Origin of the sequence: Pseudoalteromonas sp. BSi20429 (genome assembly GCF_000238895.1) — a bacterium.
In the GTDB taxonomy this organism is placed as follows: Bacteria; Pseudomonadota; Gammaproteobacteria; order Enterobacterales; family Alteromonadaceae; genus Pseudoalteromonas; species Pseudoalteromonas arctica.
The window spans coordinates 1-45,066 of record NZ_BADV01000102.1 but is presented as its reverse complement, the minus strand read 5'-3'; the positions used below and the strand labels follow the sequence as shown (position 1 = coordinate 45,066).

39 protein-coding genes, 3 tRNA genes and 1 pseudogene are annotated in these 45,066 nt (G+C 39.8%); 19 read left to right on the top strand and 24 right to left on the bottom strand.

The genetic code is table 11. The annotated features are described in order from the left end of the window. Positions 1-7: 7 nt before the first annotated feature. The 6 genes and pseudogenes from P20429_RS00860 to P20429_RS00880 form a co-directional block, all read right to left on the bottom strand. Positions 8-81 (bottom strand) — tRNA-Cys (locus P20429_RS00860). Between the two features lie 32 nt (positions 82-113). Beyond that, positions 114-189 (bottom strand) — tRNA-Gly (locus tag P20429_RS00865). A 212-nt stretch (positions 190-401) separates the two neighbouring features. Then, positions 402-948, bottom strand: a pseudogene (gene pgsA / locus P20429_RS19975) (CDP-diacylglycerol--glycerol-3-phosphate 3-phosphatidyltransferase). Between the two features lie 42 nt (positions 949-990). Beyond that, positions 991-2,814, bottom strand: a complete 1,824-nt coding sequence (gene uvrC / locus P20429_RS00870; protein ID WP_021032122.1) for an excinuclease ABC subunit UvrC — start codon at positions 2,812-2,814, stop codon at positions 991-993. 9 nt (positions 2,815-2,823) lie between these two features. After that, a complete protein-coding gene (gene uvrY, locus P20429_RS00875; RefSeq protein WP_002963136.1) occupies positions 2,824-3,474 on the bottom strand; it encodes a UvrY/SirA/GacA family response regulator transcription factor in 651 nt (216 codons plus the stop codon). 108 nt (positions 3,475-3,582) lie between these two features. Beyond that, entirely contained in the window at positions 3,583-4,734 is a 1,152-nt protein-coding gene (locus P20429_RS00880; protein WP_007587010.1) for a dicarboxylate/amino acid:cation symporter, read from the bottom strand. A 362-nt stretch (positions 4,735-5,096) separates the two neighbouring features. Here P20429_RS00880 and cysK point away from each other — a divergent pair, with 362 nt between their 5' ends. Beyond that, positions 5,097-6,065 carry a cysteine synthase A gene (gene cysK, locus P20429_RS00885; RefSeq protein ID WP_002963138.1) on the top strand — a complete coding sequence of 323 codons (969 nt, stop codon included), beginning with the start codon at positions 5,097-5,099 and terminating at the stop codon, positions 6,063-6,065. 142 nt (positions 6,066-6,207) lie between these two features. Then, positions 6,208-6,642: a hypothetical protein gene (locus P20429_RS00890; RefSeq protein ID WP_007587009.1), complete on the top strand. Its 435-nt coding sequence runs from the start codon at positions 6,208-6,210 to the stop codon at positions 6,640-6,642. A gap of 342 nt (positions 6,643-6,984) precedes the next feature. On the opposite strand, the gene P20429_RS00895 is transcribed toward P20429_RS00890, so the two are convergent. Continuing rightward, complete coding sequence (locus tag P20429_RS00895; protein ID WP_007587008.1) at positions 6,985-9,261, bottom strand: acyl-CoA dehydrogenase; 2,277 nt, start codon at positions 9,259-9,261, stop codon at positions 6,985-6,987. Positions 9,262-9,428: 167 nt separating this feature from the next. On the opposite strand from P20429_RS00895, the gene P20429_RS00900 reads away from it, so the two are divergent. After that, the gene (locus tag P20429_RS00900; protein WP_007587007.1) at positions 9,429-11,276 is read left to right on the top strand and encodes a M2 family metallopeptidase; all 1,848 of its coding nucleotides are present in this window, start codon (positions 9,429-9,431) and stop codon (positions 11,274-11,276) included. Between the two features lie 67 nt (positions 11,277-11,343). On the opposite strand, the gene P20429_RS00905 is transcribed toward P20429_RS00900, so the two are convergent. The 8 genes from P20429_RS00905 to P20429_RS00940 all read right to left on the bottom strand — a co-directional run bounded on the left by P20429_RS00905 (position 11,344) and on the right by P20429_RS00940 (position 18,847). Then, on the bottom strand, positions 11,344-12,147 hold the full coding sequence (locus P20429_RS00905; RefSeq protein ID WP_007587006.1) for a putative porin: 804 nt from the start codon (positions 12,145-12,147) through the stop codon (positions 11,344-11,346). 664 nt (positions 12,148-12,811) lie between these two features. Then, positions 12,812-13,606 (bottom strand): putative porin, encoded by a 795-nt coding sequence (locus tag P20429_RS00910; RefSeq protein ID WP_002962833.1) that lies wholly within the window; start codon positions 13,604-13,606, stop codon positions 12,812-12,814. A gap of 201 nt (positions 13,607-13,807) precedes the next feature. Beyond that, on the bottom strand, positions 13,808-14,182 hold the full coding sequence (locus P20429_RS00915) for a PH domain-containing protein (RefSeq protein WP_007377979.1): 375 nt from the start codon (positions 14,180-14,182) through the stop codon (positions 13,808-13,810). Beyond that, on the bottom strand, positions 14,182-15,090 hold the full coding sequence (locus tag P20429_RS00920) for an ABC transporter ATP-binding protein (protein WP_007377980.1): 909 nt from the start codon (positions 15,088-15,090) through the stop codon (positions 14,182-14,184). The genes P20429_RS00915 and P20429_RS00920 overlap by 1 nt, the downstream gene beginning before the upstream one ends. After that, positions 15,087-15,914, bottom strand: a complete 828-nt coding sequence (locus P20429_RS00925; protein ID WP_007587000.1) for an ABC transporter permease — start codon at positions 15,912-15,914, stop codon at positions 15,087-15,089. The genes P20429_RS00920 and P20429_RS00925 overlap by 4 nt, the downstream gene beginning before the upstream one ends. A 143-nt stretch (positions 15,915-16,057) precedes the next feature. Then, the gene (locus P20429_RS00930; RefSeq protein ID WP_007586998.1) at positions 16,058-17,239 is read right to left on the bottom strand and encodes a cystathionine beta-lyase; all 1,182 of its coding nucleotides are present in this window, start codon (positions 17,237-17,239) and stop codon (positions 16,058-16,060) included. Between the two features lie 9 nt (positions 17,240-17,248). After that, positions 17,249-18,169: an NAD(+) diphosphatase gene (nudC, locus tag P20429_RS00935; RefSeq protein WP_007586996.1), complete on the bottom strand. Its 921-nt coding sequence runs from the start codon at positions 18,167-18,169 to the stop codon at positions 17,249-17,251. Between the two features lie 174 nt (positions 18,170-18,343). Further along, entirely contained in the window at positions 18,344-18,847 is a 504-nt protein-coding gene (locus P20429_RS00940; protein WP_007586991.1) for an NYN domain-containing protein, read from the bottom strand. Between the two features lie 150 nt (positions 18,848-18,997). On the opposite strand from P20429_RS00940, the gene P20429_RS00945 reads away from it, so the two are divergent. Together P20429_RS00945 and P20429_RS00950 are read left to right on the top strand one after the other, a co-directional pair. Next, positions 18,998-19,621: a hypothetical protein gene (locus P20429_RS00945; protein ID WP_007586990.1), complete on the top strand. Its 624-nt coding sequence runs from the start codon at positions 18,998-19,000 to the stop codon at positions 19,619-19,621. Then, positions 19,621-20,364: a DUF3307 domain-containing protein gene (locus P20429_RS00950; RefSeq protein ID WP_007586989.1), complete on the top strand. Its 744-nt coding sequence runs from the start codon at positions 19,621-19,623 to the stop codon at positions 20,362-20,364. The genes P20429_RS00945 and P20429_RS00950 overlap by 1 nt, the downstream gene beginning before the upstream one ends. A 127-nt stretch (positions 20,365-20,491) precedes the next feature. On the opposite strand, the gene P20429_RS00955 is transcribed toward P20429_RS00950, so the two are convergent. After that, positions 20,492-21,886: a DEAD/DEAH box helicase gene (locus P20429_RS00955; RefSeq protein WP_007586988.1), complete on the bottom strand. Its 1,395-nt coding sequence runs from the start codon at positions 21,884-21,886 to the stop codon at positions 20,492-20,494. Between the two features lie 200 nt (positions 21,887-22,086). Continuing rightward, the gene (locus P20429_RS00960) at positions 22,087-22,926 is read right to left on the bottom strand and encodes an isopenicillin N synthase family oxygenase (RefSeq protein ID WP_007586986.1); all 840 of its coding nucleotides are present in this window, start codon (positions 22,924-22,926) and stop codon (positions 22,087-22,089) included. A gap of 267 nt (positions 22,927-23,193) precedes the next feature. Here P20429_RS00960 and P20429_RS00965 point away from each other — a divergent pair, with 267 nt between their 5' ends. Next, positions 23,194-24,396: a bifunctional alpha/beta hydrolase/OsmC family protein gene (locus tag P20429_RS00965; protein WP_007586983.1), complete on the top strand. Its 1,203-nt coding sequence runs from the start codon at positions 23,194-23,196 to the stop codon at positions 24,394-24,396. A gap of 58 nt (positions 24,397-24,454) precedes the next feature. On the opposite strand, the gene P20429_RS00970 is transcribed toward P20429_RS00965, so the two are convergent. Next, a complete protein-coding gene (locus P20429_RS00970; RefSeq protein WP_007586982.1) occupies positions 24,455-25,222 on the bottom strand; it encodes an alpha/beta hydrolase in 768 nt (255 codons plus the stop codon). Positions 25,223-25,351: 129 nt separating this feature from the next. On the opposite strand from P20429_RS00970, the gene P20429_RS00975 reads away from it, so the two are divergent. Continuing rightward, positions 25,352-25,675 (top strand): hypothetical protein, encoded by a 324-nt coding sequence (locus P20429_RS00975; protein ID WP_007586981.1) that lies wholly within the window; start codon positions 25,352-25,354, stop codon positions 25,673-25,675. A gap of 72 nt (positions 25,676-25,747) precedes the next feature. Here P20429_RS00975 and P20429_RS00980 read toward each other — a convergent pair whose 3' ends face one another. The 3 genes from P20429_RS00980 to aspS all read right to left on the bottom strand — a co-directional run bounded on the left by P20429_RS00980 (position 25,748) and on the right by aspS (position 28,488). Beyond that, entirely contained in the window at positions 25,748-26,344 is a 597-nt protein-coding gene (locus P20429_RS00980; protein WP_007586980.1) for a pentapeptide repeat-containing protein, read from the bottom strand. Between the two features lie 16 nt (positions 26,345-26,360). Further along, on the bottom strand, positions 26,361-26,591 hold the full coding sequence (locus P20429_RS00985; protein WP_007586979.1) for a hypothetical protein: 231 nt from the start codon (positions 26,589-26,591) through the stop codon (positions 26,361-26,363). Between the two features lie 118 nt (positions 26,592-26,709). Further along, positions 26,710-28,488, bottom strand: a complete 1,779-nt coding sequence (gene aspS, locus P20429_RS00990; RefSeq protein ID WP_007586978.1) for an aspartate--tRNA ligase — start codon at positions 28,486-28,488, stop codon at positions 26,710-26,712. A gap of 247 nt (positions 28,489-28,735) precedes the next feature. On the opposite strand from aspS, the gene P20429_RS00995 reads away from it, so the two are divergent. The 6 genes from P20429_RS00995 to P20429_RS01020 all read left to right on the top strand — a co-directional run bounded on the left by P20429_RS00995 (position 28,736) and on the right by P20429_RS01020 (position 35,333). After that, a complete protein-coding gene (locus P20429_RS00995) occupies positions 28,736-29,584 on the top strand; it encodes a DUF72 domain-containing protein (RefSeq protein ID WP_007586976.1) in 849 nt (282 codons plus the stop codon). Between the two features lie 24 nt (positions 29,585-29,608). After that, positions 29,609-30,109: a M48 family metallopeptidase gene (locus P20429_RS01000; RefSeq protein WP_007586965.1), complete on the top strand. Its 501-nt coding sequence runs from the start codon at positions 29,609-29,611 to the stop codon at positions 30,107-30,109. A 234-nt stretch (positions 30,110-30,343) separates the two neighbouring features. Then, entirely contained in the window at positions 30,344-32,527 is a 2,184-nt protein-coding gene (locus P20429_RS01005) for a YHYH protein (protein WP_193371827.1), read from the top strand. A gap of 37 nt (positions 32,528-32,564) precedes the next feature. Beyond that, complete coding sequence (locus P20429_RS01010; RefSeq protein WP_007586961.1) at positions 32,565-33,071, top strand: hypothetical protein; 507 nt, start codon at positions 32,565-32,567, stop codon at positions 33,069-33,071. A gap of 221 nt (positions 33,072-33,292) precedes the next feature. Next, positions 33,293-34,651 (top strand): ATP-binding protein, encoded by a 1,359-nt coding sequence (locus P20429_RS01015; RefSeq protein WP_237715168.1) that lies wholly within the window; start codon positions 33,293-33,295, stop codon positions 34,649-34,651. A gap of 4 nt (positions 34,652-34,655) precedes the next feature. After that, on the top strand, positions 34,656-35,333 hold the full coding sequence (locus P20429_RS01020; protein ID WP_007586958.1) for a response regulator: 678 nt from the start codon (positions 34,656-34,658) through the stop codon (positions 35,331-35,333). Between the two features lie 152 nt (positions 35,334-35,485). Here the strand turns inward: P20429_RS01020 and P20429_RS01025 are convergent, their stop codons facing one another. Beyond that, positions 35,486-36,172 (bottom strand): DUF3334 family protein, encoded by a 687-nt coding sequence (locus P20429_RS01025; protein WP_007586957.1) that lies wholly within the window; start codon positions 36,170-36,172, stop codon positions 35,486-35,488. A 116-nt stretch (positions 36,173-36,288) separates the two neighbouring features. Here P20429_RS01025 and cmoA point away from each other — a divergent pair, with 116 nt between their 5' ends. From cmoA to P20429_RS01050, 5 genes are all read left to right on the top strand, one after another. Next, on the top strand, positions 36,289-37,014 hold the full coding sequence (gene cmoA / locus P20429_RS01030; RefSeq protein ID WP_007378000.1) for a carboxy-S-adenosyl-L-methionine synthase CmoA: 726 nt from the start codon (positions 36,289-36,291) through the stop codon (positions 37,012-37,014). A 12-nt stretch (positions 37,015-37,026) separates the two neighbouring features. Further along, a complete protein-coding gene (gene cmoB, locus P20429_RS01035) occupies positions 37,027-37,995 on the top strand; it encodes a tRNA 5-methoxyuridine(34)/uridine 5-oxyacetic acid(34) synthase CmoB (protein WP_007586955.1) in 969 nt (322 codons plus the stop codon). Positions 37,996-38,185: 190 nt separating this feature from the next. Next, positions 38,186-39,238 carry a phosphoribosylformylglycinamidine cyclo-ligase gene (gene purM, locus P20429_RS01040; RefSeq protein WP_007586950.1) on the top strand — a complete coding sequence of 351 codons (1,053 nt, stop codon included), beginning with the start codon at positions 38,186-38,188 and terminating at the stop codon, positions 39,236-39,238. Further along, on the top strand, positions 39,238-39,885 hold the full coding sequence (purN, locus tag P20429_RS01045; RefSeq protein ID WP_007586949.1) for a phosphoribosylglycinamide formyltransferase: 648 nt from the start codon (positions 39,238-39,240) through the stop codon (positions 39,883-39,885). Before purM ends, purN begins: the two co-directional genes overlap by 1 nt. Positions 39,886-39,901: 16 nt before the next feature. Then, the gene (locus P20429_RS01050) at positions 39,902-40,636 is read left to right on the top strand and encodes a DUF3108 domain-containing protein (RefSeq protein ID WP_007586948.1); all 735 of its coding nucleotides are present in this window, start codon (positions 39,902-39,904) and stop codon (positions 40,634-40,636) included. Positions 40,637-40,674: 38 nt separating this feature from the next. On the opposite strand, the gene P20429_RS01055 is transcribed toward P20429_RS01050, so the two are convergent. Further along, complete coding sequence (locus P20429_RS01055; protein ID WP_007586947.1) at positions 40,675-41,439, bottom strand: class II glutamine amidotransferase; 765 nt, start codon at positions 41,437-41,439, stop codon at positions 40,675-40,677. 324 nt (positions 41,440-41,763) lie between these two features. Here P20429_RS01055 and fadE point away from each other — a divergent pair, with 324 nt between their 5' ends. Then, on the top strand, positions 41,764-44,220 hold the full coding sequence (gene fadE, locus P20429_RS01060; RefSeq protein WP_007586946.1) for an acyl-CoA dehydrogenase FadE: 2,457 nt from the start codon (positions 41,764-41,766) through the stop codon (positions 44,218-44,220). A gap of 714 nt (positions 44,221-44,934) precedes the next feature. On the opposite strand, the gene P20429_RS01065 is transcribed toward fadE, so the two are convergent. Beyond that, positions 44,935-45,011: transfer RNA gene (locus P20429_RS01065), tRNA-Asp, on the bottom strand. Positions 45,012-45,066: the final 55 nt, after the last annotated feature.

Sequence of the window (45,066 nt, the reverse complement as noted above, 5' to 3'; positions counted from 1 at the left end):
GTTGAAATGGAGGCGGAACCCGGAGTCGAACCGAGGTAAACGGATTTGCAATCCGGTGCATGGCCACTCTGCCATTCCGCCCCAATACTGGAGTAATAACCTTGAGATAAACTTGGAGCGGTACACGAGGCTCGAACTCGTGACCTCGACCTTGGCAAGGTCGCGCTCTACCAACTGAGCTAGTACCGCATTTTATTTATCAGTTATTTGAATTAACACATGATGATTTATGTGAACATTCAGGTAACTGATTAATTACCGTTTTGTTTATCTCGGGGGCTATGCCCTCTCAACACGGACGCATTCTACAGAGATTATTAAACGCGTCAATACAAAAAATGCTAGTTTTGAACTGTTTGCTTGTTTTTTATCTAAAACGGTGCGTTATTATACATTTAGAGTTAATTTTTAGTCAATTCACCCCATGCTGCACGTAAATATTGCATCATAGAACTCAAGGTTAAAAAGGTCGCAATGTACAGTAGTCCAAAACTTAAATAGTTCATCCACGTATCATATTGCCAAATCAAACCGATAATGGCTAACATTTGTGCAGCCGTCTTTATTTTACCCATATTTGATACAGCTACATTACCACGCTTACCCTGCTCTGCCATCCATTCACGAAGTGCAGATATGATAATTTCACGGCTTATTATAATAAGAGCAGGTATTGTCATGTACATTGACTGGTACTGATCAGATAACGCTACAAGTGCAGCACATACCATTACTTTGTCAGCAACAGGATCTAAAAAAAGCACCAAAAGGAGTTGATTGCTCAAGCTTTCTTGCCAAATAACCGTCTAATATATCGGTGATCGATGCAAGCCAAAAAATAAAGGCGGCAGCAAAAAAAGCCCAGCTATAAGGCAAATAAAATATCACCAAAAAAACGGGGATAAGAAAAAGTCTAAATGTTGTGAGTGTGTTTGGAATATTCCACATAACTACTTGGATATGTCTTTTTTGCTATATTCGCATGTAGGGCTAGCCCTTGTCATGCAAATGGTTAAATATCTTCTCAGCCATGTCAGGGCTGATCCCAGGAACTTTCTTTAACTGTTCTATATTAGCAGCTTTTACACCCTGCATGCCCCCTAAATATTTTAATAATGTTTGGCGACGCTTAGAACCTACTCCATTTATTTCTTCTAGTAGTGATTGTGTACGTTGTTTTTGTCGTTTATTACGATGCCCTGCAATAGCAAAACGGTGAGACTCATCACGTATATGCTGAATCAAATGAAGCGCAGGCGCATCTGAATCCATCGGAATGGTTTTGCGTCCACCGTCAATCAATAGTGTTTCAAGACCGGGTTTACGACTCGTTCCTTTTGCAACACCGACTAATAAAGGCATTTTAGTGTGCGGCCAATTAGAAAAGTACTGCTCAGCGCGTCCTAACTGCCCCTTACCGCCATCAATAAAGATAACGTCTGGAATTTTGTCTTCGTCTACTAACTTGTTATAGCGCTTGTTAAGTGCAAATTCCATTGCAGCATAATCATCGCCACCTGTAATACCTGTTACGTTGTAGCGCCTATACTCTTTTGTATTTGGGCCTTGTGAGTCAAATACAACACAACTTGCAACGGTGTTCTCCCCCATGGTGTGGCTTATATCAAAACACTCCATTCGGGTAATATCGTCAAGTCGCAGTGTTGCTTTTAATTGTGCATAACGTTTATTAATAGAGTCTTGGGTACTTTGTTTAACCGCAATACTGTTTAATGCATTTTTATTGGCCAGTTGTAAGTATTGCGCACGCTCACCACGAGTGACCACTTTAAGGATTACTTTGCGCTCACTTATTTGTGTAAGCGCTTCGCCGAGTGCCCCGCTCTCTTCTATTTCAAACGGTAATATGATTTCTTTTGCAATACGCCCTGTTGCTCCTGGCGCTAAATAGTACTGTCCTAAAAATGAAGTCAATATTTCTTGCTCACTCGAATCTTTAGGTACTTTTGGAAAATAGGTTTTACTACCAAGTACTTTATGATCGCGGATCATTAATAAATGAATGCCGTTTAACCCGTTTAAATGCGCAAAACCGACAACATCCATTTCTGCAAAGTTGCCAGAAATAGACTGTTGCTCCTGCATTTTACGAAGTAGCATTATTTGGTCGCGAACTTTTGCCGCCAATTCAAAGTTTAATTGCAGGCTGGCTGCTTCCATTTTTTTTATTAAATCAGCAATAACTTCGTGAGATTTACCCGTTAAAAATTTACGAACATAGTCAACTTGCTCACTGTAATCATCATCAGTTACTTTATTTACACATGGAGCTGAGCAACGTTTAAGTTGATATTGCAGACACGGGCGACTTCTTGCGCGGTAATAAGCATCTTCACATTGACGAACAGGAAATATTTTTTGCATTAAGCGCAAGCTTTCAGATACCGCTCCTGCGCTTGGGAAAGGCCCAAAGTACTCACCTTTAATTTTACGACTGCCACGATGAAATGCTAAACGAGGGTGTTTATGGCTAGTGAGTAAAATATAGGGGTACGACTTATCGTCGCGTAATAATATGTTGTACCGAGGCTGATATTTTTTTATTAGATTATTTTCTAGCAGCAGCGCTTCGGTTTCAGTATTGGTGAGGGTGACTTCAATGTTACAAATATTACTCACTAAAACGCGTGTTTTGCTATCGGTAATGTTACTTCTAAAGTAACTGCTCACACGCTTTTTTAGATGCTTTGCTTTACCAACATAAATAACTTGGTTGTCACTATCAAGCATGCGGTATACGCCCGGCTCACTTGATAGCGTTTTGAGAAAATGTACGTGATCGAATTCAGACATAAATTATAGTTAGTACGAAACGTCTATATCAATCATTTTATGACGAATAGCTAAATGGGTAAGCTCAACATCACCACCTACATTTAACTTTTCAAACATACGGTAACGATAGCTATTTACTGTTTTAGAGCTTAGATTTAAGCGTTCAGCTATATTTTGTGCTTTTTCACCTTTGGTGATCATAAGCATAATTTGCAGTTCGCGCTCAGATAAACTCTGAAAAGGGTTTTCATCTGTGCGGCCTGTCACTTGTGCAAGCGCTATCTGCTGTGCAATTTCAGGTGCAATGTAACGCTGACCAGCATGAACACAACGAATGGCACGAACCATTTCATCAGAACCTGCACCTTTAGTTAAAAAGCCATGTGCACCAATTTGCATTACCTTGCTCGGAAACGGGTCTTCACAATTAACAGTAAGCACAATAATTTTTACATCTGGGCAGTAACGACAAATCTTTTTAGTCGCTTCTAATCCGCCCATGCCTGGCATATTCATATCCATTAATACTATGTTTGGCGCATGCTGACGACAAAACTGTACAGCCTCTTCGCCAGTTTTAGCTTCGCCAATTACTTTAAACCCTCGTACGTCATCAAGAATACGCTTGATTCCTGTTCGTACAAGTTCATGGTCATCAACTAAAAGTACATTAATCAATGGAACATCCTCACTTACCTAACAACATGCAATTTAATTAAATTAATTTGCCACAGTAACATACATAAAGCGAAACAATAATTAATATTATTGCCTCGCTCTAATAGTTTAAGATGACGATTTTTCGCTAAATCTGTCAACCCATAATGCAATGATACCATCACCCGTTACATTACACGCAGTACCAAAGCTATCTTGTGCTAAATAAAGTGCAATCATTAATGCAACAGCACCTTCATTAAACCCAAGCATGCTTGTTAATAAACCAAGCGCCGACATGACTGCACCACCTGGAGCACCCGGTGCTGCAATCATTACTACACCTAACATCATAATAAATGGCAGCATACCCATCAATGAAGGAACTTCCATGCTTGGCGATAAAAACATAACAGCCATTGCACAGGTTACTATAGTGATAGTTGAGCCAGATAAATGAATAGTCGCGCAAAGTGGCACTGTAAAGTTAGCTACATCTTCTTTAACGTTATTTGCTTTACTTGATTGAAGCGATACTGGAATCGTTGCTGCACTTGACATAGTACCTAACGCTGTAAAGTAAGCTGGTAGCATATTTTTAACTAATTCGATTGGATTACGTTTTAACAATATACCTGTCGCTATATATAAAACGCTTAGCCATAACCAATGCATAACAAGCGCTGCAATTAGTACTACACCAAATGTTTGCAACGTATCTACCACAGTGCCTGCCACCGTCATTTCGGCAAATACGCCAGCAATGTAAAATGGTAAAGCTGGAATAATTACTTTCGATAATAACCCGTCCACTACATCACGACCCTGATCAGATACCTTTTTAAGCGTATCAAGTTCTAGTTGGCTCATGCCTATACCAAATACAAAAGCAGTCACTAATGCGGTCATTACACCCATCAGAGGTGGAATTTCTAAATCAATAAAACTACCTATTTCAGTAGCAACTTCTGCTTCAAATGTAATGCCACCACTTAAAAAAGGTATAACAGCACTTACTAATAAAAATGCAAGCGTACCTGCAATAATGGTAGAGCTGTAAGCAAACCCGACTGTTTTACCAAGTAAGTGACCAGACCCTTTTGGTAGGCCAGCAATACCCGATGCAATAAAAAATAAAATGATAAGAGGGATGGTAAAGGAGATAATTTGACCAATCAGCTCTTTTACTGTAAATAAAAGTTCAACACCAGTTATAGGTACATACAGTCCGACTAAGATACCGGCCACAATACCGGCAATTAATTTTAAGATTAACTTCATTGTGATTGCTTAATTGAATTTAGATACGTGTTTTTATCATGTTTTAGACGCATTGTGTGATAAAACTATTCAAGTTACATTCATATGCACAAATAACGAACAAATACAGCTTGATCCAATGCTCTTTCGAACATTTTTTGACTAAACGAGTTTTTACTCTTTAAATTTCAAATTAAGCCCGCACCTATAATAACTAAAGCACCGTTAATAATTGATTTTTATTTCGGCTGGTTATAAGCCCAATAGATATATGTTATAGCCAAACTTTACTTTAGTTTTTTTAAACTCACAGTAAAGTGTGTTTATATAGTTAGTAGCAAAGGCTATTAACACGTTGATCAGATTGCATCCAAAGGAACATTATGTCTACTATTTTTGAAGATAACTCACTAAGCATCGGTAATACACCGCTGGTAAAACTTAACCGTGTTACAGGTGGGAATGTATACGCTAAAGTTGAATCTCGTAATCCAAGCTTTAGTATCAAATGCCGCATTGGTGCATCGATGATTTGGGAAGCTGAAAAATCAGGTCAGCTTGTTGAAGGTAAAGAACTTATAGAACCAACATCGGGGAACACCGGTATTGCACTTGCATTTGTTGCAGCAGCACGTGGTTACAAGTTAACACTTACTATGCCAAACACCATGAGCCTAGAACGTCGCAAGCTATTAAAAGCATTAGGTGCAAATCTAGTGCTTACCGACGGTGCTAAAGGTATGAATGGCGCAATTGAAAAAGCAAAAGAAATTCAAGCAACAGCACCTGATAAGTATATTTTATTACAACAATTCGAAAACCCTGCAAACCCAAAAATTCACTTTGAAACAACAGGCCCTGAAATTTACGATGCGCTTGACGGCAAAGTAGACTTTTTTGTAGCAGGTGTAGGTACTGGTGGTACTATTACAGGTGTTAGCCGCTACCTTAAAACAGAAAAAGGTTTAAACGTTAAGTCTATTGCTGTTGAGCCAACTAACTCTCCTGTTATTAGCCAAACGCTTGCCGGTGAAGAAATTAAACCTGGCCCTCATAAAATCCAAGGTATTGGTGCTGGCTTTATCCCTGGCAACTTAGATATGGACTTAATTGATGGTGCCGAGCTTGTATCTAACGAAGACGCAATTGCAATGGCGCATCAGTTAATGAAAAAAGAAGGTATTTTAGTCGGTATTTCGTCAGGTGCTGCGGTTGTTGCAGCTAAGCGAATTGCTGAAAAACCTGAAAACGCAGATAAAAATATTGTTGTTATTCTACCTAGTGCAACTGAGCGTTACTTATCAAGCCCAATGTTTGATGAAGAATTTAGTGAGCAAGAGTTAGTACAATAAGTAATTTTAAGATTTTTAAAAGGATGCTTTAGGCATCCTTTTTTATTATTTATTATCCAATTTTCTATTTATTGCCCCCCATACCTTTACATCTTCCTAGATAAACCACACACTTTAAAAAAACTAATTAATAATAACTAATATGAAAAAAATCACGAGTTTATTAAGTTTGGTTATCTGTTTATTTTTATCAGCCTGTGGAGACGATACCAAAACACTTGGCGACACTCCTGGCGATACAGCAACCGCTTATTTTGATGCGCTTTATAACCAGCAAGACCTTCAAAAAGCCAGCACCATGGCAACACCCAATCTTACGCGCATCATGAAATCCTACGGCACTGCAAAACAGTTTTCCCGTAACTTAGTAAATATGCAATATGATGAAGTAACCATTGAAGTTGATATGACCAATATGAGCATCCGTGAACAATACGGTGATAACGCCAAAATAAACCTTATTTTTACCGGCTATTTAAATGGTGATAAAATTGACGAAATGCGCAGTGTAAAAATGCTTCGTAAAAAGGGCAAATGGTACATAGATAAAATAGTTGCCGACCCTTACGCTCGTTAAAATAAATGAATTAAACATAAAAAGGCCTTACATTTGTAAGGCCTTTTTCGCTTTAGCTAGGGCGTGTTGATCTTTGTGGATTGAAGTTTGTTCAATCTAGGGGCGATTTAATCGCGGCGCGAGGTTTGTAACCTAGTGGGCTAAGTAAAAACCGAGCAACAAAGAGTTAATCGTCCCTAGAAAGAACCCAAAGGGCAGCGCATGTTTGGCATTTATGCTGCGTTATCGCCTATTTATGGGGAATAACCACACTACATAGGCTCTGCCTTGCCTAAAAACCAAACAGCCTGCTGCAAATTCAACCACGAAGGGTCATCACGCCCTAGTATTTAAAGTACTGCGCTACAGCTCACCTGGTTGAAAATTATCAACTGCAATGGCTTTCTTTCGTAACTTATTAGCGTGATGCATTGCATCAGCATCCGTTTGCTCTAATAACTTATTTTCAAGCGCATAATTTATAGCGCCTTCAATATCAAGCGTTGCAGGCACACTGCCCTTACGCTGCCATTGTTTTAGGTCTTTAAACTGCGCCTGCATATCATGCATAGCTAAAAATGCGCTTTCCATGACCCCTGTACCTGCATTTTCATCTACATAACATAAATGCGTTAAGCGGTTTCTAAATACACCCGGTTGAGTCATACGCTCACAAATACTTTGTGCAATTTCATCACTTGGTCTGTGGTAATGATTTCCAAGCGGGAAGACGATACGTTTAAGGGTAAAATTAACAACCGGGTTTGAAAAGTTTTTAAAGAAGCCATTAAACGCTTGGCCAATTTCAAATAATGAGTTCTCAATAGCATATTTTACAAATGGTAAATCAGCTTGTTGGCGCCCTTCGTCTTCATAACGTTTTAAAACAGTTGATGCTAAGTACAAATGACTTAATACATCACCCAAACGTGCCGATATCATTTCTTTTCGTTTAAGCTCACCGCCAAGCATTAACATAGCCACGTCTGTGCAAATAGCTAAGCCTCGGCTCATTCTGCTCAGTTGCTTATAATAAACAGCCGTTTCACCACCTACAGGCGCTTTAGCAAAATAACTACGTGTTAAGCCATGCACAAATGCCATACCTGCATTACTTGCTGCAAATATTATATGGTTCATTAATAAACCATCAAATTGTTCAAGTGCTGCGTCGTCATCTTCCATTGCAGCGGCTTCCATTTCTTTTAAAACAAATGGATGACAGCGTGTTGCACCTTGGCCAAATATCATTAAGTTACGCGTTAAAATATTCGCGCCTTCAACCGTAATTGATACTGGAATACCCATATAGCCATGCGCCAAATAGTTATTAGGCCCTACTTGAATTCCTTTACCTGAATGAATATCCATTGCATCGTTCATTACCGTACGACCCATTTCAGTCATATGGTATTTAGCAATCGCGGTTACAACCGACGGGCTTAATTTTAAATCAATCGCACCTGCGGTCATTAATCGGCACGACTCAAGTGTGTAAGTTAAACCACCAATACGTGCAAGTGCCTCTTGCACACCTTCAAACTGCCCTATAGATACACCAAACTGCTGGCGTACCATGGCATATGCCGATGTCATTTTTGAAGCTAAATGTCCAGTTGCTGCACTCAATGCTGGTAGTGATATACCACGCCCTGCACTTAAACACTCAACAAGCATTCTCCAGCCACGCCCTGCACACTCTTGTCCACCAATGATCCAGTCCAGTGGTATAAATACATCTTTACCGTAAGTGGTACCATTCATAAAGGCCATATTAAGCGGATAATGACGCTCACCCGTTTCAACACCCGGATGATCGGTTGGTATTAGAGCACATGTAATGCCTAGCTCTTTCTTATCACCTAATAAAGCATCAGGGTCATACATTTTAAATGCTAAGCCGAGTACAGTAGCCACGGGTGCAAGTGTAATGTAACGCTTTGACCAATTTAAACGCAGGCCCATTACTTTCTCGCCATTATGCTCACCCATACACACCACGCCTGAATCAGGAATACTGCCAGCATCAGAGCCCGCCTCAGGTCCCGTTAATGCAAAACAAGGAACATCTGTACCATTAGCTAAACTTGGCAGCCAACGATCTTGCTGCTCTTTAGTACCATAGTGAAGAAGTAACTCGCCCGGACCTAAGCTATTAGGCACCATAACAGTGACTGCGGCTGTTAAGCTTTTAGTCGAAATTTTTGATACTATCGTTGAATTAGCAATTGCCGAGAACTCACGACCGCCAAATTTTTCAGGAATGATCAGCGCAAAAAAACCTTCTATTTTTAGGTAATCCCACACTTCTTTTGGTAAGTCTTTGTCTTTTTGTACAATTTGATAATCATCAAGCATCGCCAATAAGGTTTCGACTTGGTTAGCCATAAATGCGTTTTCTTTATCGCTAAGCTCTGGTTTAGGAAAGCGGTGCAGTTTTTGCCAGTCTGGGTTACCACTAAATAACTCACCATCCCACCAAACATCACCTGCTTCCATCGCCTCTCGCTCTGTTTGCGATAATGGCGGAAGCACCTTTTTGAACATTTTAAACGTAGGACGACTAATCAAGTTTAGGCGAATATCTTTAACCGCAAAAATAACCACCACCACGACCAGCAATATTATAAATATTAACATGCGCACATTCCTTACACATTGAATGAAAATAGTAACTTAATTATGACCCATCTTAATTTAAATACAATCATTGCACGACGAGTCGTGAGCCTTAACGCATTCATTTTATTGTTTTAAACATCACTGCTATTATCAACGTTTTAATAACAATAAATTAAAGGAATAGCATGACCCCCTTTCGATTTAAACTAAGTATGAGCGCCTTAATGGTAGCAAGTACTCTTGCTTTAACAGCCTGCGATGCGCAAGTAACGATAGACACTACCAATTCAGCACACACTAAAAAAGCTGTAACAGCTAAAGATGCAAATACATTTATAACAAACACAGAAAAAGAACTAAGTGCACTTTATTTAGAATCGAGCCGTGCAGAATGGATTTACGCAAACTTTATTACTCATGATACGTCGGCTCTATCGGCTGAAGTTAACCGTAAAATGACCGAAACAGTCGTGCGTTTAGCAAATGAAGCTGCAAAATACGACGAACTAGAGCTTGATTACGATGCTCGCCGTAAGCTTGATAAACTAAAACTAGCACTTACACTTCCTGCCCCACAAGACGCTGATAAAACAGCGCAACTTTCACAAATTGTCGCAGAGCTTGGCGGGCTATACGGTAAAGGTAAATACTGTAAAGAAGACGGCACCTGTTTAAGCCTTGGCGACATGACTTCAAAAATGGCCACCAGCCGAGATTACAACGAACTACTTGATTTATGGCAAGGCTGGCGTCAAATATCAAAACCAATGCGCTCACTTTACGAGCAACAAGTAGTGCTGACCAACGAAGGTGCAAAGGAGCTTGGTTATGCCGATACGGGCGCTATGTGGCGCAGTAAATACGATATGCCTGCTGATGACTTCACCACCGAGCTTGACCGTATTTGGGGCCAAGTTAAACCACTGTATAACTCGCTACACTGTCATGTTCGCGCAAAGTTAGGTGAAAAGTACGGCACCGACAAAGTACCTCAAGATCAGCCAATACCAGCGCACTTACTTGGTAATATGTGGGCGCAAGCATGGGGTAATATTTACGATGTAGTTGCACCAGAAAACGCCGATCCGGGTTACGACGTAACCGAGTTATTAGCTCAAAATAATTACGACGAACTTAAAATGGTAAAAGGGGCTGAAAACTTTTTTACCTCAATGGGTTTTGACGCACTACCAGAGACATTTTACGAGCGTTCACTGTTTGTAAAACCAAAAGACAGAGATGTGCAGTGTCATGCATCAGCATGGAATATCGATAGCAAAGACGATTTACGCATTAAAATGTGTATTCAGCGCACAGGCGAAGAGTTTTCAGTTATTCACCATGAATTAGGTCATAACTTTTATCAACGCGCATATAATAAGCAGCCTTTATTTTATCAAGAAAGTGCAAACGATGGTTTTCATGAAGCCATTGGTGACACCATTGCCTTATCGGTTACACCGGGTTACTTAAAAGAAATCGGCTTACTTGAACAAGTACCTGATGAATCTAAAGATATTGGTTTATTAATGAAAATGGCACTTGATAAAGTCGCCTTTGTGCCGTTTAGCTTAATGGTTGATCAGTGGCGCTGGCAGGTATTTTCAGGGGAAGTAGCACCGGAAAATTACAATAAAGCATGGTGGGAACTACGTGAAAAATACCAAGGAGTGCAAGCTCCTATCGCACGTAGCGAAAATGATTTTGATCCGGGTGCTAAGTACCACGTCCCGGGTAACACGCCTTATACACGTTACTTTTTAGCGCATATTTTGCAATTTGAGTTTCATCGCAGCTTATGTGAAATTGCCGGTAACGATAAAGCCATTCATCGCTGCTCTATTTATAACTCAAAAGAAGCAGGGGATAAGCTAAACGCTATGCTTGAAATGGGTTCGTCTCGCCCTTGGCAAGAGGCGCTTGAAACTGTAACAGGTAAGCCGCAAATGGATGCAACAGCAATGCTCGATTACTTTGCACCATTACAAACATATTTAGATAAACAAAACGAAGGCCGCAACTGCGGCTGGTAAATAGCGCTGAACAAAAAGCCCGCTCAAATGAGCGGGCTTTTTATTCATATTCTAATTTTCTGTTAAATTAGAACTGTAAGCTTACATTTGCAAAGTAAGCATCATAATCAGAAGCATCCCAGTTATTGCCGTAACCTGCTTTTAAACCAACATTGTTGTTGAAAAAGTGTTGGCCACCAAGAGTGTAGTCATCATTTTTATTAACTGTAACAAACACCGATGTTGCTTTGCTGAAATAGTAGTTAGATGCTAATTCCCAGTTACTTGAACCGCCATCAACATCTTCAAACTTACCTTCAACAGTCAAGTAGTTACCTTGCTGTAAATCAACAAAGTACTTAGCTGCTACTGCACGGTAATCAAACTCATCATCTGATGTTACTGTAAAGCCGATATAATCAGTGCTGTTTAACTGATGGTTATATGCTAAGTCAAACACAAACTGATTGTCAGCATCTTCTACATCAACAAACGTAGCTTTTAATACAAGGTTTGGATTAAAGAAGTAACCAGCTGAAAGTTCAATTACATCCGTGCTTGAGCCAAAATCACTATCGAGATTATTGTACTGTGCACCTAATACAAAATCTTCTACAAAATACTCACCGCCAATGCTAGTAACATCTCCAAGATCATTATCACTGTATGCACCATAAACATTTGTTTGCTTATTGATGTATTCAAATTGATCGTAAGGACCTAAAGTCGCTTTTGGAGAAAAATAATATGTTGAGTCAACACTTACTGTGTCATCACCATCTACGTCCACATATCCTACATGGCTGATTGATTGGTAAGTATCTGCGGCTATTGCAGTGGTTGCAGCACTTGATAATAAAATGCTCGAAATGATAACGGCTAATTTTTTCATTTTAAATTCCCTATAAATATTACTTTTTGATGCTTCAGCTGTCTAGCCAAAGTCGGGGCGCATCCTAACGCCAAAAAAATGAACAAAAACTGAATAAAAGGTCAGATTAAACCCGGCGGAGTTGTAATAATTTATATGCAAATGTAAATACAAAGTATCCATTAAATCTACAAGACAATATCATGTCATCATTTAAATTTAAAAAGTAACAAATACGGTACAAACTGTCGCTAAATTGAACACAACTTAATTATTCGATAAACCTCATCAATATAATTTCCTCTCACTAAATTTTTTTAATTTCTCAAAAAATTACTCTATTTAATTCATTATTTCTGTATTTATAATGAAAAATAGGTTTGTATCCGTGCATATTTTTATCTGTTTTTTTCCAATAACCATTGTTTACTAGCAAAAACAACTCCAATACTTACTATTTTATAGCTATTATCATCGACTGCACTTAATGACTTTAATAACAATTTAGCCATTCATGGCACTCTATTTATAACTTAAAGGAGTTATTTAGATGAGCATAATAAAGGCCGTAATTATGACTGGTAAAAGTTTATAGTTAAAAGCTCAAACATTTAAAACGACAAAGCCCGCTAAATTTAGCGGGCTTTTTAATATTACTTTTGTATTAACTAAGTACGGGACTTAATTAAAACTGAAAACGCATGTTAGCAAAGTACGCATCGTTATCAGAATCATCAGCGTTGTTTTCGTAACCCACCTTTACACCAATATTTTTATTGATGAAGTGTTGAGCACCAAAGCTGTAAGTGTCTTGCTTGTTGTAGTTAGCAAATACAGATGTTGCCTTTGAAAAGTAGTAGTTAGTTTCTGCTACCCATTGGTTTTCTGCATCATCAATGCTTTCGTATTTACCTTCAAAAGTAAGGTAGTTACCTTGCTGTAAATCAATAAAGTATTTAGCAGCTACTGCACGGTAATCAAAATCGTCGTCTGATGTAAGTGTAACACCTACGTAATCTGTGCTGTTTAGCATGTAGTTGTAAGCTAAATCAAATAATGCGTAATCATCGCCGTCTTTGTTTTCAACTAGTGTTACTTTTGCAAGTAAATCAGGGTTGAAAAAGTAACCACCCGTCAGTTTATAAAGCTCACTGTTAGAACCTGAATCTGGATCTAGGTTTTCGTAAGATGCGCCAACAACAAATTCATTAATGAAGTATTCACCACCAACTGATGTTAAATCGCCAAAGTCGTCATCTGCGTAGCCACCATATACGTTAGTTTGTTTATTGATGTATTCAAACTGATCGTACGGACCTAAAGTTTTTTTAGGAGATAAGTAGTAAATAGAATCTACAGCAACGGTGTCGTTGTTATCGCTATTTTTATAGCTTAGGTTACTAATTGAATTGTAGCTGTCTGCAGCAGCCGCAGTGCTAGATAATAAAATGCTCGAAATAATAACTGCTAATTTTTTCATTGTAAGACTTCCCTATGTACATTGCTTTTTATGCTCTAGCTGTATTGCTAAAGTCGAGGCACATGCTAACGTTAGGAAACTGAATGAAAACTTAACTAACCAGTTGTATTTATTAAGTTAATTGTAAGGAAGTGTTGTAAACTGTAAAATTAAAGTAGTTGCAACATCTAGTCAACAACTACTTAAAACATGTACCGCAGCTTAAAGCGCGTGTTGGCTAATAATACGATAAACATCGTTAATATTATCGCCAGACTTAAACTCTTTACTAATTGGTGTTGGATCTGAGCCAACCCATATTTTTAGCTCGGCATCTAAGTCAAAATGGCCTGCACTTTCTTTACTAAACTTGGTAATTTTAGAGTAAGCAATACTCACCATTTCCATTTTAGAGCCGGTCATACCTTGCTTATCAATTAAGATTAAGCGCTTATTAGTAAAAATAAACATATCACGTACTACTTTATATGCTTTTTCTACTTGCTCGCCGTCAATTAATGTATTGGCGAGGATTTTCTCTAAATCAGAATCGTCAACTTCGCTTGCATTACCCATAAGTCCGCTAAGTAAACCCATTATACTTTCTCCTGTTTAAATATTTGATTCTCTAATGTGTGACCATTAACTAACTGCCTGTACTGCCAGTGTTGCTGATGACAAAAATTCAGTAGTGCAATATCAAGTGGATCGCTCGTTGGCTGATACTCAACAACATATTCTTTATGTTGGCTCATATACACCCGGCTCACCCCTGCAATTGCTTGAAGCTGTTGCTCAACATTTTGATAAGCTTCGCTTAGCATTAATGTATAAAAGTGTTTATCGGTATTGTTTGTTTTTGTTTGATGCTCGCTTAGTACGCCTTTATCTAAATGAAGCACCTGTGAGCATAGTCGTTCAAGCTCAGTTAAATCGTGAGAGCTTAAAATAAACGTAGCCTGTTCACTTAATTCAGATACTAGCTCGCGTACTTCTCTGGCATGAATCGGATCAAGCCCTGCGGTTGCTTCATCAAGCATTACAATTTGTGGCGCGCCAATAAGTGCTTGCGCTATCGTAACGCGCTTGCGCATACCGTGCGATAAATCCCCTGCACGCTGCTTTGCAATTTCTTTTAAGCCAACCAAGTCAAGTACACGTAGCGCCTCAGTTTGACTTTGCTTAGCACCCATACCTTGCAGTTTTGCATAAAAAGCGAGTTGCTTATCTATATTAAAACGAGGGTCAAGTTGCGCGTCTTGCGGTAATGCACTTACTTTATTAAATAAAGCAGCGCTCCCTGGCTTATGCCCTAATATTTCAAGGCTGCCTTTACTTGGCGCTATATAGCCGCACAACAAACTAAATAAGGTGGTTTTACCCGCACCATTTGGCCCAACAAGCGCCACTGGCGCACCTTTATTAATCTCAAAGTCCACATTATTAAGCGCAAGTTTTGCACCATACGATTTACTTAAACCGCTGGCTGTAATTAATGGTCTCATAGTGAGCTCCTTGCAAAAATACGTTGAGCAATGCTTAGTAACACCGCAGTTTGCACAAGGGGAATAGCCACAGCGCTTAATAATGGTAAATTTTGCCCCGCTAATAACTCTATTTGCACACCCGGAAATAAATAATCAAGCAAGCCTAATGCGGGTATTTGCCATTGCAATATACCAACTACAATACCGCCTGCTGCAAAATATAAAATTGCCAATACAATAGATAAACGCGATGAGCGAGCAAAGGTATTTATTAACGTCATAAGTGCTACAAATGGACACAGAGTAACAACCAATATTAAAAATATAGAAAGCGCACGGGCAAAACCACCAGCCAGTAAACTTGGATCTCTAAACCCTAGTACAGCAAGCGTAGCCACAAGAGTAATGCCCACTAAGCAGGCTAATACCGCTAATTGTCCTAAAAAACGACCAAACAGTATTTCAAAGCGAGTGGAGCGCAGTGATAAAAACCTTAGTGTGCCGCGCTCTCTATCGCCCACCGTTTGGTCGCTACAAATAAATAAACCAAAAACAGGAAAGCTATATAAGGCTATTAACCAGTACATAGCAAATTCGGCCTCAGGCCAATCAAGCAGCTTACTTAAACCAATGGAGCCTGATATATCACGGGCTATTTGCTCAAAATCGGGTGCACTTACAATGCCTACTGCCTGCCCTATTGGGTAGCGCAGTATTATTAGCCACACCAATGCAAAGGCTGCTAATGCAATAAGTCCACGTTTTGTTAAAAACATACGTACAAGCTCAAATCCCGCTATTTGCGTTAATCGCCCTACGTTTATCGGTAATGGTGTTGCCATTGACTATCCTTAATGACTTTTTATTTTCTGTGTATTTATCCACACTAAGTGTAAACACCTTGAATTACCAGCAAAAAAAAGCCCACCTATGGTGAGCTTTGTAACAATACATTTAAATGTAACAGCATAAATTGCGATATAAATTATAAATGCTGCTTATAAACCTCAAGTGCTTGGCTTAAATCGCTAATTAAATCTTCAACATCTTCAAGACCAATATGCAAGCGAATAACCGGGCCTAAATCCCAACCTGTATTTGAACGCAGCCCTTTCATAGTTAAATTAGCGGTTACTAAACTTTCAAAACCGCCCCACGAAAAGCCCATTTTAATATGCTCAAGGCTATCTAAAAATGCATCAATCGCTTTTTGATTACCGGTTTTCATCACAAATGAAAACAACCCATTACTGCCATCAAAATCACGTTTAAAAAACTCATGCCCTGGGCAGGTTTCAAATGCAGGGTGGCGAATATGATCAACAAGCTCATGTTGTTCAAGCCATTTAGCTACTTCTATTGCTGCTTTTTCATGTTGATTTAAACGCACACCCATTGTACGCAGGCCTCTAAGCGCTAAATACGCATCATCGGCACTGGTACATTGCCCTAGTAAGTACGAGTTTTCGCGCAAGGTTGGCCAGTACTTTTTATTAGCAACAGCCACCCCCATCATCACGTCCGAATGGCCGACAATATACTTCGTTGCAGCCTGAATACTAATATCAACACCGTGCTCTAGCGGACGATAATGCAAACCGTTGCCGTAGGTATTATCAAGTATGGTCATTACGTTATGCTCATTGGCTACTTTTACCATAGCAGGCACATCTTGCACTTCCATCGTAATAGAACCTGGAGATTCTAAAAACAATACTTTCGTATTTGGCTGAATGTAGTCTTTAATACCTGCGCCAATGGTTGGCGGGTAGTAGGTTGTTGTAATGCCCAGCCCCACTAAAATTTTATCGCAAAAATCGCGAGTTGGTTCGTACACGTTATCAACCATTAAAATATGATCACCGGTTTTTAAAAACGATAAAAATACTTGGCTAATCGCCGCCGCGCCACAAGGGTATAGTGCACAGCCTTCGCCGCCTTCAAGTTCTGTAATCGCTTCTTGTAGCGCAAAGTGTGTTGTTGTGCCCCGGCGCCCATAAAATAACGTTTTATCGCCACGGGTTTTAGCAGCTTCTTTTAAATCTGCTACGGTATCAAATACAATGGTAGATGCACGCTGTACAACGGGATTTACTACGCCATGTGTATAGGCTTTTTTGCGCCCTGATGATACCAGCTGAGTGTTTTTATTACTTTTACTCGACATTGTTAATCCTTAAGGGTTTGTGCGCCAATGCTCAATTAAATAACGAGAGATAGAGTCGGTTCTAGGCAGTTTTAAATGCTCCCCTTCTTCGTGCCAATTACCAAATTGCTCTAAGTCTTCACGACTAAACCATTTTGCATCGTCTAGCTCTTCTTTATCTACGTTAATTTCCTCAGATGTCGCCTCTGCAAAAAAACCAAGCATAATGGACGATGGGAACGGCCATGGCTGAGATGCAACATAACGTACGTTATCAACCTCTATACCTGCCTCTTCTTTAACTTCACGCGCAACAGCTTGTTCCAGTGTCTCCCCTGGGTCTACAAATCCAGCAAGCGACGAATACATACCAGTGGGCCACGCAGCTTGGCGACCTAACAGGCATCGCTCTACTCCGTCAGCAAAGACTTTAGTAACGACCATAATTACCGCAGGATCGGTACGAGGGAATGTAGGATGCTTACAGTTTTCGTTTTCACATACACGAGAATGCCCGGCTTCCACTGAACGGTTTTTACTACCGCAGCGCCCACAAAAACGGTGCGTGGCATGCCAATAACATAACCCTCTCGCAAGGGCGGCTATTGAGGCATATTTAATGGTTACTTGAGGCCCATATTGGCGAATATCAAAAAACTGAGCGCCCTCTATTAAAGGCGTAAGTACGCTTTCATCCAGATCAGATACATCCAATGCAAACACACCATGTTTAGCATTATTTAAACCAACAAAAATAGCACTCGTTAAATCTAAATGCGCCACTTGTTGATACGTTAAATAGCTTACTTTAGGGGTATCTTTAATAAATAGGGTTTGATTATTTTTAACTAAAACCCATTTACTTTGCGCCGACATTTGCGCTTTAAGCCACGATGGGTCTTTACGAAAATTTGAGCCTCTGTCTAGTGGCATGTTGCTATAATGAAGCATGTAAGTCCTTGGTAACTCGTTATGCTTTAAAATTACCATAATCATTTAGCAAACCCAATTGATTACAGTAATAAAAAAAGCCTATATAAGGCTTAATTCATCTATTACGGCTTTGTATTAAAATCTCTCATGTTGCAGGCACTTAGCTTGCACTTTTTTAACTATTTTTTACTGTTAAAGTAGCAAAGTATTATCAATTAAATGAAATTGCTCTGCGCTTTGTTTTAATACCTCAGCGGTTAACCGGTCAGCACCGTATACATCGCACGGTACATTATATTGATTTTTTAAATGCCCAAGTAACAAAGCAAAGTCACCATCGCCAGAGAGCAAAATAACCTTATCAAGGCTTTTACCCTGCTCTAACATGTCTATTGTTATACCTACATCCCAATCGCCTTTAGCACTTCCATCACGGCGTTGAATAAATGGCTTTAGCTTTACGTCAAAACCAATCGCACGCAAAATATTTTGAAACTGATTTTGCTTTTCATCACCTCGATAAATAGCGTACGCAAAAGCACACTCAATATTGTATTGCGCCTGCATTACCCGCCAAAACGCATTGTAGTCAAAGTTTTTTCCGTAACTCTCGCGGCACGTGTAATAAATATTTTGCACATCAACAAAAATACCTACGCGTGGTTTCGTGCTTTGCTGCTCGTTTTGTAAAGTCATTTAGTGTCCTAGTGAGGATTAATAGCAATAAAAGTAACGTTATAAAATAAGTGTACCTTGCAATTTATATTTAAGTAACCTAAATTAGTTACATACCCTTATGTAACCAATATTGGTTACATATTAAAAAGTAACCATTTTGAGATTTTTATGATTGGTGTGATCAGCGGCGATATTATTAAATCGCAAACAATCCCTAAGCAGCAATACGATGCCATGCTTTATCAACTAGAGCAAAGTTTGCGAAACATTTCGGGGGAGCAAACACTTTGGAATATATACCGAGGCGATGCCTTTCAGTTACAAGTTAATAATCCTGAGCTCCTTTTTAAAAATGCCATACTTGTATATTTACACCTTAAATCGTCAGGTTATGAGCTACGGCAAAGCTTGGCACTTGGGCAAATAGATAACCCACGCAGCGATATAAAAACAGCAACCGGCTCTGCTTTTACCCTTTCGGGGCAAGGCCTTGATAAAATAGGTAATCAACGCTTTGTTTTTAATATTAATGAGCAGCAGCTTGATGAAAGCTTAAATCTTAATTTAGCCTTTGCCGACGTATTACTCACTAAAATCACGCAAAAACAAGCAAATGCCCTGTATGTCTATTTAACATCACCAGACAACAGCCACGCGGCACTGGCTAAAGAGCTTAAAACAAGTCGCGAAAATGTAACAAAACTACTAAATTTAGCGCACTACCAACTTATAGAACGCTTTATTAAGCACACACAACACGTTATAAAAAATATAATTAAAGGAGGTGAATAATGGAGTTTTCACTTTTACTGGTCGCGCTTATTATTGGCCACTTACTCGCTGATTTTTACTGGCAACCTATGAGTTGGGTAAACGACAGAAATACCCGTCATTTTAAAGCCAGTAAGCTTTATTTTCATGTACTAGTGCATGGTGTAACAAGTGCACTCATTATTACCGTGTGGGAATACACATTCGGGTGGCAGCAACTAAGCAGTGTTTTAATTGCCACGGCGAGCATTATGCTGAGCCATTACTTTATTGATATAGCTAAATCGTATTCTAATAAAGGCGTGGTGCCTTTTTTACTTGATCAAATAGCGCACATACTCGTTATTATTGCGCTCAGTATTTGGTTAACTGATAACAATAGCTTTATGGCAGCAATTAATAATATGCTCACTGATCCCAAAATACTGTGGGTGGTATGCGGTTATTTAATTATTTTAAGTCCTAGCGCCGTATTTATAAGAATGATGTTAGAGCGTTTAACAAGTAACTTTTCAAGTACTGGTAGCTTACCATTTGCAGGGCAAAGCATAGGTATGCTTGAGCGCGTACTTATGCTGAGCTTTATATTGCTTGACCAATTTGCAGGGCTTGGCTTTTTACTTGCGGCAAAGTCAGTATTTAGGTTTGGCGATTTAAGTGCAAGCAAAGATAAAAAACTTACCGAGTACGTTATGCTCGGCACACTACTTAGCGTAAGTGTTACTTTATTTGTCGGTTTGGGTATTAACTATTTAATCAGGTAGGCAATACAGTAAGTACAAATTACAGACAATAAAAAACGCGCTGCTTCTATTTATTCAAAAGAAGAGAGCGCGTTTTTTGTATCAGCCTTTAACCAAGTTCTAAATTAATTAAACGCCAATATGATCATTAATCGTTATTTGTGCGACGACGGCGTTGGCCGCTACCGCCAACAGATTCACGCTTTGCCCATGGGTTTTGCGCATTATCATCTGTTTTAGCTGCTGGCTTTTTAGAACCACCACGACGAGGGCCGGTACCATTACCACCATTGTTCGGCTTTTTACTGTTAGGCTTGCTGCTATCAGATTTAGGCTTATTAAAAGGCTGCTTTTTCTTAGGCTTTTTAGACGGCAGTGGGCGAGCATCTAATGCGCGCTCTGCTACTGGGTTAATAGGCTCAAAACCGTCTTCTTCAGCACGTGGGATAAGCTCACCAATAAAGCGCTCAATACCGTATAAGTCAACAGCATCTTCTGTTGTTACAAACGAAATCGCATGACCCGACGCACCGGCACGGCCTGTACGGCCAATACGGTGAACGTAATCTTCATATACATTTGGTAAGTCGTAGTTAACAACATGCGGTAATTCAACAATGTCTAAACCACGTGCAACAATGTCTGTTGCTACTAGTACGCGTACTTCACCACTTTTAAAACCATCAAGTGCTTTAACACGTGCGCCTTGTGATTTATTACCATGGATAGCCGCGCCTACAATGTCATCGCGCTCTAGTTGTTTAACTAAGCGGTTAGCACCGTGCTTTGTGCGGCTAAACACTAATACTTGTTGCCAATCGTTAGTGCGAATCAAGTGGCTTAGCAATGCTGTTTTACGTGTTTTATCTACCGCATAGACACACTGAGTAACACTTTTTGCAGTAGTATTTTTTGCAGCAACTGAAATTTCAACAGGGTCATTAATTAACCCTTTTGCTAATGCACGAATTTCGTCAGAAAATGTAGCCGAAAACATCAAGTTTTGACGTTTAGCAGGCATTTTAGCAATTAAGCGTTTAATGTCATGAATAAAGCCCATGTCTAACATGCGGTCAGCTTCATCGAGTACAAGCACTTCAACGCTATCAAATTTAACTGCATTTTGATTATGTAAGTCGATTAAACGACCCGGCGTTGCTACTAAAATATCAACACCTTTACGAAGACGCTGCATTTGTGGGTTAATTTTAACGCCACCGTAAACTACAAATGAGCTCACATCCGAATGCTTAGCGTACTCTTCAACGTTTTCGCTTACTTGCAAAGCAAGCTCACGTGTAGGCGTTAAAATAAGTGCACGTACGTGGTTACTTTTAGCTTTAGGGCCTGACGACAAACGCTCAATAAGTGGTAATGTAAAACCCGCTGTTTTACCTGTACCTGTTTGCGCTGCTGCCATAACATCACGGCGTTCAATAATTGCAGGAATTGCTTGAGCCTGAATCGGCGTTGGCGTTTCATAGCCCTTTTCTAAAACCGCATTAACCAAAGACTGTGATAAACCTAAACCTTCAAAACTCATATAAACTCTCTTTTAAATTAGGCTACGTTAGCCAGTTGCGCGCATTATACCTGTAGTAGCTAAGAATGCATGCCATTATTTACGTTGCGAGCAATTGAGCATAGCTTAATAAAATTAAACCTGTGCTCAAGTTGCTTAAAAATGCAAAAAACGGCCATAAGCCGTTTTATATTTATACTTAATTACTCTAAGTATAAGAGTTACTTAACACCTAACTCACGCAGGCGTTCTTGCAAGTAGCTATCTGCCGTGTAGCGCTCTGAAAGCACAACATCTGGATGCGGGTGTAAAAATAACGGTAGTGAAATACGCGATTTAGTAGATGCTTTACCCGTTGGGTTAATTACACGGTGAATTGTCGATGGGAAATACCCGCCCGACGCTTCTTGTAACATGTCGCCGATATTAATAATTAAGCTGCCAAAATCACATGGCACGTCTAACCAACCGCCATCTGTTTTTTGAACTTGTAAACCAGGCTCATTAGAAGCTGGTAATACAGTCAATAAGTTAATATCGCCATGGGCTGCTGCGCGAATAGCACCTGGCTCTTCATCACCCGTCATAGGCGGATAATGTAGGATACGTAACAATGTTTGCTCAGAGCCTGCAATCATGTCTTTTAAATCAATCGAAAACTTAGCACGTACATCAGCCGGAGATTCAGCCTGAACCCAACTTAATAACGTGCCAGCAAATTCACTTGCTAAACGGTAGTATTCACGTACATCAGCTTCAAGCTCTGCAGGAACGCGACCTTTAGGGTACACATGGAAGTACTCTTTAATGTCTTTTATTGTAAAGCCTTTCGCTACTTCAGATACTGAAGGCGGAAAGTAACCGTCTTGAGTGTCTTTAGAGAATAAAAAGTCGTGCTTTTGCTCTGAGTTAAAAAAGTCTTGCCAATTTTTGTAAATAGACTCAACTAAAGACTGTGGGATTGGGTGGTTTTTTAAAACGCCAAATCCAGTATTTCTTAACGATTCAACAAATTGTGCAGCCGCATCGGGAGCTTTATAATCAACAGTAGGTAATTGCATTGTACGTTCCAGTGAATAGGTTGTGTGAAGTGAGTTGCTTTTAATAGTGCTAAATTACTTATATAAAGTAGCAAAGCCTTCATTATAGCGCTATGCGAGGATAGACAAATGACCTCAAAAACATAAGGACATATGTCCTCAAAGCATAGTCACCGCCACTTGGCTTGATCAAGATCAAGTTATAAAAAAACGTTGAATTTGCAAGGTTTAGTAACTATCTCTGGTCTATTATTAGAATATATTTTATTTGTGTAAATAAGGCCCCCCATGCGACAAAAAGTATCTTTTAAAAGCGGCGATTTAGAACTTGCCGGCCAACTTGAACTTCCCTCTGGTGACGTTAAGTTTTACGCGCTATTTGCACACTGCTTTACATGCGGTAAAGACATTGCAGCAGCTACACGGATTAGTCGTGCACTCACACAACAAGGTATCGCCGTACTGCGTTTCGACTTTACCGGTTTAGGTAATAGTGATGGTGATTTTGCTAACAGTAACTTTTCATCAAACATTCAAGATTTAGTATCTGCGGCAAATCATTTACGTGAGCATTTTGCGGCGCCGCAACTACTCATTGGCCACAGTTTAGGCGGCGCTGCGGTACTTGCTGCTGCTGAGCATATTCCTGAAGTATCGGCTATTACAACCATTGGCGCACCGTCAGATGCGCAGCACGTAGCGCATAACTTTGAAGCACACCTTGATGAAATTAACGCAGCAGGTGAAGCTAAAGTTAACTTAGCTGGTCGTGAATTTACCATTAAAAAGCAATTTATTGACGATATAGCCAAGTACGATAAAAGCCACATAAGTAAACTTAAGCGCGCATTATTAGTAATGCACTCCCCTATTGATGCGACTGTAAATATTAGTGAAGCTGAAAAAATTTATGCATCAGCTAAGCATCCTAAAAGCTTTATTAGCCTAGATAACGCCGATCACCTTTTAACAAATAAAAACGATGCCGACTACGCTGCACAGATAATTGCAACGTGGGCAAACCGTTATGTTAAGTACGACAAAACTAAATACACGGCAAGTTTAACGGGTGGTAATGTACTTGTTGAAGAAAAAGACCATGTATTTACTCAGCACGTAAGTACAAAAGATCATACTTGGCTTGCAGATGAGCCAATAAAAGTAGGCGGTAAAAACTTAGGTCCCGATCCGTATCATCACTTATTAGCGGGGCTTGGTGCCTGTACGGCCATGACACTACGTATGTACGCTACACGTAAAAACTTACCACTGGAGCATGTTAAAGTAGAGCTTGATCACACTCGCGATTACAACAAAGATTGCGACGATTGTGAGCAAACAGGTAACCTTGAAGCCATTACCCGTAAAATCACCTTACGTGGCGACTTAACTGAGCCACAGCGCCAGCGTTTACTCGAAATAGCCGACAAATGCCCAGTGCATAAAACACTACATAATAACCCGGTTATTGTTAGTGAACTGGTAGAATAACTGCCGTGAAATTAATATAGCGCAGGTCACACTGCGCTATGATTTAACTTTTATAAAGCTAACTTTTACTATCTAAAAATCCCTCTACTTCTTTACTCATTCTATCCACCAGCCATTTTGGCCCGCCATCGTACATATCGTTATGACGCGATTTTTCTATCATTATTTGCGTAACAGGAAACTTATCCAGCTCTGAATCGTTTAACAGCACATTTGCATCAGCTGGGTAATCACTACCGCGTAGAGTAAGTACGCGAATGTTTTTATTGCGCGGGATCAACATGCGGCGATGATCGAACGTAATAATTTGACTTACTTCATTGGGGTAAATAGAGCCGTATAATGACGAAATATCCCCGCCGTTTGAGTGCCCAAATAAGGTGAGTTTTGTAAAGTCGTACGCTGGGTATTTACTCGATAGCTCATTAACTAAAAACTTAAGCGTCACTACGCCACGGTGCCAGTTTTCCATACGCGTTGTTAAGTAAGGCTGCTCACGATTAAGGTCAGGGTCGGTTTTTAGTTCATGTGCAACGGCTATTGTTAAGTATCCACGCTGATTAAACACATTACTAGCAAACGTATATTCGTTATGGCTAATACCGTAGCCCGCATTAATAAACGCTACAGGGCATTTTACTTGTTCAGTACACTTAGCATTATTACTTGGTAATGTAATATTGATAGGAATAGCGCGGCTACGGCTTTTATCGGTTATAACATCGTCCTTTGCATAGCTTGTTGCGCTTATTGCTGATGTGCTTATAACTGATGTACTTAGAGCTAGTGCGCTTAATATAAAAAGCTTTTTAAGTGTTTTTTGCATATTTAAACTTATATAAATTATTGTTTTTAATTAAAAATAACTTTTACTTTATAGGTTTGCGTTCTCTATTGTCAAACTATGCGATAATAGCCGCCATTGTTTAAATATATTTAGTAAAAGATCCAATAAATGAAATCATACAATAGCATTCAAGAACGTATAGAAATTTTAGAAGACAAACTAACCGAGATACATGACGAAATCGAAACCTTAAAAGCACCTGCTAAAAACAACAATGAACGTATTATTTTTAAGTTTATTGAAACAGGCAGCACAGGTAAAACGAAGGATTTTGTTCGTGAGTTAGGTATTAAATCACCACGTGACGGTTTGTTTTCATCAGGTGACGTTACAAAACTAATTAAAGATGGCGCTGAAGATATTTCACCTGCGTTATTAGAAATCGCAAGACAGCTTGCCAGTGCACGTAATAAAAATGGCCCAAGCCGTTAATTACACAGTCACGCAGTATCTAGAAGCCCAGCCAAGCTGTCGCTTCTAGATATGTAATCATATTAAACTAAATTAATCACATAGTTCTATATTAAGGCTGGTAAGCAAATTAAGTGCTTCGAAGTGATCAAACTTAGCATTCGCTAAAATATTATTATTCAAATCTATATTAAACGCTGTAGCACCTACAAAATCACATTTTGTTAAGTTAGTTTGAAAAAACTCACTATCGCGAAAATCTGTTCCTGTAAATTCGCTACCACTTAAGTCAGCGTGTCTAAAATCAACATTTTTGGCAAAGCAGTGTGTTAGTTTGAGGGCCTTGAGAGTTAATTCAAAAAAAGAACTATTACTGAGCTCGCAATAATTAAAACTCACCGGTGCGTTAATACTAAGCGCTGGCCAATCTACATCAGCCCATTGCAAACTATTTAATTTACAGTGGCTAAAACTTACATTTTCAAGCGAACTGTAGTTCCATTTTAGTGACGATAAATTACAGTTTTTAAAACTGCATTCTATAAATCGGCAATGTTTAAACTGCCCGTCTGAAAAGTCGCAATCGATAAATATACACTCTTCAAACTCAGAGTTTTCAGTTAGCTGCTCTGCGTACTGCAAAGCATTAAATTGCTCATCAAAATACTGGTTATTGTTACTTAACAACACAATTCACCTATTAAATTTAACCCGTGTAGCCATTACTTTTAGGTAAATCTTTTTTAAGCGCAAGCACTGCAATAAAAATCAAAGCAAATAGTGGAAATAGCGCTAAACAGCCACCCACAAAAGCTAAAACACCTGGCATAGTACTTTTACGCTTACCTATTTTGTAGCTAATTACAGCAAAAATAGGAATACACAGCACAATAATAAAAACTAAAAACTCACCAAATAAGGTTGCATTGATCGACATAATAATTCCTTTTTATCTGTTCGTTTAAAACACACTCTGCTATAAATTTAACCATAAAAAAACCCTTAAGCATATAACTTAAGGGTTTTTAAATTTAGCTCAAAAAAGCGAAACAAGATTACTCTTCGTTAGGTATCGCTTTTTCTACAACACTTATTGCAAGTTCAACTAACGAATCAAGGTTAGGTTTGCTTGGCGCGTTGGTTAATAAACACGACGCTTGTGTTGTTTTAGGGAAAGCAATAACGTCACGAATGTTATCGGTACCACATAAAAGCATTGCTAAACGGTCAAGACCAAATGCTAAACCTGCATGTGGTGGTGTCCCGTATTTAAGTGCATCAAGTAAAAAACCAAACTTGTCTTGTTGCTCTTGCTCGTTAATACCTAAAATTCTAAATGCAGTTTCTTGCATATCTGCATTATGAATACGTACCGAACCGCCACCCACTTCGTAGCCGTTTAATACCATATCGTAGGCATCTGAAATAGCAGCTGCTGGGTTTGCTTCAAGCTCACTGGCGTTAATGTCTTTTGGTGCAGTGAATGGATGATGTACAGCATGTAATGTGCCTTCGTCATCTTCTTCAAACATTGGGAAGTCTACAACCCAAAGTGGTGCCCAGCTATCAAGGTTAGTGATTTCTAAATCAACACCAATCTTAACGCGCAGTGCGCCCATTGCTTCATTTACTGTGTTGCGCTTATCGGCACCAAATAAAATGATATCGCCAGACTGAGCATTAGTACGCTCAAGTAATTTAGTAATTACGTCTTCGCTTAAAAACTTAGCCACTGGTGATTGAACACCCTCAGCGCCTGCAGTGTGGTCGTTTACTTTCATCCACGCCATGCCTTTAGCGCCGTAAATACCAATAAACTTAGTGTAATCGTCAAGCTGTTTACGAGAAAGCTTAGCGCCACCCGGTACAGTTAACACAGCAACGCGACCTTTTTCGTCGTTAGCCGGACCTGAGAAAACATTAAACTCTACGTCTTTAACTAAATCTGCAACATCAACCAATTTCATTGGGTTACGTAAATCTGGCTTATCAGAACCGTAAAGGCTCATTGCCTCGCTGTAAGGCATGATTGGAAAATCGCCTAAATCAACGTTTAGTAATGTTTGCCACATCTCGCGGATCATTTTTTCAGTCATACCACGTACTTGATCAGAGCTCATGAAAGAGGTTTCTATATCTATTTGGGTAAATTCTGGTTGGCGATCGGCGCGTAAATCTTCATCACGGAAACATTTAACAATTTGGTAGTAACGGTCAAAACCCGACATCATCAACAATTGCTTAAACAACTGTGGTGACTGTGGTAAAGCGTAAAAACTACCTTTGTGAACGCGGCTTGGTACTAAATAATCGCGCGCACCTTCTGGCGTTGCTTTAGTAAGTACAGGTGTTTCGATGTCTAAAAAGCCGTTTTCATCTAAAAAGCGACGAACAAAGCTGCTTGCTTTAGCACGTAATTTAATACGGTCACTCATTTCTAGACGACGTAGGTCTAGGTAGCGGTATTTTAAACGACGCTCTTCAGAGTTTACTTGGTTAAAATCAAGCGGTAATGGCTCAGAGCGGTTAATAATATTAAGCTCTTTACCTAAAATTTCGATCTCGCCTGTTGCCATGTCTTTATTTACTTGGCTGTCTGGGCGTGCGCGAACAATACCTTTTAACTGAACACAAAATTCTTGGCGTAGTGTGTTAGCCGAACTCATTAACTCTTCAATGTCAGAGTCGAATACAACTTGTACTAAACCTTCTCTATCGCGTAAATCGACAAAGATAAGTCCACCAAGGTCACGTCGTTTGTTGATCCAGCCACATAGTTCAACTTCTTGATCTACGTGAGTTTTATTTAGCTGTCCGCAATATATAGAGCGCATAGTTTTCCTGTCAGATAAAAGGCTTAAACGACTAAACTTATTTGTTTTAAGGCGTGTGATTTAAAAAACAGGTCACCACAATACAAATAAAGCCGCTAGCAATCTAAAAATAATCAAATTAAGCCCTGCATTATACTCAACTAACATTAAGATGCTAGGGCGTGTGCCGCTTTTGCCCCTGAATTTACAGCAGCTCGTTTTGTTATTTGCTACACTATCGCCACTTTATAATAAGGCGCTAGTTTGTATGTTATATATTGGATGCCCGCAGTGGTCGAGTAATGCATGGAAAGGCAATTTATTTTCAAGCCAATGTAAAAACGCCGATATGCTTAGCCAATACGCACAACACTTTAACTCTGTTGAAGGCAATACCAGCTTTTACGCTGATCCTTCGCCAAGCACCGTATTGCGCTGGGCAAACAGCGTACCCGACGATTTTAAATTTACTTTTAAGTTTAATCGTCGCTTTAGCCACGAGCTGCACCTAACTAATGTTCAAACCGAGCTTACTGATTGGCTTAACTTATTCTCCCCTATTTTAGAAAAAACTGGGCAAATCATGCTGCAATTACCTAAAGCATTTGGCCCTGGTGACTTACCCAAACTCGCCCAATTTATTAGCCTATTACCAAAAGAGGTTAATTACGGTGTAGAGGTACGTCATACTGCGTTTTTTCAAAAGGGTGAAGCCGAAATAGCACTTAATCAGTTATTAATGGCAAACAACATAAATCGCATATCGATGGATACTCGCGCCCTATTTGCCGTAAAACCAACAACCGAAGCGCTAATAGATGCACAGCAAAAAAAGCCGCATTTACCCGTGCATGCCATTGCTACAAGCACGCAACCCATGGCGCGCTTTGTTATCGCCGATTTACAAAACGACTATAAACCCTTTTATAAACCGTGGCTGAGTAAAGTAAAACAATGGCTTGATGAAGGAAAAACGCCTTATGTGTTTTTTCATACGGCAGATAACCGAGAAGCGCCATTATTAGCAAGGCAGTTTTGTAAAGACCTTGGTTATAATCACAAAGCATTAAACCCATTTACTGGCGAAAAAGAAGCCCACCAACAAGCACTTTTTTAAAAGTAAAACGACAGAGAAATAATAATGAGTGAATACGCACGTTACTTTACCGGTTACCCAGCTAACATTGTTGAGCAAGTATTAAGCCTTATAAATAACAAAAAGGTATGTGACTACTTACTTAAAAAGTATCCGCAAGCACACACTATTACCAGCGATAAACTACTTTATAGCTATGCAACCGAGCTTAAAAAACAATATTTAAAAAATGCGCCACCATTTGGGCGCGCTGCTTTTAAAAAGCAAGGCGATATGGTCACCAATGCACTCGGTACACATACGTATCGAATGCAAGGTAAAACCCGTAAGCACGATTTAGCGATAAACAGCGACTTGCTCCGCGCTCCCGAGCCGTTATTAAAAGCGTTAGTGGTACATGAGCTCGCCCACTTTAAAGAAAAAGACCATAACAAAGGCTTTTATCAACTTTGCTGCCATATGGAGCCGAGTTATCACCAGCTAGAGTTAGATTTAAGAATTTTTTGTGTGGTCGTCGCAATGGGAGAAAATCCTTATTTAAAATAAGGATTTTAGCGTTATTTAACTGAGTGAAAATAACGCCATACTTAAGTTAATATTTCCTTTCATAACCAAGCGCCCATATCCAATCTCTTCTCTTATCCAAGTAAGCAGCTCACAACTTAACGCCTGCCCTTAATAAAAACAAAAAAGTTTAAAACTACATAATTGCCCTACATTTGAGAACTACACTCTTAATAGCTAATTCTTTCTATGTACTCTTAATCTTTGGAGTTTTAAATGATGAAAAATACCCATGCCTTTTTACTCAGTGCACTGTGCTGTGTAACCTTAAGTGCCTGCAACGAGCAAAACAGCCAATCGCTTGAACAATCAAACCTAAATGATTTTACTCTAACAAGCTCAAAAGTAAGTGATGGCGGTAACTTGCCTATAACTTATACGTGCGATGGGCAAAGCATTAGCCCTCCACTTAACTGGAGCGGTGCACCTAACACAACCAAATATTATGCGTTAATTATGGATCATAAAGCGCCAGAGGGAATGCATTGGTATTGGACCATGTACAATATTGCCGCCGATAAAACACGAATTAAAGCGGGCGAAACTCTCGGTGAAGTAGGCTCTAATAGCGTAAACGATTTAAACCAATATGCGCCGCCTTGCTCTAAAGGTCCAGGTGAAAAAAGCTATACTTATACTGTGTATGCGTTATCTGCACCGGTTACCTTTAATAGCGATACAAAAGTAGATCGCTCAGCATTACTCGCCGCTGTAAAAGATATTACGCTCGATACTGCAAGTATGACGGTTAAATACTCGCGAAGCGCGAATAGCGCCGAGCAAAAACCGGATTCAAAACCAACACCAAACGAGCAACCAAAGCCTGACAAATCATATTTAACCGCTAACGTAAAATCACCTCGTTGTGATGCTATTACACAATCAGTAAGTAATGCAGGGTTTGATCAAAGCGTATCTGTTACGTGCGATGAACAATATGCTTATATTGCCTCATCTACTTATCCTAATCATGACGTAATGACTGGTATTACAGGTACTAACGAGCAAATACCCGTTCCAGCTAAAGACTACGCCGCACCTATAAAGCTAAATCCTAAAAAAGCAAAAGCAATAACAACAATTGATGCAGCCGTAGGTGTTGCCGTTAATGGCGTACCAATATACGACTATTCTTCGCAAGGTGAACTGGACGTAAATAGCTACGATGAAAAACACGACACGTTAGCACTCGGACAGTTAGATATATGTGGCGGACACGCAGGACGAGGTGATGACTACCACTATCATGTATCGCCAACGTGTATGATAAACACAATGAAAAACCAATCAAGCGATGCCATTATTGGTTGGGCTTACGATGGTTATCCGCTTTATGGCAGTAAAAACCCAGACGGCAGTTTAATTGCCAAAGGTGACCTTGATATATGTAACGGACAAACCGACGACACATTTGGCTATCGCTACCAAACATCAGCTACGCCGCCGTATATTATTCAGTGCTTAGTAGGTGAAGTAGATACCGCAAAATTACCAAGAGTGTCACCACTGAGTGGCGATACTCAAGGTATAAGAGCCGACTTGCGCCCGCCACAAGGAGGCGTTGAAAACTTAACGCACACAATCTCTGAAAACGGCAGCCGTACAATGAGCTACTCATACAAAGGTGAAAACTACTTTACTACCTACAGCCCTGCATCACAGGGAAAAGACTGCTATAGCTTTAAACAAAAAACCATCAGTAATGGTGGCAAAGTTCAAACAGGTACATTTTGTAGAGGTCCGCAACCAAATCATCTTACTCCTACAGTCACTAAGCAAAATACAAATTCTGCCATTACAGGCAAGCATAACTTAAAGCTAGAAGCATGGGCTGATAACTGGTTTACAGCCTACATAGGCGAGCAGTTACTTGTTGAAGATTCTGTGCCTATAACCACAGAGCGTTCATTTAATGCCGAAAGCATTACGTTTTCTGCAAACTACCCTATTGAGCTTAATTTAATAATTAAAGACTTTAAGCAAAACGACACTGGGCTTGAATACATCGGTGCTAAAAATCAGCAAATGGGTGATGGCGGTTTTATTATGCAACTTACCGACACCGATACAAATAAAGTGGTTGCCGTAAGCGATCAAAGCTTTAAATGCGAAATACTTCACAAAGCGCCGCTTAACAAATTATGCGAAAGCGAATCAAACCCTGTCGCAGGCGAAGGCGCTTGTACATTTATGTCAAAAGAAGCGCCAACTAACTGGCTACAAAGTAACTTTGATAACGCAAACTGGGCTAATGCAGTAGAGCACAACTTTGCCGATGTAGGACCAAAAGACGGTTACGACGATATTAACTGGGATGAAAATGCAAAATTCATATGGGGCGAAGACTTAGAAACCGACAACACCCTTATTTGTAAAGCAACTATTGAGCAACCTCAATAAACAAAAAGGTCAACCGCCTCAATAAAAGGTAGTAATTATGTATTTTTTAAAAAAATTAAAATGGCTAATGCTAGCGTGTATTTTAACAAGTATGAGCGTTCAAGTGAGCGCCCATGTATTAAAAAACACAACAGCCCAAGTGACTTTAAGAGACGGGCAAGTTGAGGTTAAAGTATTAACTAATGCTGAGCATTTAATTTCAGCACTGCAAAGCGAGCAAGCATGGCTTATGGGCGATATTGATAAGCTTATGCCTACAAACTTAAGTGCAGAGCAACAAGAAGAGTTTGTAAAAAATGCACTTAAACAAAAAACAAGCTTACGTGTAAATCAGCAAGTTATCGTGTTTGAACGCGTCGCTTTTACCACCAGCAACAACGAAGCGCACGACCTAGAAATTGTTTTTCAAGCGAAGCACACATTTACAACAGTAGATGAGCTTGCCATATCGTTCCCTAAAAGTTTAGGTGCAGTACATGCAAGCTTTGTAAAACCACAATATAAGTTACTGAGTGCTGGCGATACCGCAAAAATAAAGTTCTAGTCCAAATACCAACATACCTAAAAAGCTTACTTAAAAAGGATTTTAGTAAGCAACTCCCTAAATACGCTAATTGTAGGCACATAATCAATATGCAATACTGCTTGGTACGTTAACACATGATTTTTACTATTTGCCAATCAGTGAAATTAATACATAAATTCTTTTTAGCTTTTTTTATCACTAATATCGCCCTTGTTGGGCTTATGTTTGTGTTTATATACATGACCTTTTCGTTAGGGTTTAACGACTTTGTTGAACAAGAAGAAACAAAGCATGTAGCAATGGTTAAGCAGCAACTTATTGAGCTTTATAGCGAATTAGGCAGTTGGCAACCCATTACGCAAAACACGCAATTATGGCGCTCTATTGTAGAGCCGCAAAAAAAGCCAGGCGAGCCTGAAACGAATAAACACACAAGCACCCCACCCAAACCAAATAGCAGCAATGCAACGCCCTCTTTATTGTGGATACACTTACCTGCGGGTTCCCTTAAAACAGGGCAACGTATAAGTTTATATGATCAAAATAAAAAAGTTGTTGTTGGTAGAGCTAATTTAAATGATAACCCACATATAGAGCCTATTTTATTAAACAATAACGTTATAGGCTGGATAGGTTTAGTCCCTTCAAAACTTGTGCAAAGTAGCCCAGCAAAAGCATTTTTAGCAGCGCAATTTCATAACTATTTTATGATCACGTTACTCGTTATTGTGCTCGCATTTATTATGGCTATTGTGTTATCTCGCCATTTAATAAAACCAATAAAGCAAATAGTGACTAGCACCGATGAGTTAACAAACGGAAACTTTGCCAGCAGAATAACCCCCTCTAGTAAAGATGAGCTAGCGACCCTATCCAACAATTTTAACGCCTTAGCCCACACGCTTGAGCAAAACCAACAAATGCGGTTTCAATGGGTGTCAGACACATCCCACGAATTAAGAACCCCACTTACCGTACTACGATCGCACTTGTTAGCTGTGCAAGATGGTGTATTTACAGCCGACACAAAGCGCATTAATTTACTCATAAACCAAGTAGATAATTTAAGTCACATTGTTGACGACCTAGCCCAACTAGCACAAACAGATAGCGTTAATTTAACCTATAACAATGCGCGTACTGATTTAATAAGCATTTTTGAGCAATCAATTGAAAACTACACCGCTCGCTTTAAAGAGCGTGAATTAAATGTAGATAGCAAAAGCTTAGCCAAAGCCGGTAAATGTATAATAAATGGCGATAAAGAACGCCTTGTGCAACTATTTTCAAACCTGTTAGAAAATACCTGCAGATACACGCATAAAGGTGGGCAAGTAATAATACTTGCCAACAAAGCACCCAATAACATTGAGCTTATTTTACAAGACTCAGCCCCAAGTGTTTTACCAAACGACTTACAAAAATTGTTTGAGCGTTTTTATCGTGTTGAAAAATCTCGAAGCCGAGAGCACGGCGGCTCGGGCTTAGGGCTTGCACTTTGCAAACAAATAGTAGAAGCACATGGCGGTCAAATATCGTTGCACAACTCACCACTCGGTGGGCTAGAAGTTAAAATAACGCTGACACTTTTGGGTTAAAATAATGGCATCACAAAAAATACTTATTGTTGAAGACGAAGAAAACATTGCAGAGGTACTTATTGCCTATGCTAAGCAACAAAATTACGAAACTGAGCACTTTAATAGCGGCAAAGGTGTAGTTAGTTTTGTAAAACAAAACGCTGTAGATTTAATACTTCTTGATTTAATGCTGCCAGATGTTGATGGCACAGAGCTATGTAAGCAAATTAGAGTCTTTTCAAGTGTGCCTATTATTATGCTTACCGCAAAAAGTGAAGAAATAGACCGCTTACTGGGTTTAGAGCTCGGCGCCGATGACTACATATGCAAACCTTTCAGCCCTAAAGAAGTTATAGCACGCATAAAAGCCGTACTAAGAAGAACCAGCCAGCCTAAAACAAATATCATCAATCATAATAATTTTCAATTGCACAAAGACGATTTCGAAGCACGCCTTAACGGAAAAAGCATTGGCTTTACCGCCGTCGAATTTAAAATCGTTTTACTATTTATAAGTCACGTAGGGCGTGTTTTTACCCGCGAAGATATTATTAATAACGTATACAGCGACACAACCGACATCTCCGATCGCAACATAGATACACACATTAAAAATATACGAAAAAAGATTAACGACATTCAAGCAGGGCTAAACCCAATAGCTGCGGTTTATAGTGTGGGTTATAAGTTTAAAGAGTAGGTTTACTTATTCAAATAAAGCTAACATGACGAAAAAGCGCGATATAAATCGCGCTTTTATTTTAATCACTAACCTGAACACTCATAACTAAAGATTAATAGCAGAGCAAACGTTGGGTTTCGTTTCACTCAACCCAACCTACGTAAATAGGCTTAAAGCCCTAAGCCTGCCATAAAGTCGTCATCGGCATCGTCTTGCTCTACTGCTGTAGATGCTTTTTCTTTGTCCGCTTTTTTACGTGCTTCGTTTTCAATTATGTCGTCTGGGTCTAGTGCTTCTGCAATATCAAAGTCGTGTAATTTAATAAACTCTGTTTTATCCATCGCTAATTCCAAGTAAAAGATATTTTGTTTACTTGTGGTGAATGTTACGCGGCGGGCTTGTGGTCGATCCATCGTCGTATCTACTGATATTTGCACTTGTTTATTTATTGCCATCATTTTTGGCTGGTTTTGCGTAATTGAAGTATGTAACTGCTCGCGCACTTTAGACGTAAAGTCGCCAACAATTTGATTCATCAACTCGCCTAGTACGTTTGATACGTCGTCTGATAAATGGCTATGCGCTATTTCATCTTCTGGCATTCCCATGTTGCGCATGTAATCGCCATAAATTTCCATCGCCGCTTGCGAAGTAAAGTTGGTAATTACAAGCCCTGTAAAACCGCCGTCAAATAAAACAAAGCAGCCAATATCTGGTCGCATACATGTACGTGTTATTTTTTGCACCATGGCTGAGTAGCTAATACCATTACCGCTGGCTGATGTGAGTACACCTGTCACTGAATGACAAAGGGTTGCTAATATATCGTCTGTGCTGATGACCTTACTTTTGCTCATTTAATCTTCTCTTTTATACTTATTATTCATAATTCTAGTCAAGCTACTGAATTTATCACTGACTATCCAGTATAAAATGTTAAAATAGCGCCATTATTTACAAAGAGACTGCCTTCGTGACCATAAAAGACAGTATTTATGCCTCTGAGCAACAAGTAAAAGATTTTAGCTTTGACCAAAATGTAGTCGAAGTTTTTCCAGATATGATTCAGCGCTCGGTACCGGGCTACGCAACGATTGTAAGTACAATGGGTAAGCTTGCGGGTGAATACGCGCAAAGTAACTCAAATCTTTATGATTTAGGCTGCTCACTTGGCGCAGTCACGCTTAGCATGCGACGAAATATTCGCACCGATAACTGCCATATAATAGCGGTAGATAATTCTCAAGCTATGGTTGAGCGTTGTAAGGTACATTTACAAGGTTTTAAATCAGATGTGCCTGTTACTGTTACTTTGGGCGATATTAACGAGCTTGAGATTCAAAACGCCTCAGTAGTAGCAATGAACTTTACGTTGCAGTTTATTCCACATGCGCAGCGCCAAGCTGTGCTGGAAAAAATATACGCTAATTTAAAACCTGGCGGCGTATTACTGTTAAGCGAAAAAATTAAAGCTGAAAACGAGCAATGCGACAATTTATTGATTGATTTGCACCACGACTTTAAACGACACAATGGTTACTCTGAGCTTGAAATAAGCCAAAAGCGTACCGCCATCGAAAACGTTATGCGCCCAGATACACTAAGCGCTCACTTTACTCGCTTACAAGATATTGGTTTTAGCCAAACTCAAGTGTGGTATCAATGTTTTAATTTTTGCTCAATGGTAGCAATTAAATAAAGAGAGTCATCCATGTCTCAATGGTTTAACCAATTTTACGCATCTATCGCACAAAGCCCACTTAGTCATTGGCTAGAAACCTTGCCTGCACAATTAAAACATTGGCAAAACGAGGCTAGCCACGGTGATTTACCTAAATGGCAAAAAGTACTTAAAAACTTGCCAGAGGTGGCTACAACACACGTTGATATTTCTACTAAGGTAGAAATTGGCGCACCAGGGGAGATGAGTGATGGCGAGCAAAAGCAAGCCATGCATTTATTAAAACGCATGATGCCATGGCGCAAAGGCCCATTTAGTGTGCACGGAATTGAAATAGACACAGAGTGGCGCAGTGATTGGAAGTGGGACCGCCTGCTTCCTCATATTGAGCCATTAAAAGGTCGCACTGTTTTAGATATTGGTTGTGGTTCAGGTTATCATTTATGGCGTATGCGCGGTGAAGGCGCAGAGTTTGTAGTGGGTATTGATCCGTCTGATTTATTTTTATGTCAGTTTCAGGCAATTAAACACTACAACCCAGACGAAAATGTGCATTTACTGCCACTAGGCGTTGAAGCATTACCGGAGCTTAAAGCGTTTGATACGGTTTTTTCGATGGGCGTACTTTATCATCGTCGCTCACCTATCGACTTTTTAGCACAGTTAAAAGCCCAGCTTCGCCCAGGCGGCGAACTCGTACTTGAAACGCTAGTAATTGAAGGTGATGAAAACACAGTATTAGTCCCTACCGACCGCTACGCTAAAATGCGCAACGTTTGGTTTATTCCAAGTACTGCAGCATTAAAGCTGTGGATGGAACGCGTTGGCTTTAAAGATGTGCAAATAAAAGATTGCGCTATTACCACGCTTGAAGAGCAACGCAAAACCGATTGGATGGAAAACGAATCGTTAATCGACTTTTTAGATCCAAACGATACAAGTAAAACAATTGAAGGCTACCCCGCTCCACTTCGAGCCATATTAACCGCAAAAGCATAGCTGTTAATTTAACGCCTTTGATACTAAAAAAACGCCTACGGGCGTTTTTTTGTTTATTTAAACAACAGACAGCGGACAAGTGTCCTTGTTAATTATTTCAAAATTACATTTGAGCTAGCCGCGACCTTGCAATTGTTGTAAAATACGCGCGTTTCTAAGCAACCCAAAACAACTATTTTGAGGAAAACCTGTGAGCGAACAAAAACAGTCTCTAAGCTATAAAGACGCGGGCGTAGATATCGACGCTGGTAATGCACTTGTTGAGCGTATTAAAGGCGTAGTTAAAAAAACTCGTCGTCCTGAAGTAATGGGCGGAATTGGTGGTTTTGGCGCACTTTGCGAAATTCCTGAAGGCTACAAGCAACCAGTATTAGTTGCAGGCACAGATGGCGTTGGTACTAAACTACGTTTAGCAATCGACTTAAAAAAACACGATACGGTTGGTATTGATTTAGTTGCAATGTGTGTAAACGACTTAATTGTTCAAGGTGCTGAACCCCTGTTTTTCCTAGATTACTATGCAACTGGTAAACTAGATGTAGACACAGCAGCTGACGTAGTTACAGGTATTGGCAAAGGTTGTGAAATTTCAGGTTGTGCCCTAATTGGTGGCGAAACAGCTGAAATGCCAGGTATGTATGATGGTGAAGACTACGACATGGCAGGCTTTTGTACAGGCGTTGTAGAAAAATCAAAAATTATTGATGGCACAAAAGTAGCAGCAGGCGATCAGCTTATTGCACTTGCATCAAGCGGCCCTCATTCAAATGGCTTCTCTTTAATTCGTAAAGTACTTGAAGTGTCAAACGCTGATACCAGCGCTGAATTTGAAGGTAAAACTTTAGGCGAAACCTTACTTGAGCCTACGCGTATTTACGTAAAACCTTTACTTGAGTTATTCAAAAACGTTGACGTACATGCGCTTTCGCATATTACTGGCGGCGGTTTTTGGGAAAACATTCCACGCGTATTACCCGCTTCAGCGAAAGCTGTAGTTAAAGGTGATAGCTGGCAGTGGCCACCTATTTTTAACTGGTTACAAGAAAACGGTAATATTACTACACACGAAATGTACCGTACATTTAACTGTGGTGTAGGTATGGTTTTAGTAGTTCCTGCAGACAAACTTGAGCAAAGCTTAACAATGCTAAAAGACTTGGGCGAAAATGCATGGCACCTTGGTGAAATTCAAGATGCAGCAGCTGGCGAAGAGCAAGTTGAAATTGTAGGTGGTGCTAAGTAATGGCACCGACTCGTCTGGTAGTTTTAATCTCAGGTAGTGGCTCTAATTTACAAGCCATCATAGATGCCTGCGAACGTGGCGAGATAAACGGACATATAGCGGCTGTTATTAGTAATAAAGCAGACGCTTATGGCCTAGAGCGTGCAAAAAAAGCAGGTATTGCTACAAAAGTGCTCAGTCATAAAGATTTTGACTCGCGCGAAGCGTACGATGCGCAATTAATGAACGTTATCGACTCTTTTATGCCAAATCTAGTTGTATTAGCTGGGTTTATGCGTATTCTTACTCCTGGCTTAGTGCAAAAATATGTTGGAAAAATGTTGAACATTCATCCATCTTTGTTGCCTAAGTATCAGGGGCTGAATACCCACCAAAGAGCAATTGATGCAAAAGACGATGTTCATGGCGTAAGTGTTCACTTTGTTACTGAAGAATTAGACGGCGGTCCCGTTATTCTTCAGGCGCAAATACCTGTACTCAAGGATGATACAGCAGAAACATTAGCAAAACGCGTGCATGAGCAAGAGCATATAATTTATCCTTTGGTGGTCAAGTGGTTCAGTGAACACAGACTTACTATGGAAGCAGATTATGCAGTTCTTGACAAAAAACAACTTCCTGCACACGGCGCGCACTACTCACAATAAAAAAATAAGTGCCCTGTTGTTATGTGCGGGCGCTTTACTTCCAACTAGCCTAATTGCAGGCGAATTGACCCAATATCAAGCTAACTACGATATTTTACGCAAAGGTAAAAATCATGGTGAGGCTGTTCGTGAGCTCAAAAAAATGGGCGACGATACTTATGAACTAACATACCACAGCAATATCGAGTGGATGATTTTCTCTGACTCTCGTGAAGAAACATCAAAGTTTACCTTTAAAGATGGCAAGGTTACCCCGCATCATTACAATATGATCCGCACCGGTACAGGCCCAGATAAAGATTATAAAATTGATTTTGATACAACAAACAAAGTAGTGACTAGCAGCGCTAGCGAATACCCACTTAAATGCGAATGGACTGATGAATTTCAGGATGCTATTTCGTACCAAGTGCAAGTGCGCGAAGGATTGAAAAAAGGCGAAACGAGCTTTTCATTCCCGCTTATAGACAAAAAAGGTAACCGCCGCGACTACAACTTTGAAGTTGTTGAAAAAGAGATGATCTCCCTACCTATCGGTAATGTAGAAGCCATTAAAGTAAAACGTTTATACGATAACGATAAACGCCAAGCAATTGCATGGTTTGCGCCAGAAATGGATTACATGCTGGTACGTATGTGGAAAGGCGAAAAAGGTATGGAGCAGTTTGAAGTTCAAATGAATTCATTTACTGTTACTGCACCTACAGCTGTTGCGCCTGCAACAGCACAACAACCTCAAGAAGCTAACTAAATTTAATTAAACCAAAGTTAGTATTTAAAATAGGTGGGCTAAATTAGCTCACCCATTTTAAACAATGCAAATTCCCCAGGCTCCATTTTTTGCCAACGCTCATCATTCGTCAAAGGCCTTGTAGCTATAACCGTCACTACATCGTTTGGTGTGGTCTCTTGTTGAAAATCAACCACCATGTCGGCATCAATCAACGTTGCTTTACCAAATGGCGCACGGCGCGTTATGTAATGTAAGTTATTAGTGCAATACGCTAAAACAAACACCCCGTCGGTCAATAGCATATTAAACACCCCTTTTTCACGAAGGGTATGCGAAAGCTTAGCGGCGTATCTAAAAACCGACGCCATATTACTTGGACGCTTTGGGTATTTTTCGCGAATTTTATCAAGTAACCAACAAAAAGCGAGTTCGCTATCGGTGTTACCTACTGGGCGATAGTACTGCGGTTTTAAATCATGATAATTAGATAGCTGCCCGTTATGAGCGTATGTGATTTCACGCCCCCATAACTCTCGCGTAAAAGGATGAGTATTTTCAAGGCATACTCGCCCGCGGTTACCTTGGCGAATATGGCTAATAACCGAGACACTTTTAATGGGGTATGCTTTGACGAGCTTTGCAATTTCAGATTGATAACTCGGCTCAGGATCTTTAAAGGTTCTACAGCCTTTACCTTCGTAAAATGTAATACCCCAACCATCTTTATGTGGTCCCGTGTTTCCGCCACGCTCTAAAAGGCCTGAAAAACTAAAACAAATATCGGTAGGCACATTGGCTGACATGCCAAGTAATTCACACATTAATAAAATAACCCTTAAAAACCATACATTAAAATAAATAGCGTTATATTTGTGTATTAAGCGTACACTAATTTGCAGCCCGCTATAACGGCTATACTTACTTAAAAAGTGTCATTTTGCTATTAGATTTATTTATTTTTACGTTAACACTACTTACGGTTAATGCTTTGACTATACGATAGTTATTGTGCGTTCCTCTGTCGGGTAATTAAATATCGTATTTAAGTTACTTTCTACTACAATTTAACATCGTTATGTACTTGAAAATTACTGTTACTAGCGCTACTCTAAGTGAGGTGGTCTGACCTCTATTAAGGAATAAAAATGACACTCATATTTACACTGGTTCTAATCGCGTTGCTTTGCACTGCGGTTTACCACAGAGCAAGTTGGAACACAGCACTTGGTGTTTCGGCTATAACTTTATTAATTGGTACCTTTGCAGGTGCTTTTGGTTTAATTAGCTGGTTGATCTTTTTGATCATCGCGGTTCCTCTTTCTGTTACTGGCCTTCGTCAGCAATATATCATCAAGCCTATTTTTGCTACGTTTAAAAAAGTAACGCCAAGCATGTCTGATACTGAAAAATCAGCTATTGATGCCGGTACGACGTGGTGGGAAGCTGACTTATTTTGTGGTAACCCAGATTGGAAAAAACTTCACCAATACCCAGTTCCTAAACTTACTATTGAAGAGCAAGCCTTTGTTGATGGCCCTGTTGAAGTAGTATGTAGCATGTTGGACGATTGGGAAGCAACGCACGAGTTAACCGACCTTCCTCAAGATGTATGGCAATATCTAAAAGATAATAAATTCTTTGCCATGATCATCAAAAAAGAATACGGCGGTTTAGAGTTTTCTGCATTTGCACAGTCATGTGTACTTCAAAAACTAACAAGTAAATCAACATTACTTTCGTCAATTGTTGGTGTACCGAACTCTTTAGGCCCAGGTGAATTATTACAACACTATGGTACAAAAGAGCAAAAAGATCATTACTTACCGCGCCTAGCGAGCGGTCAAGAAATTCCATGTTTTGCGTTAACTTCGCCAGAAGCGGGTTCTGATGCAAGCTCAATTCCAGACTACGGTGTGGTATGTAAAGGGCAATGGAATGGTGAAGAGGTTGTGGGTGTTAGTTTAACGTGGAATAAGCGTTACATTACACTTGCCCCAGTGGCTACCGTGCTTGGACTTGCGTTTAAATTACAAGATCCAGACGGCCTAATTGGCGATAATAAAGAGCCAGGCATCACCTGTGCACTTATTCCAACGGATACTCCTGGAGTTGAAATTGGTCGTCGACATTTCCCGCTTAACGTACCATTTCAAAATGGTCCTACTCGCGGTAAAGACATTTTCGTACCACTTGATTATATTATTGGTGGTCCAGATATGGCTGGTCAAGGCTGGCGCATGTTGGTTGAATGTTTATCGGTTGGTCGTGCAATTACATTGCCGTCAAACTCTGCCGGTGGCATTAAAATGATTGCTATTGCGACAGGTGCTTATAGCCGCATTCGTCGTCAGTTCCGTTTACCTATAGGTAAAATGGAAGGTGTTGAAGAGTCACTAGCTAAATTAGCTGGTTACGCTTACAGCTCTGATGCTGCGGTTAGTATGTCTACGGGTGCTGTTGATTTAGGCGAAAAGCCATCTGTTGTTTCTGCCATTATTAAATACCACCTGACAGAGCAAATGCGTGATGCAACTATTCATGCAATGGATGTACTTGGCGGTAAGGGCATCATGCTTGGGCCAAATAACTATTTAGGTCGTGGCTATCAAGGTGCACCTATTGCCATTACCGTTGAAGGTGCAAACATCTTGACCCGTAATATGATTATTTATGGTCAAGGTGCAATTCGCTGTCATCCATTTGTACTTACCGAACTAGGTGCGTGCGAAATTGAAGACCGCGAAGAAGCGCTTAACGTATTTGATAAAGCGCTAATGGGTCACATTGGTTTTACTATGTCGAACCTTGTACGTACTAAGTGGCTTGCTCTTACCGGCGCTCGTTTTACAAGTGTGCCGTACAACGACGAAACTGCTGAATTTTACCGTATAGCGTCACGCTTTAGTGCATCACTTGCACTTATGTCTGACATTAGCATGGCAGTATTTGGTGGTTCACTAAAACGTAAAGAACGTATTTCAGCACGTTTAGGTGACTTACTTAGTTACTTATACTTAGTGTCTGCAACGCTTAAGCGTTACAACGACGAAGGCCGTAAAAAAGAAGATTTTGCTCTAGTAAAATGGAGTTGCCAAGATCACCTTTACCATTGCCAACGTGCACTTGCTGATTTAATTAATAACATGCCTTCGGCTCCACTACGTGCCGTGTTAAAAGTATTGTTATTCCCGTTTGGTCGCCCGGTTCGTAAACCAACTGACCAACTTGAGCATAAACTTGCGCAACTACTACAAGTACCTAGCGAAACGCGTAACCGTTTAGCAAGCTATGTATACTTAACAAATGAGCCGCTCAACCTTGTAGGTCGTCAAGAGCAAACGCTTAAAGACGTACTTGCTGTTGAGCCATTATTTGACCGTGTATGCAAAGAAAAAGGTCTTAAACTGCCATTCTTCCAGCTTGATAAAGTAGCGCAAATGGGGCTTGAAGCAGGCATATTAAGCCAAGCAGAGGCTGATAAACTAGCTGCTGTTGAGCAATCTCGTTTAGATGTTATTAACGTTGATGACTTTGACCCTGCTGATTTACTTGCAGGCAAAGCCGCGCGTAATAGCGTTAAAAAAGAAGCTGATGCTGCTTAACTAAGCTAAGCATTTACAGACCAAAAGCCAGCATATAACGTGCTGGCTTTTTTGTGCACAATAAAAAGTTTTAACAACGTGATGGAGTAGTTTAATTCGTTAGATTGTTTAAATAATTATACAGCTTGGTATAACAGGCAGCTCTGACATCTAACCAAGCCTAAAAGCTCTGTATTGATTAAATACCCTTAATTCATCTCTATACTCCTGTAAAAACTTAAACCCTCTCAAGAGCTCTACAAGTACAACACTATAAAGTTAATGACTATACCAATTAGCAATAATACTTAGAGCCTGCCTAGCAGTGTTAAAAGTCTCTGATATACGACTGCATGGATGCAGGAGATAGAGCAATGCAGGATCATTTGCCGAAAACAACTAAATAACGAATTATTCCTTATTATCGACATGCTTTTCTTACATCAAAATAGATTACTTAATTAAGCGAATTGGGGTTAAACCTGGCGTTAAGTTAACTGCGGTAAAAGTTTCAAAGTTACGAAAGAAGAGATACAGCGCAATGCACAAGCACTTAACCAGAGCATCGGCAGATTGATATAGGTATTGATACGGATAATAAGGAATATTATCAGGTTCGTGCAAGGAATGTGTTTGATAGCTGATAGCTGATAGCTGATAGCTGATAGCCAAAGAATGTTTTACTAAATTATTTAATCAAGGATTTTATAAACTTGTTATTGAGGAAATAACAAGTGGCGGAGTGGACGGGACTCGAACCCGCGACCCCCGGCGTGACAGGCCGGTATTCTAACCAACTGAACTACCACTCCGCAGTGGTATGTGCATGGGGTAATGCACTTACTAATTTTAATCATGATATCAAAT

Coding starts and splice junctions, on each gene's coding strand:
- uvrC (WP_021032122.1), bottom strand. CDS start 2,814: ATGTCTGAATTCGATCACGTACATTTTCTCAAAACGCTATCAAGTGAG.
- P20429_RS00880 (WP_007587010.1), bottom strand. CDS start 4,734: ATGAAGTTAATCTTAAAATTAATTGCCGGTATTGTGGCCGGTATCTTA.
- cysK (WP_002963138.1), top strand. CDS start 5,097: ATGTCTACTATTTTTGAAGATAACTCACTAAGCATCGGTAATACACCG.
- P20429_RS00890 (WP_007587009.1), top strand. CDS start 6,208: ATGAAAAAAATCACGAGTTTATTAAGTTTGGTTATCTGTTTATTTTTA.
- P20429_RS00895 (WP_007587008.1), bottom strand. CDS start 9,261: ATGTTAATATTTATAATATTGCTGGTCGTGGTGGTGGTTATTTTTGCG.
- P20429_RS00900 (WP_007587007.1), top strand. CDS start 9,429: ATGACCCCCTTTCGATTTAAACTAAGTATGAGCGCCTTAATGGTAGCA.
- P20429_RS00905 (WP_007587006.1), bottom strand. CDS start 12,147: ATGAAAAAATTAGCCGTTATCATTTCGAGCATTTTATTATCAAGTGCT.
- P20429_RS00910 (WP_002962833.1), bottom strand. CDS start 13,606: ATGAAAAAATTAGCAGTTATTATTTCGAGCATTTTATTATCTAGCACT.
- P20429_RS00915 (WP_007377979.1), bottom strand. CDS start 14,182: ATGGGTTTACTTAGCGGACTTATGGGTAATGCAAGCGAAGTTGACGAT.
- P20429_RS00920 (WP_007377980.1), bottom strand. CDS start 15,090: ATGAGACCATTAATTACAGCCAGCGGTTTAAGTAAATCGTATGGTGCA.
- P20429_RS00925 (WP_007587000.1), bottom strand. CDS start 15,914: ATGGCAACACCATTACCGATAAACGTAGGGCGATTAACGCAAATAGCG.
- P20429_RS00930 (WP_007586998.1), bottom strand. CDS start 17,239: ATGTCGAGTAAAAGTAATAAAAACACTCAGCTGGTATCATCAGGGCGC.
- nudC (WP_007586996.1), bottom strand. CDS start 18,169: ATGCTTCATTATAGCAACATGCCACTAGACAGAGGCTCAAATTTTCGT.
- P20429_RS00940 (WP_007586991.1), bottom strand. CDS start 18,847: ATGACTTTACAAAACGAGCAGCAAAGCACGAAACCACGCGTAGGTATT.
- P20429_RS00945 (WP_007586990.1), top strand. CDS start 18,998: ATGATTGGTGTGATCAGCGGCGATATTATTAAATCGCAAACAATCCCT.
- P20429_RS00950 (WP_007586989.1), top strand. CDS start 19,621: ATGGAGTTTTCACTTTTACTGGTCGCGCTTATTATTGGCCACTTACTC.
- P20429_RS00955 (WP_007586988.1), bottom strand. CDS start 21,886: ATGAGTTTTGAAGGTTTAGGTTTATCACAGTCTTTGGTTAATGCGGTT.
- P20429_RS00960 (WP_007586986.1), bottom strand. CDS start 22,926: ATGCAATTACCTACTGTTGATTATAAAGCTCCCGATGCGGCTGCACAA.
- P20429_RS00965 (WP_007586983.1), top strand. CDS start 23,194: ATGCGACAAAAAGTATCTTTTAAAAGCGGCGATTTAGAACTTGCCGGC.
- P20429_RS00970 (WP_007586982.1), bottom strand. CDS start 25,222: ATGCAAAAAACACTTAAAAAGCTTTTTATATTAAGCGCACTAGCTCTA.
- P20429_RS00975 (WP_007586981.1), top strand. CDS start 25,352: ATGAAATCATACAATAGCATTCAAGAACGTATAGAAATTTTAGAAGAC.
- P20429_RS00985 (WP_007586979.1), bottom strand. CDS start 26,591: ATGTCGATCAATGCAACCTTATTTGGTGAGTTTTTAGTTTTTATTATT.
- aspS (WP_007586978.1), bottom strand. CDS start 28,488: ATGCGCTCTATATATTGCGGACAGCTAAATAAAACTCACGTAGATCAA.
- P20429_RS00995 (WP_007586976.1), top strand. CDS start 28,736: ATGTTATATATTGGATGCCCGCAGTGGTCGAGTAATGCATGGAAAGGC.
- P20429_RS01000 (WP_007586965.1), top strand. CDS start 29,609: ATGAGTGAATACGCACGTTACTTTACCGGTTACCCAGCTAACATTGTT.
- P20429_RS01005 (WP_193371827.1), top strand. CDS start 30,344: ATGATGAAAAATACCCATGCCTTTTTACTCAGTGCACTGTGCTGTGTA.
- P20429_RS01010 (WP_007586961.1), top strand. CDS start 32,565: ATGTATTTTTTAAAAAAATTAAAATGGCTAATGCTAGCGTGTATTTTA.
- P20429_RS01015 (WP_237715168.1), top strand. CDS start 33,293: ATGACCTTTTCGTTAGGGTTTAACGACTTTGTTGAACAAGAAGAAACA.
- P20429_RS01020 (WP_007586958.1), top strand. CDS start 34,656: ATGGCATCACAAAAAATACTTATTGTTGAAGACGAAGAAAACATTGCA.
- P20429_RS01025 (WP_007586957.1), bottom strand. CDS start 36,172: ATGAGCAAAAGTAAGGTCATCAGCACAGACGATATATTAGCAACCCTT.
- cmoB (WP_007586955.1), top strand. CDS start 37,027: ATGTCTCAATGGTTTAACCAATTTTACGCATCTATCGCACAAAGCCCA.
- purN (WP_007586949.1), top strand. CDS start 39,238: ATGGCACCGACTCGTCTGGTAGTTTTAATCTCAGGTAGTGGCTCTAAT.
- P20429_RS01055 (WP_007586947.1), bottom strand. CDS start 41,439: ATGTGTGAATTACTTGGCATGTCAGCCAATGTGCCTACCGATATTTGT.
- fadE (WP_007586946.1), top strand. CDS start 41,764: ATGACACTCATATTTACACTGGTTCTAATCGCGTTGCTTTGCACTGCG.